This window comes from Pseudomonas sp. BTN1, from assembly GCF_001907715.1.
Classification (GTDB): Bacteria; Pseudomonadota; Gammaproteobacteria; order Pseudomonadales; family Pseudomonadaceae; genus Aquipseudomonas; species Aquipseudomonas paracarnis.
This window is the reverse complement of sequence record NZ_MPBM01000038.1, coordinates 1-57,671: the sequence shown is the minus strand read 5'-3', so window position 1 is coordinate 57,671 and position 57,671 is coordinate 1. Positions and strand designations below refer to the sequence as shown.

34 protein-coding genes and 1 tRNA gene (1 of these 35 running past the window's edge) are annotated in these 57,671 nt (G+C 58.7%); 10 read left to right on the top strand and 25 right to left on the bottom strand.

Annotated elements, in window-relative coordinates; all coding sequences use genetic code 11:
- Positions 1–579 carry the 3' portion of a hypothetical protein gene (locus tag BMH52_RS18870; RefSeq protein ID WP_072434600.1) on the top strand. Its footprint begins 234 nt before the window's first position, so only the last 579 of its 813 coding nucleotides appear in the window; its start codon lies beyond the left edge, outside the window; its stop codon occupies positions 577–579.
- Here BMH52_RS18870 and BMH52_RS18865 read toward each other — a convergent pair.
- Complete coding sequence (locus BMH52_RS18865) at positions 576–1,274, bottom strand: tellurite resistance TerB family protein (protein WP_072434677.1); 699 nt, start codon at positions 1,272–1,274, stop codon at positions 576–578. The two genes, BMH52_RS18870 and BMH52_RS18865, sit on opposite strands and share 4 nt — an antisense overlap.
- 124 nt (positions 1,275–1,398) lie before the next feature.
- Between BMH52_RS18865 and BMH52_RS18860 the strand changes: the two genes are divergently transcribed.
- A complete protein-coding gene (locus tag BMH52_RS18860; protein WP_072434601.1) occupies positions 1,399–1,926 on the top strand; it encodes a DinB family protein in 528 nt (175 codons plus the stop codon).
- Positions 1,927–2,063: 137 nt separating this feature from the next.
- Here the strand turns inward: BMH52_RS18860 and BMH52_RS18855 are convergent, their stop codons facing one another.
- A complete protein-coding gene (locus tag BMH52_RS18855; RefSeq protein ID WP_072434602.1) occupies positions 2,064–2,540 on the bottom strand; it encodes a hypothetical protein in 477 nt (158 codons plus the stop codon).
- 223 nt (positions 2,541–2,763) lie between these two features.
- On the opposite strand from BMH52_RS18855, the gene BMH52_RS18850 reads away from it, so the two are divergent.
- Positions 2,764–2,850 (top strand) — tRNA-Leu (locus tag BMH52_RS18850).
- Between the two features lie 209 nt (positions 2,851–3,059).
- Here BMH52_RS18850 and BMH52_RS18845 read toward each other — a convergent pair.
- From BMH52_RS18845 to BMH52_RS18810, 8 genes are all read right to left on the bottom strand, one after another.
- Positions 3,060–5,306, bottom strand: a complete 2,247-nt coding sequence (locus tag BMH52_RS18845; RefSeq protein ID WP_073844664.1) for a TonB-dependent siderophore receptor — start codon at positions 5,304–5,306, stop codon at positions 3,060–3,062.
- Positions 5,307–5,463: 157 nt separating this feature from the next.
- Complete coding sequence (locus BMH52_RS18840; RefSeq protein WP_019817090.1) at positions 5,464–6,447, bottom strand: siderophore ABC transporter substrate-binding protein; 984 nt, start codon at positions 6,445–6,447, stop codon at positions 5,464–5,466.
- Positions 6,444–7,226: an ABC transporter ATP-binding protein gene (locus BMH52_RS18835; protein WP_019817091.1), complete on the bottom strand. Its 783-nt coding sequence runs from the start codon at positions 7,224–7,226 to the stop codon at positions 6,444–6,446. The genes BMH52_RS18840 and BMH52_RS18835 overlap by 4 nt, the downstream gene beginning before the upstream one ends.
- Positions 7,223–8,173 (bottom strand): iron chelate uptake ABC transporter family permease subunit, encoded by a 951-nt coding sequence (locus BMH52_RS18830; protein ID WP_072434604.1) that lies wholly within the window; start codon positions 8,171–8,173, stop codon positions 7,223–7,225. The genes BMH52_RS18835 and BMH52_RS18830 overlap by 4 nt, the downstream gene beginning before the upstream one ends.
- Complete coding sequence (locus tag BMH52_RS18825) at positions 8,170–9,114, bottom strand: ABC transporter permease (RefSeq protein WP_014718544.1); 945 nt, start codon at positions 9,112–9,114, stop codon at positions 8,170–8,172. The genes BMH52_RS18830 and BMH52_RS18825 overlap by 4 nt, the downstream gene beginning before the upstream one ends.
- Positions 9,111–10,880, bottom strand: coding sequence for an ABC transporter ATP-binding protein (locus BMH52_RS18820; protein ID WP_073844661.1), 1,770 nt, complete (start codon positions 10,878–10,880; stop codon positions 9,111–9,113). The genes BMH52_RS18825 and BMH52_RS18820 overlap by 4 nt, the downstream gene beginning before the upstream one ends.
- Positions 10,874–12,667 (bottom strand): ABC transporter ATP-binding protein, encoded by a 1,794-nt coding sequence (locus BMH52_RS18815; protein ID WP_072434606.1) that lies wholly within the window; start codon positions 12,665–12,667, stop codon positions 10,874–10,876. Before BMH52_RS18815 ends, BMH52_RS18820 begins: the two co-directional genes overlap by 7 nt.
- A gap of 108 nt (positions 12,668–12,775) precedes the next feature.
- Positions 12,776–13,327 carry a sigma-70 family RNA polymerase sigma factor gene (locus BMH52_RS18810; RefSeq protein WP_014718547.1) on the bottom strand — a complete coding sequence of 184 codons (552 nt, stop codon included), beginning with the start codon at positions 13,325–13,327 and terminating at the stop codon, positions 12,776–12,778.
- 230 nt (positions 13,328–13,557) lie between these two features.
- Between BMH52_RS18810 and BMH52_RS18805 the strand changes: the two genes are divergently transcribed.
- Positions 13,558–15,723: a condensation domain-containing protein gene (locus BMH52_RS18805; RefSeq protein WP_072434607.1), complete on the top strand. Its 2,166-nt coding sequence runs from the start codon at positions 13,558–13,560 to the stop codon at positions 15,721–15,723.
- Positions 15,724–15,770: 47 nt separating this feature from the next.
- On the opposite strand, the gene basC is transcribed toward BMH52_RS18805, so the two are convergent.
- Together basC and BMH52_RS18795 are read right to left on the bottom strand one after the other, a co-directional pair.
- Complete coding sequence (gene basC / locus BMH52_RS18800) at positions 15,771–17,090, bottom strand: putative histamine N-monooxygenase (protein WP_014718549.1); 1,320 nt, start codon at positions 17,088–17,090, stop codon at positions 15,771–15,773.
- Between the two features lie 92 nt (positions 17,091–17,182).
- Positions 17,183–21,544: an amino acid adenylation domain-containing protein gene (locus BMH52_RS18795; protein ID WP_073844659.1), complete on the bottom strand. Its 4,362-nt coding sequence runs from the start codon at positions 21,542–21,544 to the stop codon at positions 17,183–17,185.
- Positions 21,545–21,684: 140 nt separating this feature from the next.
- On the opposite strand from BMH52_RS18795, the gene BMH52_RS18790 reads away from it, so the two are divergent.
- The 4 genes from BMH52_RS18790 to BMH52_RS18775 are packed head-to-tail and all read left to right on the top strand — an operon-like array spanning position 21,685 to position 26,296.
- Complete coding sequence (locus BMH52_RS18790) at positions 21,685–22,830, top strand: isochorismate synthase MenF (RefSeq protein ID WP_019817100.1); 1,146 nt, start codon at positions 21,685–21,687, stop codon at positions 22,828–22,830.
- 26 nt (positions 22,831–22,856) lie between these two features.
- Complete coding sequence (locus tag BMH52_RS18785; protein WP_072434609.1) at positions 22,857–24,692, top strand: (2,3-dihydroxybenzoyl)adenylate synthase; 1,836 nt, start codon at positions 22,857–22,859, stop codon at positions 24,690–24,692.
- Positions 24,693–24,731: 39 nt separating this feature from the next.
- Positions 24,732–25,946, top strand: a complete 1,215-nt coding sequence (locus BMH52_RS18780; RefSeq protein ID WP_073844657.1) for a histidine decarboxylase — start codon at positions 24,732–24,734, stop codon at positions 25,944–25,946.
- A 14-nt stretch (positions 25,947–25,960) separates the two neighbouring features.
- Entirely contained in the window at positions 25,961–26,296 is a 336-nt protein-coding gene (locus BMH52_RS18775) for an isochorismate lyase (RefSeq protein ID WP_014718554.1), read from the top strand.
- A 312-nt stretch (positions 26,297–26,608) separates the two neighbouring features.
- On the opposite strand, the gene BMH52_RS18770 is transcribed toward BMH52_RS18775, so the two are convergent.
- The 12 genes from BMH52_RS18770 to BMH52_RS18710 all read right to left on the bottom strand — a co-directional run bounded on the left by BMH52_RS18770 (position 26,609) and on the right by BMH52_RS18710 (position 55,049).
- Positions 26,609–26,806, bottom strand: coding sequence for a hypothetical protein (locus tag BMH52_RS18770; RefSeq protein ID WP_032872340.1), 198 nt, complete (start codon positions 26,804–26,806; stop codon positions 26,609–26,611).
- 1 nt (position 26,807) lies between these two features.
- On the bottom strand, positions 26,808–43,796 hold the full coding sequence (locus tag BMH52_RS18760) for a hemagglutinin repeat-containing protein (RefSeq protein ID WP_083610648.1): 16,989 nt from the start codon (positions 43,794–43,796) through the stop codon (positions 26,808–26,810).
- A gap of 33 nt (positions 43,797–43,829) precedes the next feature.
- A complete protein-coding gene (locus BMH52_RS18755; protein WP_083535075.1) occupies positions 43,830–45,551 on the bottom strand; it encodes a ShlB/FhaC/HecB family hemolysin secretion/activation protein in 1,722 nt (573 codons plus the stop codon).
- A 271-nt stretch (positions 45,552–45,822) separates the two neighbouring features.
- A complete protein-coding gene (locus BMH52_RS18750; RefSeq protein WP_073844655.1) occupies positions 45,823–47,682 on the bottom strand; it encodes a calcium-binding protein in 1,860 nt (619 codons plus the stop codon).
- A gap of 369 nt (positions 47,683–48,051) precedes the next feature.
- Positions 48,052–48,669: a hypothetical protein gene (locus BMH52_RS18745; RefSeq protein WP_073844653.1), complete on the bottom strand. Its 618-nt coding sequence runs from the start codon at positions 48,667–48,669 to the stop codon at positions 48,052–48,054.
- Positions 48,669–49,367 (bottom strand): hypothetical protein, encoded by a 699-nt coding sequence (locus BMH52_RS18740; protein ID WP_019817111.1) that lies wholly within the window; start codon positions 49,365–49,367, stop codon positions 48,669–48,671. Before BMH52_RS18740 ends, BMH52_RS18745 begins: the two co-directional genes overlap by 1 nt.
- A gap of 56 nt (positions 49,368–49,423) precedes the next feature.
- Complete coding sequence (pstB, locus tag BMH52_RS18735) at positions 49,424–50,185, bottom strand: phosphate ABC transporter ATP-binding protein PstB (RefSeq protein WP_019817112.1); 762 nt, start codon at positions 50,183–50,185, stop codon at positions 49,424–49,426.
- A 76-nt stretch (positions 50,186–50,261) separates the two neighbouring features.
- On the bottom strand, positions 50,262–51,155 hold the full coding sequence (gene pstA / locus BMH52_RS18730) for a phosphate ABC transporter permease PstA (RefSeq protein ID WP_014718563.1): 894 nt from the start codon (positions 51,153–51,155) through the stop codon (positions 50,262–50,264).
- The gene (gene pstC, locus BMH52_RS18725; protein WP_003191517.1) at positions 51,155–52,120 is read right to left on the bottom strand and encodes a phosphate ABC transporter permease subunit PstC; all 966 of its coding nucleotides are present in this window, start codon (positions 52,118–52,120) and stop codon (positions 51,155–51,157) included. Before pstC ends, pstA begins: the two co-directional genes overlap by 1 nt.
- A gap of 74 nt (positions 52,121–52,194) precedes the next feature.
- On the bottom strand, positions 52,195–53,226 hold the full coding sequence (pstS, locus tag BMH52_RS18720; RefSeq protein ID WP_014718564.1) for a phosphate ABC transporter substrate-binding protein PstS: 1,032 nt from the start codon (positions 53,224–53,226) through the stop codon (positions 52,195–52,197).
- Between the two features lie 444 nt (positions 53,227–53,670).
- Positions 53,671–54,297, bottom strand: coding sequence for an isochorismate family cysteine hydrolase YcaC (ycaC, locus tag BMH52_RS18715; RefSeq protein WP_003191542.1), 627 nt, complete (start codon positions 54,295–54,297; stop codon positions 53,671–53,673).
- 62 nt (positions 54,298–54,359) lie between these two features.
- On the bottom strand, positions 54,360–55,049 hold the full coding sequence (locus BMH52_RS18710; RefSeq protein ID WP_003191543.1) for an isochorismatase family protein: 690 nt from the start codon (positions 55,047–55,049) through the stop codon (positions 54,360–54,362).
- A gap of 338 nt (positions 55,050–55,387) precedes the next feature.
- On the opposite strand from BMH52_RS18710, the gene BMH52_RS18705 reads away from it, so the two are divergent.
- Positions 55,388–56,284 (top strand): LysR family transcriptional regulator, encoded by an 897-nt coding sequence (locus tag BMH52_RS18705; RefSeq protein WP_014718572.1) that lies wholly within the window; start codon positions 55,388–55,390, stop codon positions 56,282–56,284.
- Between the two features lie 66 nt (positions 56,285–56,350).
- Here BMH52_RS18705 and BMH52_RS18700 read toward each other — a convergent pair whose 3' ends face one another.
- Entirely contained in the window at positions 56,351–56,809 is a 459-nt protein-coding gene (locus tag BMH52_RS18700; protein WP_014718573.1) for an Hsp20 family protein, read from the bottom strand.
- A 227-nt stretch (positions 56,810–57,036) separates the two neighbouring features.
- On the opposite strand from BMH52_RS18700, the gene BMH52_RS18695 reads away from it, so the two are divergent.
- Complete coding sequence (locus BMH52_RS18695) at positions 57,037–57,465, top strand: glycine zipper domain-containing protein (RefSeq protein WP_014718574.1); 429 nt, start codon at positions 57,037–57,039, stop codon at positions 57,463–57,465.
- The last annotated feature ends 206 nt before the right edge of the window (positions 57,466–57,671 follow it).

Genomic DNA, 57,671 nt, shown 5'->3' with positions numbered 1-57,671 from the left:
TGCAACGTCGACGCCTGGTACAGCGCCCATCGGCACGCGGGCAGCACCCACAACAGCAGCTTGTCGCCCGCGTGCACGTTCAGCGCTATGCCTGCCGTGCAATGGGGCGCCGCGTTGTCACGGGCCGTGGATGCAGGCAAAGGCGAGACGCAGATCAACCCGCAAGCCAAGGTGCAGGTGCTGTCACGACAAGAGTTGGGCTTGGAACTGGCGATTGCGGTCGGGGCGCATGTCGCGCTGGATCGCCATCACGGGTTCGACGGCGCAGATCTGAACATCCCACTCACATGGCAACCCCTGGCACCCTTGCGCCTGAACCTGAACGCCGGCTGGAGCCACGCCTACAACGACGGTGATCAACAGCATCGCCTGACTTGGGGCACGGGGTTCGAATATCAGTTGGCAGAGAAGCTCACGCTGATTGGCGAGCGTTATGGCCAGGAAGGCGGCGAACAGGCCTGGCAGGCTGGGCCGCGTTTGCACATTGGTGAATGTGTCGACGTGGACCTGCTGGTCGGGCGCAGCCTGATTGGCGATCGCGCCCAGTGGCTGACCACTGGGGCGACGCTGAGGTTCTAGGCTTTGGCCTGCTGCTCCAGATGCACCTGCAATTGCGGATCGATTTGCAACTGACCGGCCAGGTCGTCGAGGTAATTGCGCTCGGCGTCCTGCTGATCGTTGACCAGCATCACGCTCGCCAGGTAAATCTCCGCAGCAAGTGCCCGGTCATTGGCATACTCGGCAAAATCGGCGGCATCCAGGGGCTTGGCGACTTCGGCGTCGAGCCACTGCTGCAACTGAGGGTCGTCGGTGTGACGGCCAATCTCGGCAGAAATCATTTGCTGCTCTTGCGCATCGATTTTGCCATCGGCCTTGGCCGCCGCGATCAACGCACGCAGTACGCCGTGGCTATGGGCTTCGGCTTCAGGCCCTTCAAGCTGGTCAACGGTCTGGATAGCTTGCTGCGGGGCCGAAGCCTGTTGGCGTTGCCACGCTTGGTACGCTTGGAACGCCGCCATGCCCAGGGACGCCAGCGCCGCGTAGTTCATCCCACCGCCGCTACGCGTTTGGGTGGCCCCACCCGCCGGCGCGCCGCCCAACAAGCCACCCAGGCCACCTAATAAACCACCCAAACCGCCGCCCGCCGCAGACGCATTGCCGGTGCCGGCGCCCTTCAACAACCCTCCAAGCAACCCGCCCAGGCCGCCGCCCGCAGCTCCGCCGCCTTGCTGCCCTGCACGCAACAGTTGTTCCAGTAGATCGCTGGTATTCATGGTGTCGCCCTCCGGGGCGCAATAGTGGCGTTGATCAAACATAGTCCTCCCCTGATGGAACACCATGACCGTCGGGCGGGCAAGCTTTATGATGACGCCATCACGCCGAAAAGGGAGAACAGCGGTGAATCGCATCGAGCATATTGCGTTGATGGCCACTTACAACCAATGGATGAACCGCAAGGTCTACGACACCGCCGGCACCCTCACGCACGCACAATTGACCCTGGACCGCCAGGCGTTTTTCGGCTCGATCCTCGGCACGTTGAACCACCTGATGCTGGGCGACACCGTCTGGCTCAAACGCTTTGCCGAACACCCGGCCCACTTTGCGGCCTTGACGCCACTCAACGGCATTGCTACGCCCGGTGACCTCAAGCAATTGGCCTTCGCCAACCTTGCTGAATTATCGGCCCATCGCGCCTGGCTGGATCAACTGATCATCGATTGGGCCAACAGCCTGCACGAGTCCCACCTTGATCAACACCTGCGCTATCACAACATGCGCGGCGTGGCCGCCGAGAAACCCTTCTTCGGCCTGCTGGTGCACTTTTTCAACCACCAGACCCACCATCGCGGCCAGGTGACGACGCTGCTCAGCCAGGCGGGTGTGGACGTGGGAGTGACCGACTTGCTGGCGCTGATTGACTAAATGCCGACACGGTCAATGTGGGAGCTGGCTTGCCTGCGATGACGGTGTAACAGGTTCAATACCTGTGACTGACACATCGCTATCGCAGGCAAGCCAGCTCCCACAGCTGCCCTGTATTGCCCACAGCATCGGTGCTGTCACCTCACCTTGCTGCTCAAGTTTTCCACACTGCGCTTCACATCATCCAGGCTTCGCTTGAGGCCATCGATTTCGCTTTTCTGCCGCTCTATCGTGCTCTTCTGCTCATCCACCGTACGCTTGAGACTCGACAGCTGGCTGTCACTGCTACTGGCACTCGAGCCGTCCTTGCGCTTGAACTCATCAAACGCCCGCTCCTGGCCCTCCACTTTGCTTTTCAAGCCTTGCAATTCGCTTTGACTCTGTTTTTGCCCAGCCTGCAGCGCCTCGACATCACCAACGGAAACACCCGACGGCTTCAACACATAGGCACCGCCCACATCCATCGAGCCGGCCGTCAACTTGTCTGAAGACGACGCACTGAACTCACCCCACTGCACCGCACTCCCCGCCTGCGCCGGGCTGAGCATGGCCATGCCCAACAAACCCGCCACACCTGCGGCGATGATCCAAGCCTGCTTACGGACACTGAGCATCAAACGACTCCTTGCGAAATGCCGAAATGGCCTATCGCTATGACTGTCATTTATGGGGCTTGTTCCTGGGTGGCTTGCGTTCATCGGGACTTGACACAAAGGCCCTGTAGATCACTGATCTGCCACGCTTTTTCCTGCGCATCTTTATGCGGGAAAACCGGCTTGGAGGTTGCGCTGAAGCGGCTGGATCTATATATTCCCAACCCTGTTACACCGCGCTACCGCCCGAATGGCGAAACTGGTAGACGCATGGGACTTAAAATCCCCCGCTCGTAAGGGCGTCCCGGTTCGATTCCGGGTTCGGGCACCATCTCCTGTTCCACTGACGGCCAGCACTGTTTGTGGAACCCTTGAAAACCCGCCGTTTGGCGGGTTTTTTCGTTTATGGCGTTTCGTCGGTTTCCGTATGTTTGCAGACTTTCGTGTTTCCGAACTCTGCCAGCGAGGAAGCGCTCAGCCTGTATGAACGCTGGCTTGGCATTCCTCGCCAGGGTCCAGTGCTTTTGGACTTGCAAACCCTCAGAAATCTACCGTACCCGAGAGCAATACCGTGCGCGGCGCGCCCAAGCCGCCAGAAAGGCCGCTGCCATCCCCGCCGTTCCACGAACCAAGCCAGTACGCCTTATTGGTGACGTTCTGCACGGTGGCGCGCAAGGTCACAGGCTTGGTCTCGACCTTGAAGGCATAGCGAGCCCCCACATCGTAGGTGGTGTACGAGTCCAGCGACACCCGATGATCGTTGGTCGCGTATTGTTTGCCCGTGTGGTTGATGTTGCCGGTCAGGGTCAACCCAGGAACGTCGAGGAGGTCATACTCCGTGCCTAGCTTGGCAATCACCTTGGGCACGCCTGTCACTTGCTTGTCTTTGACACCACCGGTGACCACCTTGGTCATTTCTGCCTGGGTATAGGTCGCACCGCCCATCAGGCGCAATCTTGGTTGCAACTCGCCAAAGAACGACCATTCCACGCCACGGTTTTGTTGCTCGCCGTAGACGCCGAAGACATTGGTGAGCGGATCGGTAAAGGCACTGGGCTTCTCAATCTGGAACAGGCTGACCGTATGGGCGAAAGAGCCCAGGTCTACCTTGGTCCCCAGTTCGTATTGCTTGGTCTGGTACGGCTGCATGACCGCACCTGCGTTCTCTGCCGAGTCAGGGGCCGACGCGCCTTGGCTGAGGCCCTCGATGTAGTTGGCATAGAGCGACACCTCATCCGTCACCTTGACCAGAAGTGCGGTGGCGGGCGAGACACGGCTTTCGTCATAGCTGGTTTTCGAAGCCCTGGGGCCGAAAGCGTCGGTGGTGTTTTGCACGCGCTGACGACGGGCGCCTACGGTCCATTGCACACGGCCTTCGGCGAAGGACAGCGTATCGGCAATCGCATAGCTGCCCAGGTTGGCCCTGGTTTGCGAGGTGGTTGCACCATAGCCCGGGAAGGTCGGCGCGTTGCCAAAGTCGAGGTTGTCGTAATTTGTGGTGCCGGGGATGGCGGCTCTCGCGTCCTTGAAACTGTTGTCGGAGGTAAAACGGGTCGCGGCGATGGTCCAGGCATGATCCACGGGGCCCGTCTGGAATTTGCCCTTCAACCCGACCTCACCCGATTGCTGGGTGCCACTGCGAATCGAACGAATGGCCGAAGAGCTGATGCCACCCACATTGTTCACCAGGGTGCTTGAGTTGATCATCGCGTTGTAACCACCATCGCGCTGCCCCCACGCCGCGTAGGCAGTAAGCGAATCCGTCAGGTCGTATTCGCCCCGCACCATCGTGGTAGTGGTGTTGTTGATGGTGTAGGCCCACTTGGGTGCCAACGCATAATCGCCCTTCTTGGGGCTTGGCAAGTGGGTGACGTTGGGGGCAATTGTGTTGATCCCGAAGTAGTTGAGACCATCAATGCGTTCACGCTGTTTGTAGAAATCGAGCGATATCCGAGCCCGCTCGCCACGCCAATCCAGCCCGAGGGAAGACAGTGCCATTTTGTGTTGCTGATTATCCACGGGGGTATCGCCGTCACGGTAAACGCCGTTGAAGCGCACACCAAACTGCTTCTGATCACCAAAACGTTGCCCCAGGTCCGCGTGCACACCCCCTAGGCCTCGGGACTCATAAGTGGTGGTCAAGCGTGCCAACGGTTCGTCGCCGGCGCGCTTGGGTACCAGATTGATGCTGCCACCTACACTGCCGCTTGGCGGCATGCCGTTGAGCAGCGCCGAAGGGCCCTTGAGCACTTCGATGCGCTCCGCCAATTCGGTAGAGCCGCGCATATTCGGCGCCATGCCGACCAGGCCGTTAAAGGTGATGTCATCGGCGTTGCTGTAGAAGCCGCGGATGAAAAAGGTTTCAAAGTTGCTGCGTTTGGTGGGCACGTACACCGAGGGGTCGGTCGCACCGATCACCGAGCCGATATCCTGCGCCTGACGGTTCTGTATGTATTCATCGGTATAGCTGATGGTATTGAAAGGCGTCTCCATGAAATCCTTGTTGCCCAACAGCCCAACGCGGCTGCCGGAGGCAACCTGCCCGCCAGCATAAGCCGGCGGCAGACCTGTAGCGGGGTCCAGGACGCCCTCCACCACCGTTTCCGACAATTCCAGGCTGGCGCTGCTTGTGCCTGCTTGCGGGGCAGCGCTCGCGGCGGTGGGCGCCGCCGTCAGCCCCAGTACCAGCGCCATCTGCACAGCCGTGAACATATGACTCAAAGTAAAGCGTTGCGCAGCCTGCGGTGAATCAGGGGTAGCGCGATGTTGGCGACAGCGTTCCGACATGCTGAATTCCTTTTGATTCGGAGAATGTGTATGTGCTCACTAGGCTTTCCGAACCAGAAGGCAAAACCCTCAATAACAATCATTAGCATTTGTGTTTTTTGAAAATAAAGGCGAGTGCCTGCACGGCACCCGCCCTTGCGCCCCCAAGCACAGCGGGTCAGCCCTTGTAGCCTTGAACCACCTCGTCGGCCATGCGACCCAGGCACGTTGCACTGACGGTACACAGGTACCAGGTCTGGGCGTCGACAAAGATCACACGTCCGTTGGTCCAGGCCTTGGTTTTGCGCAGCAGCGGGTTATCCAGGCTCTTCATGTCCAGCGCCGGCCGCCGTTCCATCACTGCGGTACGGTCGATCACGTAGAGAATGTCGGGATCGGCCTGCTGGATGAATTCATTGGAGATGGGCTGGCCATGTAAGCCAGCCTCGATGTCGGTGCTGGCGGGTTTTACGCCCAGGGTGTCGAAGATGAAACCGTAGCGCGACTTCACGCCATAGGAGGTGAATGCGCCGTTGTTATGCAAAACGATCAGCGCTTTCTCCGGGCGCCCATCGGTGACGCGCCGAGTCTGTTCAACCTTGGCGTCCATTTGCGCAACCTTCTGACGAGCCAACGCTTCTTTGCCTAGAATGCGCCCCAGGGTCATGAGGTGATCCTTGGCGGTGGCGAAGAGATTGCCGTGTTGGTTGGTCAGGTCCACATCGTCATAGAGCGTCGGTGCGATCTGGCTCAGTTCTGCGTAACTTTGCGCCTGGAGCGGCGAGATCAGGATCAGGTCGGGCTTGAGGGCATGCAACCGTTCAAGGTTGGGTTGGATGGTCGACCCCACGTCCATGATGTTCGGATTGTCACGGTACTGGGTAAGGAAACTCGCGACATAGTCCTTGGCGATACCCACCACCGGCGCGTCCAGCTGGTCGAGTGTATCGAGTTCACTCATATCGAACGCCACCACACGTTGGGGGAGCTGGGTGATCATCGTGCTACCCAGTGGATGCTCGATCTTGATCGGCTCGTAGTGCGTATGCGCAGCGACTGGCGCGGACGCCTGTGCCGAGGGTTTGTCACAGCCCTGCAGGCCGGCCGCCACCGCGACCGCCAGCAGTGCCCCACGGATTGTTTTTGCCTTACCAATACTCATATCTGCTCCCTTGATAATGATGGGTTGAAGTAGTTGCAGACGAACCCCTGCTCGCTCTGCAGAATCTCGAAATCCAAATCAAAGAGATCGCGCAGGTGCGCCTCGGTGACAACCTCCGCTACCGGGCCACGCAAGTGCACCGCGCCGTTTTTCATGGCCACGATATGATCGGAGTAGTTGGCCGCGAAGTTGATGTCATGCACCACCAGAATCACGGTGCGACCTTGTTCGTCACATAAGCGGCGCAGCGCACGCATGATTTGTACGGCATGCTTCATGTCCAGGTTATTGAGCGGCTCGTCCAACAGCAGGTAATCGGTTTGCTGGGCAATGGTCATTGCCAGGAACGCCATTTGCCGCTGCCCGCCGCTCAGCTCGTCGATGTAAGAAAGGCGTAATGGTTGCAACGACAGAAACTCGATGGCTTCGTCAATGACCTGGCGATCCTGGACGGTGAGCGCCCCTCGGCTATAAGGGAAACGCCCGAAAGCCACCAATTCTTCAACGGTCAGCCGCAGGTTGAAATCGGGTGTCTGGCGTAAGGTGGCGACACGCCTGGCATATTCGCGGATGGGCACATCCGCAATGCTACGCCCGCCAATCAGCAGTTCGCCGCGGGTCGGCGCCAGCAGACGTGCGATCAACATCAGCAAGGTAGTCTTGCCTGCCCCGTTGGGCCCAATCAGCGAAGTCACCTGCCCTGGCGGGAACTGAACGCTGACGTCACTCAGGACGTGCTTGGTGCCGTAGGTCTTATAGACGTGACGAAGGGAAATCATGAAGCGCCTCGGGTTCGAATCATCAGCGCGAGGAAATACCCGCCGCACACCAGGTTGATGAGAATGCTGACGGAGGTGTTGTAGTTGAACATCTGCTCGACCATGTACTGGGCGACGATGAAAATGCCAATGGCAATGGCGCAACTCATGGGCAATGTAATCCGGTGCCGGGCGGTGCGGGCAAGCGCATAGGTGATGTTTGCCACAAACACGCCCATGAAGGCCGTCGGCCCGACGAGACTGGTTGAGACAGCCACCAGAATCGCGATCAGCGCAAGTTGCAGGCGCACGCTGCGTTGAAAATCGACACCCAGGGAAATCGCCTGGTCACGCCCCAGCGACAACACATCGAGCACCGGCAGGCTTCTTTGCGCGATAAAGCACGCCGCCGCCACCAGCAGCCCCGAATAGATCACTTGCGTGGGTTGCGCCTTATTAAAGGAGGCGTAGTTGAAACCCTGGAAGATCGAGAACTCACCAGGGCTGATCTTCAGTTGGATAAACTGGGTAAAGGTGCCCATCACCATGCTCAGTACCAGCCCAAGCAGGAGCAGCAGGTACACGTTGTTGCGTCCGTCATGGAACAGCCAACGGTGAATGAGCCCTGAATAAGCGAGCATCAACAGGATCGACAACAATACGTTACCGTTACGCCCCAACAGCACCAGGCTCTGGGTACCCAGCACCAGGATCAGCAAGGCCTGGAACAACAGGTAGATTGCCTCATACCCCATGATCGCCGGCGTCAGTATTCGGTTGCCGGCAAGGGTCTGGAAAATCACCGAAGAATAAGCAACGCATACTCCGGCAATAACCATCGCGGCCAAACGGGTCATTCGCTTGGGAATGACGTACTCGAAGTCAAAGCCTGAGCCCAAGAACAGGAACGCTATCGCCAGGACCAGCACCAGTGCCCATAGACCATAGCGGGTAGCCACACGCCTCATGCGTATTTCCTGATCAGCAACACCAGGAACAACACACCGCCTACGCTTCCCGCGGTGAGACCGATGGGCACTTCGAAGGGATAGATCAACAAGCGGCCGAGAATGTCGCACGCCAGCAACAGCGACGCGCCGCACAACGCGACGATGGGCAATGTTCGCTCCAGGTTCTCGCCGTAGTGCAACGCCACCAGGTTGGGAATAACCAGCCCGACAAAGGGAATGGCCCCTACGGTAATGACCGTGGCGGAAACGGTGACCGCCACCAGCATCAACCCCAACGCCGCATTTGCCGTGTAGTTCAGGCCCAAGCTGCCGGCCATGCCCTCGCCCATGCCGAGTACAGTAAAGCGGTGCGCGAACAGATAAGTGAGCACGACTATCGGCAAGATCAGGTAGATGATCTCGTAATTGCCCTGGACGATCTTCGAGAAGTCTCCGAGCATCCAGCCCTGCATGCTCTGCAAGATATTGTGACGATAGGCGTAGAACTCGGCGATGGCGCTCAATACGCTGCCGTACATCAGGCCGATGACCGGAACCATTACGGTGTTCTTGAACTTGATGCGGCGGATGATCGCGACATAAAGCAGGCTCGCCGCAAAGCAAAACGCCAAGGCAAACAGCATACGGCCGGCCGCACCGGCAGCGGGGGCCACCGTCAATGAAATCAGAATGCCCAGCTTTGCTGCATCCAGCCCGCCGGAAGTTGCCGGTTCGACGAAGCGGTTGCGCACGATCTGCTGCAGAATCACGCCGCACACGGCCAGCCCCACCCCCGTGAGAATCAGGGCGGCCAGGCGCGGAAGGCGGCTGGCAGTCAGTGTCAGCCAAGCGTCATCGGATAACGTGAACAGTGCCGTCCAGGAAACCTCTTTGACCCCCACCATCAACGAAAGGCAACAAAGCACGGCAAACACGCAGAGTAAGATTGCACGGCTCAAGAACCGCCCTCACCGTCTGATTCTCCAGCAATCCGCCAGCCTTTCGTGGCTTGGCGTTGGGCGAGAAAGTGCGCGTAGAGCCCTGGCTTGGCATTCAACTGCGCATGGGAGCCCTGCTCGCTGATCTGGCCGTGATCGAGCACTAGAATCTGGTCGGCCATGACCACTGTCGACAGCTGGTGCGCGATGACAATCAGCGTGCGCGTGCCGCGTAAACGCGCCAACGCTTGCGCGATCGCCGCTTGGTTCTCGGCGTCGAGAGCGGCGGTGGCCTCATCGACCAACAAAATCGGCGCCTCTTTGATCAGCGCACGGGCGATGGAGATTCGCTGTCGCTCTCCCCCGGACAGGCGTGCACCGCCCTCGCCTACTGGCGTGTCCAGGCCTTGGGGCAAGCGTTCGATGATCTCCAGGACGCCAGCCTGTGTTGCTGCTTGCATCACTTGGGCATCACTGGCATCGGGTTTACCGATGCGAATGTTGTCGGCGATGCTGCCCTGAAACAGGTAAGCATCCTGAAAGATCTGGCTGATCTGACCGGCCAGCTGCCCACTGGACATCTGCCGAACATCTACACCGCCCACCAGCACACGGCCTTGCGTCACATCGAAAAAGCGCGCAATCAGCCGCACCAGGGTGGTCTTGCCCGAGCCAGAAGCACCGACCAGCGCCGTCATGCTGCCGGGCTCGATACGCAGGCTGACATCGCGCAACACATCGGCCTGATCCTCGGCATAGCAAAAGCTCACGTTTTCCAATACGACCGATCCATCGACCGGCGCTTGCGGGGCCTGCGGCTCCGGCAAAGGGTCGACCTCGAAGATTTCGCGCACGGCATCAAGCTGACCGCGCGCGCCACGTAGCACTTCGCTATAACCTGCGACCTCCAGAAGCGGGTCGATAAAGCGGCTGACCAACAGCAACGACACGATCACAGCGATGACCGAAGACGGTGCCAGGCTTGCGCTCAACTGATCACCCAGCCATAGCGTGGCAGCCACCAGCAAGACGGCGAAGCCGGCCTGCACCGCCCAGGCATTGAACACCACCGACATCGCCGAGACGTGGATCAGCCGCTTTGCAGACTGCTGCTGGCGCCCGATGGCCTGCTCGAGAAACTGGGTGCCGCCGTCCTCGCCATTAAAGGCGCGGAGCACCGATTGTGCCTGGGCAAATTCGACCATGCGCTGGCTGGTCTGCGCGGCGCTGTGCTGAAAGCGTTGGTCGGCGCGCTGCCCCAGTTGAGCGGTCAGCGCAAAGATACCCAACAAGAGGGGTAAAGCCAGTAGCGCGATCAATCCCATTTGCCAATGTAAGTTGAACAACGCGGCAACGATTACAACCGGTGTGACCACCCCTGTGATCAGCGGCGTGAAAACGTGGGCCGGAAGCTGAGCCAATTCCATCATGCCCTGGGAGGCCAAATGGCTCAGTCGTGCGGTATTTTGTGCGCTGAACCAACCGACCGGCAAACGCGCCACATGGTCGCCCAGCCGATGACGACCACGCTGCAGAACAGCGATACCGACGCGGATACCCGCCTTCTCCACCGTCCGTCGCAAGGCCCAGCAAACCAGCACCCCGATCACGAGCGCAGTCAGCCATTGCCCTGCTGAGCGCACATCACCGTTCAGCAGACGAGTGAGCACCGGTACCAGAGTGACAATCGTCAGCCCGCAGAGCAGGCCGTAGACGAGCGTCATCCAAAGGTAGCGGCGCAATACGCGGGCATCTTTGCCCAGCAGTTGATTAAAGGTTTTCAGCATGACGATACCGCCTGTTCCTTGGCCTGTTCGTAGCCGCCCAGCGCCCACATTCGAGCGTAGCGGCCGTTGCGGGCGAGCAGTTCGTGGTGGCGTCCCTGCTCGCAGATCGTGCCGTTGTCGATCAGGATGATTTGGTCAGCATGCATCACCGTATCGAGGCGGTGCGCGATCACCATCAAGGTTCGGCCCCGGGCGAAGCGCGACAGTGCTTGTTGAAGCTTCACCTCGTTCTCGGCATCGGCCGCCGCCGTGGCTTCGTCGAGCACCAGCAGTGGTGGGTCCAACAATATGGCGCGGGCAATACTCACGCGCTGCAACTCGCCGCCGGAAAGCTGTACATCCTCCCCGATCACCGAGTCGTAACCTCGCGGCAAGGCGCAGATGCGCTCATGGATATTGGCAGTGCGGGCTGCGTCTTCGATTTCCTGCTGACTGGCCGAGGGGCGGCCCAAGGCGATGTTGTCGCGCAGGCTGGCATGGATAAGGCGTACCTCCTGCAACACAAAACCGATGCGCCGGTACAACTGCGTGCTCTCGATGTGCCTGAGGTCGACGCCGCCCAAGGTGATGCGCCCTTCACTCGGGTCGAAGAAGCGCAGCAACAGACGGGCCAGGGTCGACTTGCCGGAGCCCGAAGCACCGACAATCGCGGTCACCGTGCCCGGCTTGAGGGTGAAGTTGACGTCCTTGAGCACCGGGGTCTGGCCGTCGTAGCTGTAGCCGAGCTGCTCGACACGTATTTCGGCATTTTCCGGCAACGCTGGCGCGGCAGCTGCCAAGGTTTCCAGCACGGGCGTTTGCAACAGCGTATGAACGCGCTGCGCTGCGCCCGTAGCATTGTTCAAGTCATGGGTGACGTAGCTCAGCAGCAACAGCGGCGCACAGATTCCCGGCGCCACCAAGGCAAAGGGCAACACGTCTACCGGTGTGATCCAGCCCAGGCTCACCCAAAGCGTCCCAAACGTCAGCACTACGCCGAGCACCGCCACCGGGGCAATCATCGCGTGAGCGTTGGCCATCGCGCTGACCAGCGGGCGGGTGAAGTCGGTAAAGGCCTCAGCGAAGCCATCAACCGCCTTGCGGTAGCTGCCATGGGCCTTGCCCTCGACCCCGAAAGCCTTGACCACAGGAATGCCATTGACGAACTCAACCACTGCATTATTGATGCGTGCCATGCCGGCGCCAAATGACTGCATGTTCGCCCCACTGGCCTTGGTGGCCCTGGAGAAAAACAGGAAGAACAGCGGGAACGGCAACAGCGAAACAATCGCCATGCGCCAGTCCATGACGAATAGGTAGAGAACCGAAACAAGAATTGCGCCGATGGTACGACCCAAGGTGGTAAAGAAGTGCGCGGTCAGGCTGTGCAACGTGCCAATGTCGTCTTGCATCGCTTGCTTGACCTCGCCGGAAGCCCGACTGGTAAACCATCCCAATGGCACCTTGGCCAGACGGCGGGTAATCGCCCGACGCAAATGGCCGGTGATGCGGTTGTCGGCCAGGTGCGCAGCCATTTCGCCCAGCGAAATCAAGGTCATCCCGAGAAACAGGCAGGCCAGACTGATGATGACAACCCGCCAGACTTGATCCTGCATCTGGCTCCAGGCTGTCGCCACCTCATCTTGGGCCATTGCAAGCTGTGCGATATGGGCGATACCGGCCAGGGGCACCAGCGTCAGCATGGTACCGATGGCGGCCAATACCGCCGCGACTATCAGTTGCCCACGTATGGGTCTGAGTATCTGAGATACCGTGCCGGCAACGCCGGGTTCATCTGTAGCACTCATGAGTTCTCCTGAATAACCACTGCGGGTAGCCTGAAGGCCACCTGGCTTCCTTTAGGTTTGAGTGGTATGCGCTGCGTACTTTGTATTCCGAACGGCAACGCAAAATCCTCAATCGAGACGTTCATTAATCGATGAGGCGGTGCCAGGCACCAGCCCGGGCACGAATGGGTAGCAGGCTCGCAGGCCAGACGCGATGTACTTCTCGACGGAAGACACCGACACTTTCAACTCGCAGGCAATGTCGCGGTGGCCCATACCATGCAACTTGCACAGCAGCAGCGCTTGGCGGGTTTTGGCTGGCTTGCGGCGCAATGCGTCATCGATCTGAGCCAGCGCTTCACTCACGAGGGCACGTCGCTCCTCTGACGGGACCAACAGTTCGGCCTGCAACTTGAGCGCCTCCAGATGGCGGGCCTCAAGATGACGTCGGCGATAAAGATCGATCACCATGCCTTTGGCGATTTGGGTCAGGTGGGCGCGAGAATCCTCGGTGGAAGGAACCCGGCCTTTCTTGATGAGATTGAGATAGACATCGTGAGCGAGATCAGCGGCATCGACCGAGCTGCCCAACTTGCGGCGCAACAGGCTGCATAGCCAACCGTGATGGTCGACATAGAGCTTTTCAAATTGCTGCGTGGACGCGAACGCTCCGTTGTTCACAACACCTCTCCTGAGACGGTCAATTCGCGATCAGTTTTTGACTAATGCGAATAGGTATGATTATTATTTAACATCATACGGCGTTCATTGACCCCCTGCAAATGTGAGTTGCTTGCACCTTCTCTTGCGCCTGGATTTCTGAGCGTTGCAGCAGACCGAGGATCGGCCTGTCGGCACTGCGGTGCCCTCTCTACTTCTTACTGTTCAGTTTGATAAGGCGGGAAATTTCCATGATGGAACTCAATCCAGACTCGTTACCGAAACTGTCTGTCACTGATAACGAAGAGCATTTCTGGCTCTTGCAGCAGCAATATCCCGAACGCGTGCTCAAGCACTTCAGCGCCTGGCGATTCGACGCCGACATTGACCTTTCACGACTCATGTCAGCGATCAGGAGCGTTATCGAAACACTCCCCGATCTGAATGCGCGCTACCTGTTCAACGACGATGGCGAAGTGCACAAAGTGCACGCCGCTGACTGGCAGTCCTGCATTGAGCTCATGCATCTACACTCGGACGTAGAGGCCACCGAGCATTTGCGCGCGCAGCAAATGGCGCCCTGGGACGCGCAAAGCCAGCCGCCATTCAAGGCGTTGATTATCCAAACCGGGCAAGACACTATCCTTGGCTTCATACTCCATCAGGTCCTCGATCAGAGTTGCCAGGAAGACCATTTGTATCACCAGGTATTGAGCGCCTATATAGGCCACTCGGCCAGCAATACGCCTTGGTTGCACGGCTTGGCGAATGGTGAAGCGCTATCGTCACCCATCAGTGCGCCCACCGCCCAGCCTGCGGCCAACGACGACGTTGCGTCGATTATTCTTGATGAGTTTCGAGCGGCCCTGGTAGAGCCTGACATGCAACTCACTGATGATTTCTTTGATTTCGGCGGTCATTCGCTACTGGCCACACGCATCATTGGCAAGCTGCTGAGCGGCCATGGCATTGAAGTCCAGTTCAATGATTTTTTCAGCGCGCCGTCGGCCGCCGCCTTGGCTGCACACGCCCATATCATCGAGCAAAACGATGCAACTGCTGTTGCCATGGACCGCCAGCAAGACGTACAGAGGGCACCTTTCGCGCTGGCCCAAGCCTCCCTTGGGCGGGCTTACGCAGCCTTTGAGTTCGGGACAATTTTCAACCTGCCCTTTGCCCTGGACTTCCTCGACCAGGTGGATGAAGCACTGTTCGAGCAAGCTTTCCGTGACCTGCTCAAGCGTCACGCCAGCCTGCGTTCAACCTTCCACTTCGAGGGCTCTGAGGCGTACCAGCAGATCGTGCCGTTCGAGCAGCTGTCCGAATACAAGTGGTTCTGGCCAAGCCAGGAAAGCCGGGGTGCAACGCTCAAAAGCGAAGCCACCTATCAGTTCGACCTGACCCGCGAGCTACCCCTACGGGTTCGCTTCATTTACGACCCGCAACGCCAACGCCAAACCCTGTCATTGCTGATCCACCACATGGCCATTGATGAATGGTCACTCAACGTGATGATGGAGGAACTGGCTCAGGCCTACCTCGCCCGTGCAGCAGACAAAGCACCCACCTGGTCAGCGCCTGCACCGTCATTCCATGAGTTCGCCCTACGACAACAGGCCACTGGCATCAATCAACAGCATCTCGACTACTGGACGAGCATGTTGCGCGGCGCAACCCAGGGCCTGGCACTGCCGTCCCCTGACTATCAGGCCAGCGTGCCGGCCAGCGAAGTGTCGACGAACGCGCAATGGTTCGAAATCAAACCCGACCAGGCGCTCACCGATAACCTGTATGCCTTCGCCAGACGGAATAACGCTTCGCTGTTCGGTGTGGTCTATACGGCGATTGCGTTATCCCTGCATAAGCTCGGTAATTTGAAAGACCTTGTGATCGGTACGTCCGCCTCCGGCCGCACCGACCCAGGGTTTTATGAAACGGTCGGTTACTTCACCACGATGGTGGCGCATCGGGTGCAGTTCGATCCCCAGCAGGCCGTTGGCGCACTGATTGAAAACACCACTCGCCTGATCAATGATTCCATGGCTTATGCCGATATTCCGATGGAGCAGATCCAACAGGCCCTCGGCATGACGCCCGCAGACGGCCTGCTGTTCGACGTGTACATTCAAATACACGCCAACAACGCCTTGAATGGCACCCTGAGCACACCGGACGCCGGGACGATCCGCTACCGGCAGATTGACCCGGACAAGAACCAATCGATGTTCGGTATTCAGTTCGAAATCATGGAGAACACGATCGACGGCAAACGCTCGCTGCGCCTGGTCATTACTTACCGTTCGGACCGCTACAGCGCAGCACAGATGGCGCGCCTGAGCACGACCATAGATCAGGTGTTCGCGCTGTTTACGACGCCCGACGCAGCCCGCACCGCCCTTAACCATATCCACCTATAACCTGATCAGGGTCTTGGTAATGCTACCAAGACCCTCAACCCTCGGCTCTACGCTTCATGCATCCCGTATCGCTGGAACGATGACCGTTTGGGCAAGCGGTAGTAAGGCTGGCCAAGCAACTGGTTGATAATCGTTGCATTGCGAATCGCCGCAATCCCCAAGTCCGGCGAACCAACACCATGCTGGAAGATCTCCGCATTCTGCACGAAGACACGGCCCGTGCCTGCATCGCAGCGGCGTGCGGTGAAATCGTCCTGGACGATACAGTCACCATACTCATCGGTTTCAAGCACCACGCCCTTGAGCCTTTCAAACCACTGCGGCCATGTATGCCCGTAGCCTGTCGCCGCCACAATGGCATCAGCTTCAAGAGTGCCGGTCTGGTTCAATTCACGGTGCCGGTAAGCGATTTTCAGCATGCCATCAATCTCTTCCACGGCCTGCACCTCGCAATTGGATAGCAACGTCAGGCCCGGATCACTGCCGCCAATCGAGCGTTCATAGATCAGGTCGTAGATATCAGCGATGGTCGAGAAGCTAATGCCTTTGTACAGCAGCCCTTGCCCTGCAACGATGGCACGGCGTCGCTCCCTCGGAATGCTGTGGAAGTACTCCATGTAGGACGGCGTAAAACACTCCTGCCCCAGTTTCGAATACTCCATGGGATGAAAACCCGCTGAGCGTGTGATCCAGCGAATCGACGCCCCTGCTGCAATCCGCTCGGGTGTCAACTCGCTGAACAAGGCCAACACACATTCGGCCGCACTTTGGCCGGAGCCAATGACCGTGACCCGCTGGCATTTCGACAACTGTTGCTGACGCTTGCCGAACTCCGCCGAGTGCATCACCGGCGCGGTGCTCTTGACCTGTGCCCACTGGGGCAATACAGGCGCCGTACCGACACCAATCGCCAGGTCCCGACTGTGATAATAGCGCTTGAAGCCTGACACTGATTGGCTCTCTACCAGAAACTGGCCAGCGTTGGCGTCATACGTCACATCACAGATCTCCTCGCCGAAATGGCAGGCTGGCAGCTGCTGCGACGCCCAGCGGCAGTAGTGATCGTATTCACGGCGAGGCACCTGAAAGTTTTCGTAATAGTAGAACGGGTACAGGCGATCGTGCTGATGCAGGTAGTTCAGATAACTGAGCTGATGGGTGGGATCCGCCATCGTCACCAGGTCGGCCAGAAACGGAACCTGAAGCGTTGTGCCTGGTAACAAAAGCCCTTCATGCCAGCGAAATTCCGCTTTCCGGTCAAGGAATACACCGGTCACGCCAGGATGCTTGGACAGTAACGCGGCCAAACCCAGATTAAAGGGGCCAATGCCAACGCCGGTAATATCAACACTTTGTACATCCATCATCCAATCCATCTCCCTAGGCCCAACTGTTTGGTTATTGCAGTTGACGTGCGCGCAGGCGCGCCACCGCGCTTATATCAACATCCGTTACACGCTCAGGAACTCTCAGCCATGAGCAGGCGTTCAACGTCTTGTGCATTGCGACAGCGTAGGAGCTGCCCTGGCGAAAGGCGCACCGAGAAATCCTCTTGGACCCGCGCCGAAATCGCCTTCAAATGCTGGGGCCGTAGCCCAAGGCTAATAAAGTCCACGCTGGCATTCGCCCCATCCGCCAGCGGTCGCCCCAGTACGCTCAAGTAGATATCCAATACCTTGTTGCGTGGGGTCGAGCGCCTCATCGCAGCGGGCTCACTTGCGTCATTTACCGAAGCCGTAAGCAGGCTGCGGGCCCGTTGACGATCAGGCTTGCCGTTCTGCGACAGCGGCAACGCGTCCACCCTGAGCAAACGCGTGGGCACATGGGAGTGCGGCAGGTGCTGACGGGCGAAGTTGCGGAGTTCGGTGGTGGTCGGCTCTTCGCCGCCCTGCTGACAGACATACAAAGCGCCAATGCAGACCTCGCCTTGGCGCTGCTCGCCGTAATCCACGACCAACACGTGCCTGAGCGACGGATGATTGATCAGCGCTATCTCGATATCCGGAAGCGATACCCGCACACCGCGAACTTTCACGTAGCCATTTACCCGACTGTCGAAGATCAAGGTACCGTCGCGGCGGTAACGCCCGCAGTCACCGGTCCGGAACGCCCGAACGGCTTGGCCATGTTCATCAGTGACGGTCACGAACTCGCTTTGAGCCAACTCGCCGTTTTCGAGGTACCCCAGCGCGAGATTGACGCCGGCGGTGTGAATTCGGCCAACTACGCCTGCCGGGCAATGCTCGCCTCGTGGGTCTAGGACGAAGTAGCTATTTCCGGGCAAGGGCCTTCCATAAGGAATCAGCGCACGGTCATCGTCCGTAATTTCATGCCAGATACTCCAGATGGTGGTCTCCGTCGGCCCCCCCAGGGAAATCAACCGAGATGACGGCAGCAGTTCACGCAACTCGGCGATCACGGCCGGCTTGATGTAATCACCGCCCTGGGCAATCAAACGCAGGCTCTTCAAATCATGGCTGGTGCGGCATGAAAGGAGCATTTCCAAAATAGCGGGCACAGAGCACCACAACGTCACCTGATGTTGGGCGATCAACTGGTTCCAGCGTACGGCGTCCTTTTCCTCGCCACCCCCGGTAAGCACCAGTGTTGCCCCTGCCGTCAGGCATCCGAAAACGTCGAACACCGACATGTCATGGTGAAGTGGAGTCACGGACATGAACACATCGCGCTCGGTGACAGCCCAACGTTCAAGGGTGCTGCCGACGACATTGGCGGTGGCTCGGTTGTTCAGAACCACGCATTTGGGTTTACCAGTGGTGCCCGAGGTATAAAGGTAATAGGCCGGGGCGTCGCTTAACGACAGGTCATCCAGCACGGGCATCGCCTGGGTCTGCACAGCCAAGAGTTCCGCCGGTGTAGCCGTGACTGAGCCGACAGACTCATGCTGGGCAATCACCACAAGATCGGGCTGACAGTTTTCCAGCAGGTAACGCAACCGCTCGGCCGGCGCTGAAACGTCGATGGGAACCCAGATTACGCCTGTCAGAGCACACGCCAACGTCACCATCGTATGTTCCGGGCTGCGAGGCAGGCAGATGGCGACGACTTGCCCACGTGATAATCCGCGCGCTTTCAATGCCCCGATGATGCAGCACACGCTGTGGCCGAGTTCGGCATAGCTGATTAGCCGATCACCACTGATAAGAGCAGTTTTGGTATTGCTCCGATCAAAAATGTTGGTCGCGATCCTGTCGAGAAACCCTTCGCGGCACGCTTCAGTGACCCGACTATTGAAACGGTAGTGGCCTTTTTCGATTATCGCCTTGGCATCAACGGCCAAAACCCCGCTTGTGGTGGCTTGGTCGACCGCTTTTTCGATTGCGTTCAAAACGGCGCTGACAAGCTCCGGCTCCAGCACTGCGCGTGCATAGTCGATATCGAACACCAATTCGCCGTCGGCATTGGCCGAGAAGCGAATATCCATCGCCACCTGTGGCGTCTGGGTCAGACCGCCGTGCAGGCTCATCGGGCTGCCCTGCGCCGAGACTGGCCAGGAAAACCCGTTGGTGATCACCACCGGAAGCACCGGGCCGGGACCATGGGACTCGAACAGCAAACGAGCAAGGTCCACCCCTGAAAAGCTCAGGTGCTGCAACCCTTCCAGCACATCTACTTGCAGCTTGGCAGCGCGTTCGGCAAAACCATCTGGCTCGGCGCTCCAATTGATCGCGATAAAGCTCGAGCGATTCGCAAAGGCACCGACCGTTTGCGGGGCAACAGGCACCGCAACACACAAACCACCCTCATCGAGCCAGTGCGAGAGCACTTCCAGCACCAGTGCCATTAGCGTGGTGTTTTTAAACAGCCGCTGCCGCGCGCCCAACTTGCAATAGGCGCCGAACGTAGGCTTGGGGATCAGCAGGCTCTGTCGCTCGTAGCGTGAAGCGCCCACCCGATCCAGCGCAGTGATCCACGGCAGCCGCGGTGCCCCGCTGACCGCAGCAAGCTTGGCTTTCCAATAAACGGAATCTGCCTTGCGCTTACTGTCCAAATCCTCTGGCTCGGATGCCGTCTGCGGGAACGACTCCTCGCCAGTTGTGCCGTCGAACAGCTCGACCATGAGGGTGGCGATTGAGCGCCCATCGAGAATCAAGGCGTCGAGGCGTACGAAGACGCTCAACTGGCCCTCCGGAAGCTTGAAGATCGTGACGTTCCAGGGCGAACGGTCCAGCTCGAACAACGCATGCGCATACGCCTCGCGGCGCGCCTCGACGTAGTTGAGCGCCTCTTCTGGCGATAAGGTCGTAAGGTCGACTTCGTCCAGGTTCAACTGCACCTCATCGCTGACGAACTGCACGAGTTTCTGCGCGTCGATGCGTACTCTCAGGCTTTCGTGGCGCTGGACCATCTCGACCAGCCGGCTCCGCAGCAGTGCCGGATCCATAGCGCCGCGGTACTCGCGAAACTCTTGCATGGCCACACCACCCAGCGGCATCTGCGCGCTGCGCCCAAGCAAATAAGCCTGCTGTAAAGCGGTCAGTGGTTTTGCGACAACCGCTGGCTGGGAGAGTGGCTGGTCCAGAACAGCGGAGCAAGCGGCCACCTCGCGCACCATCAGCACGAAACGGTCGAAAAACTCCGACACCCAGGCGGGTGGTAACGCATCCAGACGGATATCCCAATTGATCAAGATGCCGCCGTCGGCGCAGACAACCTGCGCGTCTAGCGCAACCTGAGGCCCTTGGGAAACCACCCAGTTCATGGGGCCCAACACTCGCCGCACCCGCTCAGAAAGAAGGTCTGCGCCAGACAGATCCAGCCCGGCGGTAAACACAACAGGGGCCAGTTGCGCAGCGCCATGATGACGGGACAGGTCGCGCATCAGGTTCACCCCGGGATAAGCGCAATGCTCGAGCAAATCCACCATATTGCCTGCCAGTTGCCTGCACAGCTCGGCCAGGCTCCGGGCCGCCTCCAGATCGATATCCAGAATCAGCATGTTGGCAAAATCGCCGACGATCCGCTCAACCTCGCCCACCAGCGCAGGTCGCCAGAACGTAGGGACATTGAGGCGAAATCGCTTGTCTCCCGTTTGGGCGCCAAGGGCCGCTGCAAACACCCCCATCATCAAGGTAGACAGCGTTATTCTGCGTTCGCGGGCGAGACGCTGTAACGCCTGGCGCTCTTCTGGACCCAGCCATGTGCTGAGTCGATCGCTGTGCGGCTGGTCAGGCGGGGTTTCAAGAAAAGGTAACGTCGGCGCCGGCGTGATATCAGACAGACGCTCGCGCCACCAGCGACGGTCCCGGTCGCGGGCCGTTTTAAGTGCGCTATCGGTGCGCGCTTTGTCATACCAGTCGAAGAACGATGGCGTGTGTGGCAGAGCGGCCTCTGGATGTTCATAGAGCTCTGCCAGGTCTTCTATCAACGTGCGAAAACTGGATGGGTCAATGGCGATCATGTCCGTATCGACATGCAGCCGAAACGCATCATTGGCCAGCAGGCTCACACAAAACCGTGCTGCGGGCCCTTGACACAGATCAAGCTGCTGATGAGTCCATTCCTCACGCTTGCAGAGCAGGCGCTGCGCAACCTCCTCTTCACTTATCGAACGTAAATCCTCCACCTCCAATAGCGGTGACTGGTCCATCGCAGCAATGGATTGAAGCCCTTCCGCATTCAGCCTGACTCGCAGCATGGGGTGCAGCCGACATACCTGCTCAAGTGCCTTGCGCAGCCGCTCCAGCTCAATGCAATGGCCATCGAATTCGGCATACAGATGAGCTGAAACTTTCCCTAAAAACGCATGAGCAGTCCGCCCGATCCAACAGGCGGCTTGCATTGAAGTTAACTCTCTCATGGCTCACTCATGTGATTGACAAATCGTAATGATTAGCATCACATATTAGAAACGATAATGATTCTATTTCAAGTTTCTTTTTATCCCTAGGCCACGGAGGCTTCCCCCAAATGAGAACGGGCACCCTAAGAACGACCGAGATGGAAGAGGTGCAACTCGCAGAGGTACAACGTAGTTTTTCGTTCACATCCGGCGATCGCGAGTTAGCGGTCACCGGGATGCTGCAGAGAATTGAAACACCTGCCATTGGCGGCGATGACGCCAATAGCCTGTTCCAGCAGACAATTGCGCAAGCGCTTGATCGGGCGCGCGAAGCTGGCCAGAGCAACCCAATCATCGTTGGCGCCATCCCTTTCGACCCTGCTGAACCTTCCTGCCTCTACATTCCCGAACACGCGCAATGGCGGACCCGAGACATCCACGCGAAAACGGGTATGTCGACGCTGCCTGAGTTGATCGAACAGAAAAACATTCCGGACGAACAGGCCTTCAAACGGGCGGTGGAACACGCCGTCGTCAACTTCCGCCACAGCGACGTACGCAAGGCTGTGCTCTCGGTTCAACGCGAGCTGATATTTGCAAACGATGTGGATGTGAGTGCCCTGCAGCACAACCTGAAAGCCCAGAACCCGAGCGGCTACCACTTCCGTGTGCCAATGCCTGATGGCACCACGCTGATCGGTGTCAGTCCCGAACTTCTGGTCCGCAAGGAAGGCCTGAGCTTTCTGTCCAACCCGCTGGCAGGGTCAGCCAAGCGCATGGCCGATCCAGAAGCCGACCGGCGCAATGCAGACTGGTTGCTGACATCGGAAAAAGATCACTACGAACACGGGTTCGTGACCCAGGACATCGTCAGCCAACTGGGGAAACTGTGCACGCAGCTGAATGTGCCGCAACGCCCCTCCCTCATCAGCACGCCCGCGCTCTGGCACCTCTCGACCCGCATCGAAGGTACGCTGGCAGACCCGGCTGTATCGGCCTTGCAGCTTGCCTGCCGCTTGCACCCCACACCGGCTGTGTGCGGCTTCCCTACCGAGCGCGCCCGACGACTGATTCGCTTCGTCGAACCCTTCGAGCGCGGCCTGTTCACCGGCATGGTGGGTTGGTGCGATGCCCAGGGCAATGGCGAATGGGTCGTAACGATTCGTTGCGGCACGGTCAGGCGAAACAAGGTCCGCCTGTTCGCCGGCGCAGGCATCGTTGAAGCCTCAAGCCCCGACTCCGAATGGGCAGAAGTCCAGACCAAACTTGGCACCATGCTGCGCGCCTGCGGATTGGCCCACTAACTCGAATTTTTTCACACGTGAATACTATGACTATTGAATTTAACCACTGGCCTCTGGAAAGCGCACAGCGTTATCGGGACAAAGGCTATTGGCTCGACAAACCGCTCACCCACCTCCTTCAGGAACGCAGCCAGTCGCAACCCGACGCCCCCGCGATTATTTGCGGCGATCGCCACTTCAGCTATGCCGAGTTGGACCAATTGTCTTCCAACCTGGCCTCGCGACTGGCCGCCAGCGGGCTTGGCAACGGTGACACTGCACTGGTGCAGTTGCCCAATATCGCGGAGTTTTACATTGTCCTTTTTGCCCTGCTCAAGTCAGGAATCGCCCCCCTCAACGCGCTCTACAGCCATCGCAAACTTGAACTCAAGAGTTACGCCAAACAAATCGCGCCAACGTTGTTGATTGCCTCCCGCGAGCATGAAGTCTTCCGTGACGACAGCTATATCGCCGACTTCAAGGAGGTGGGTTCAAGTCCAGACATCATCTTGCTATTGGGCGAGCAACGTCACGAAAACAACCTCGCCGACTGGATCAATACGCCGAGCGAGAGCAACGTGAACGTCTCCCCCTCGGGGCCCGGCGAGGTCGCATTGTTCCAACTGTCAGGCGGCAGCACGGGCACCCCCAAACTCATCCCCCGCACTCACAACGACTATTACTACAACGCCAGGGCAAGCGCGCAAGTATGCGAACTTACGCCACGCACGCGCTTTCTATGCGCGCTACCTGCCGCCCATAACTTCTTGCTCAGCTCCCCCGGCGCCCTCGGTGTTCTGCATGCTGGCGGCTGCATCATCATGGCGCCCAGCCCGGAGCCCTTGACCTGTTTTTCGATCATCCAGCGCCAAGAGGTCAATACTGTGGCCTTGGTGCCAAGTGCAGCCGCCTTGTGGCTGCAGGCAGCGCCGGAGCATAAAGAACAACTGCAATCGCTTGAGTTCCTCCAGGTCGGTGGCGCCTGTTTTGCCGACTCGCTGGCACGCCAGGTGCCCGGCGTGCTCGGTTGTAAGCTGCAACAGGTATTCGGGATGGCCGAAGGCCTGATCAACTACACCCGGCTAAATGACTCCGACGAACAGATTTTTACTACCCAGGGCCGTCCGATCAGCCCCGACGATGAAATCAAAATCGTTGACGAACAAGGCCTCCCCGTCCCGGACGGAGAACCTGGCATGCTCGCCACACGTGGCCCTTACACTTTTTGCGGGTACTACCAAAGCCCCGAACAAAATGCCCAGGCGTTCGATAACGAGGGGTACTACTACTCCGGCGACCTCGTCCAACTCATGCCCAGCGGCGATTTGCGCGTGGTCGGCAGGGTCAAGGACCAGATCAACCGTGGCGGTGAAAAAGTCGCCTCGGAGGAAATCGAAAACCTCATCGTCCTCCATCCTGATGTGACTCACGCGGGCTTGGTGGCCATGCCCGATGACAGGCTGGGAGAAAAAAGCTGCGCGTTCGTCGTCTCACGCAACCCGAGCCTGAAGCCGCCCGCGCTCAGACGTCACCTGATGGAACTCGGCATCGCCGAATACAAACTGCCCGACCGCATCCGGTTAATCGAAACCATGCCGCTGACCCCCGTGGGCAAGATTGACAAGAAGCATCTGCGTCAGCTTCTGGCAGCGGAAACCACCCGCGCCTGGTTGCAGACTCGCGTGCGGCAACTCGTCGAGGACTGTGAAGACCTGGACCCCGAGGAAAACCTGATTTTCTATGGCCTCGACTCCTTGCAAGTGATGAGACTCGCTGCCGAACTCAAGGAGCGTGGCATTGCCGTCAGCTTCGAAGAACTGGCGGATTCGCCCACGCTCAGCAGCTGGTGGTCATTGGTAGACGCGAGGCAGATAGCCGCCTGACCGGGCGGCGTCACCCAGTCGTTTTAAAAGGAGTTAGACATGACTTTATCCCCTGCCGACCAAAGCAAGCTTGAAGGCTTCTGGGAGCACTGCGTGACACATCAGTATTTCAACATTGGGTATCCCGAATCAGCCGATTTTGATTACTCCCAGCTGCACCGTTTCTTGCAGTTTTCAATTAACAACTGCGGGGACTGGAACGAGTACAGCAACTACCTGTTGAACTCGTTCGACTTTGAAAAAGACGTCATGACGTATTTCGCCGAGCTGTTCAACATTGCCCTTGAAGACAGTTGGGGTTACGTCACCAATGGCGGGACGGAAGGCAATATGTTTGGCTGCTACCTGGGACGCGAACTGTTTCCGGACGGCACCCTGTACTACTCGAAAGACACCCACTACTCCGTGGCAAAGATCGTCAAATTATTGCGGATCAAATGCCGTGCGGTCGAATCGCTGCCCAATGGCGAAATCGACTACGACGACCTGATGGCAAAAATAACCGCCGACCAGGAGCGTCACCCCATCATCTTCGCCAACATCGGCACCACGATGCGTGGAGCCGTGGATAATATCGTGACCATCCAGCAACGCCTGCAACAGGCAGGCATTGCCCGCCACGACTACTACCTGCACGCTGATGCGGCCTTGAGCGGGATGATCCTGCCCTTCGTCGATCACCCACAACCCTTCTCGTTTGCCGACGGCATCGACTCGATCTGCGTCTCCGGCCACAAGATGATCGGCTCGCCCATTCCTTGCGGAATTGTCGTGGCCAAACGCAACAACGTCGCGCGCATTTCAGTGGAAGTGGACTATATCCGCGCCCATGACAAGACCATCAGCGGCTCGCGCAACGGCCACACACCCCTGATGATGTGGGCGGCACTGCGCAGCTACTCATGGGCTGAATGGCGCCATCGAATCAAACACAGCCTGGACACGGCACAGTACGCCGTCGACCGCTTCCAGGCCTCGGGCATTGATGCCTGGCGCAACGAAAACTCCATCACCGTCGTGTTCCCTTGCCCATCAGAAAGAATTGCGACGAAATACTGCCTGGCCACCTCCGGTAATTCGGCACACCTGATCACCACACCTCATCATCACGATTGCAGCATGATCGACGCCTTGATCGACGAAGTGGTTGCCGAAGCTCAACTGAATACCCTTCGATCCAAGCGAGCATTCACTGAACAAACGGTCGTCGAGCGATTGCCCGCGGCGTCATTCAACTTGCGTACCCATTATTGAAAGAGACCAGCCTCATGCTGCCGCTAAAACCGCCACAAGCCTGCGAGAACCTCAATGACATTCGAGCGGGCATCGACTTTTTTGACCGCCAGATCCTTGACTCGCTACAAAAACGCCTGCGTTACGTAAAGGCTGCGGCGCAGTTCAAAGCCAACGAACAGGACATTCCAGCACCTGAACGCGTCGCGGCCATGCTTGAGGAGCGGCGACTATGGGCGGTAGAAGCCGAACTTGATGTCGCTTTCGTCGAGAAGCTCTACGAGCAGATTATTCACTGGAATATTCAACAGCAAATCCTGCATTGGCGGGCCACCCGACAACCAACGTACTCGGCGCAGGCCAAGTCATGACGATGGCGGGTGGATGCCTGACGACTTGAGGTCTGCGATTCACGCGGGCTGTCCTTGTTCGAGTGGTGTGTGTTCACAACTATCACCGTAGACCAAGGGCGGCCTTTTCTTCATTTTTTTGTAATCAGATCAGCCTGTTAGCTGTTAATTAAGTGCCATTCAAATCTGTCCCCTTTTTTTTTCGCCATAATGCTGATATCGAATTCTTTGCATTTGACCTTGCCCGTAATTCGATTGGCCGCAGTGTCGGGTAGAGTCACCGTAGCCCCATCTATTCTGCTCTACGCCCCCCCGGCACTACCATAGCCCGCGTTAAAAATCCGACTCGCAATTAAATAAAACACAGACACCATCTTCCTTCCCAACCAAGCTGATTGGCTTTTTACTTACGCCACCGTCAACTGAAATCTCAACCATAAGAGTTTGATCCTCAAATGAGCGTAATTCTTCAATTAATTCAGAAATGGTCTTCCCACGTGTAATCCAATCCGGCATCTCAGTTTTTTTCATTTCAATCACCAATACGTTTCATATTCACGTCAAAAGTACCCAGTCTCGTATCTTTCGAGCCAAGCGCTTTAACCGATTTAGCTGCTTTCCATGCTCCTCCGTTATGTCCGTCAAGGTCCCTAGTGATATACAAATTCCCCTGTTTGAAAACAGCCTGCCCATCATGAACTGTTTCGTTGATTTTTTTATACCCCAATGCTTCTGCAGCCTGCTTGGCCTCCTTATTTGTCCTATAGACAGGTTCGGCAAGAGGGCGAGGAGAATTTGCCTCGGAATCTTTACCGCCCTTACCTTTTCGAGCAGGCATCGCCCCAAATAAAATACTGGAAAGTAGCTCACCACCGCCAATCAGATATTTGTCGCTGTCATACGTCGGATTCAGCTCGGTCCCTTCGATGATTTGAGCGACTTTCTTTCCGACGAACGCATTCGCTTTGTCTATATTCTTCGAGATCGCCTGCCCCGCCTCGGTCCCCTCAACAGCCTTCATCGCAATGAATTGAGCACCCCCTTTCGGGCCTTGAGCCGCGGCCAACACATAGGCTATGGCTTCCACACTCTCAGGATGTTTGTTTTTATAAGCCTGTATTTCCCCGAGTTGACGAATCAGACCTTGAAGTTCTTCAATCCCTGTCGGGTTGACTTCCGACGTATCCAGTACCACTGCCTGAGGGTCGGGTTTATAGGTGCTCGACTCAACAAGCTTCTGCGCGTCGCTAAGCACCTGGGGTTCGATCCCATTTAACGACGCCATACTTCTCAGGACGCTGTCGATGAATTCGGGATCCCCCATTTTTGCCATTGCCGATCGAGGACTCATACCAGAGAGAATGAGGGCTTCAAGCGTGCTTTCTGCCAAGTCTTTGCCGGCCATGGCTTCTGCACGAGCATCCATCGGACGGCCCTGCATGACTTCCACTCGATTGACTAATGCATGCAATGCCCCGGCGGCCTTGTTGAAGTTGTCCAACGCCGTTTTATCGTAATTGAGTAGCCCATCAGACCATTGCTTCAGCGTTTCTCCAGGTTTGAGCACAGCATCAATGGACGAACTACTCGCATACAAATCCGTTCGTTTTTCATCATCCTTGGTGATCTCATAGGCCTTACCCACATCCCGGTTCAACCCGGCCGTAGAGTCACCTCCCGTCTCAGCATCCTTGCGCACAACGACTTCACCTGCCCCCACCGTGGCGCGGACAATCTGTTCACGTTCTTTCTCGTAGTTCCAACCCTCAACGCTCCAACCGGTCTTACCTTCCTTGCCTTTGCCCGCCTGGCTGCTGTCTTGTACGGTGTTGCCTTTGCTTTCACTGCTCCCGGCTTTATAGGTGCCGCCTACGTTCAGGTAGTACCCATGCTCTTTGTCTTGCCCGGCGATATCGCTGAAGCCGAGGGTGCCGGTGTCCAGTTTCAGGTTGCCGTTGTCAGCGGCGATGACGGCTCCGTCGATCTGGGTATGGTTCTCTGTTCTGATATCGACGGCATTTTTGCCGGTGATACGGGTTTGCTCTTCGACCCAGTCCGTTTTGCCTGTGGTCTTGCCAAAGCCGACCGAGCCGCTGACACCCGCACCCGGGCCGATGGTGGCCGTAACGCTGATATCAAACTCTTTGCCCTTGACCTTGCCCGTATCAGCGACCGACGAAACCTTGAGGTCGCCGCCCACGCGCCCCACCACTTCGTCGCCTCTGAGGTTCGCTCCGCCGATGGTGGTGTCTTTGCCGCTGGCGAAACCCAGGCGGTCGCCGGCATAGAGATAAGCCTCTTGTTGGCGTTGGCCTTCTCGCTCCAGGTTACCCTTGCCCATACTGACGCTGACGTAGACGCCAATACCTTCAGAGCCAAACGTCAGACCTGCTTCCCCGCCGCCACTGTGGCGGTTGTTTTCGCTGTTGCTGTCGTTATGCGCCGAACGAATGTTCAAATAGTTGCCGGCATTCAGCTCGATATCTCGCTGAGCTTTAGCCTGCGTTCCAACCAAGTTCAGGTCATTGCTGGCCTTGAGGTTGATATCGCGACCGGCTTCCAGCTGTGAAGCCGTAGACGAGCCTTGGGAACTCTCGCCCGTAGCCGTGCCGAAGCTACCGCCAGCGCCCAACTTGATCCCGCCGCTGGTACCGCCATGAATGCCGCCCCAACTTTGGGTGTGGGTGGTTTCTTCACTAATCCCGCCCTTGGCCACGTCCAGCGTGACGTCACGTCCTTTGATATTGATGTCACGTCCGGCGTCCAGGTGGCTTCCCTTCACCAACAAATCGTTGCCAGCGTTAAGGTGTAAATCGTTACCGGCGCTCAGCGTCGAAGAGCGATTGGTCTGCTCGATAACCTGCTGGCTGTTGGTCTGCTTACTGTTGCCGAACTTCCCGTCGAGCGTTGGCCCGCTGACAAACTGACTGACCGAATCAACGGCTTTGAGCGTGCTTGAGCCCTTGCTGACATTGTCCTCGCCTTTCCCTGCTCCGCTGACAGCGTCCTTGGTATTGGCATAGTTATGGTTGATCGAAACACCCAGGCCGTTGCTCTCTTTCTCGCGTATCTGCTCGGTGAGCACACTTTCACGCGCAGCATCGATATTGATATTTCTGCCCGCCGTCAGCTCGATATCATTGGCAGCGCCCACATCAGAGCCGCGCTGGTTGATATCACGCTTGGCGTTGATTGCCACATCTTGCCCGGCGCTGATCTGGCTGCTGGAAGCGGTCTCGTGTTCGACACGATTTTTCTCCCCACTGCCTTCAGTGCCGGCGAAGAGGCTGATGCCATCGCCGTTACTGGAAATGCTTGAACCCGTCTGTTTTTTCTTCTCCCACGTACGTTCGCTGCTGGTGTCTTGCGCGGCGACCACATTGACGTCGCGCCCTGCATCCAGGTTGACATTGCGCCCTGCGCTGATGCCACTGCCAACCAGATTGATGTCGCGCTCAGCCTGCAAAGTTGCATCGCGCTCGGCACTTACATGGCTGCCCACGCTGGTGCTGCTCTGAGCTTCACGACCGGCCTTCTTAGCGGACGAAATGGCAACCGATGTTGGCCTTTCCGTGTAACCAAACTTCTTCTTGTGCTCTTCACTGCGGCTATAGGCCGTGTCGTTCGCAGAAATCAGGTTGATATCACCCGTGCTATTGACCAGCCCGGAGCGCAGTTCAGTGTCGTTATCGGCACTAATCTCACTGGCCCGCACCCGCACATCATTACCTGCCGCCACCACCACGTCATTGCCCGCCTCCAACTCACTGCCCACTTGGCTCGCAGTAGTCTTCAACTGGCTTTTGCCACTTTTGGACAGCCCCAGGAACCCGGACTTGGTCTTCTTGCTGTAGGAACCATGCTCCTCGACACCCGACAACACCGCAATGTCACCCGTGGCCCCCAGCAACATGTCGCCACCGGCCTTCAACTGGCTGCCGATCACGGTGACGTCACGCCCGCCATCGATGCTCATCCCGCCATCAGGCTTCTTGGTGGTATTGATGGTCAGGTCTTTACCGGCTTCAACGACCGAGGCCACGTTGGTGCTGTCGTAACTCTCCCGCTGTTGGCTTTTGCTACGACCGAATGAGCCCTTGCTCTTTTTCGAGTAGAACGAAGCGTCTTCGTCCAGTGCCGACAGGATGCTCACATCGCGCTGTGCATCGAGGGTCACGTTGCCGCCCCCGGCAATCCGGCTGGCGGTGAGTTCCAGGTCTTTACCGGCATTGAGCGACACATCGCCGCCGGCCGTCAGCACGCTGGAAACCTGGCTGATGTGGTCCTTGGACTGGGTGACCTTCTTGGACTTGCTGGAGGAATGCTGTTCGTCGGCGGCCGACGAAATGCTCAGGTTTTCGGTGGTCGTAATGCTCAAGTCACGCTTGGCGTCGATGCGGCTGGCAATGGCGCTGAAGTCACGCCCTGCCGATACCTTGAGGTCACGGCCTGCCTCCACGCTGGCACCGTTTTGCGTCACGGTTTCGGTGCGCAGGCGGCTGCCCAGATCCAAGCCATTGCGTTGCTCAACGGCATCGATGTGCACATCGCGGCCAGCGACCAATGTGGTGTCACGTCCGCTTTGCAGTACGCCACCGGTATTGGCGATGTCACGACCTGCATTCATCGTCAGGTCATTGGCAGCCTCGATGCGTGACGCACTGTCGAGATAGTCGCGTCGCTCGGCAGTACCGTTACCAGTGCGGGTCACGGCACGCTCGTTGATCACATCCCCCTTGATCGCCGTCAGCGTGACATCGCGTCCGGCGATGATGCCGCCGGACTTGTTGACGATGTTGTTACCCGCCAGCAGGTCGAGGCGGTTGCCGGCTTCGATCAAGCCGCTGTTGATCAGGTCATTGCCCGCTTTGGCGGACAGGTTGTTGGTGGCACGCAGGGTCCCGGCGTTCTCCAGGTTTTCGCCGGCGATCAGGTTAAGGTCGTTGCCTGCGATCAATGCGCCATTGGGTGCAAGACGATTGTCGGCCTGGGCCATGTACAGCACCGGCACCAGCACCTTTTCACCGTTCACTTCGTGCTGTTCGAGCCAGACGATGTCATGGGTCAGCGCCGCGACCTGTTGCGAGGTCAAGGTAACGCCCACTGCCAGGTTCAGTTGCTGCTTGCTCTGGATCGCATTGTCCATCAGGTACTTGAACAGCTTTTCGTCGGTGTTCTGGCCGTCGATAAAACGCTGCCCTGTGCGTGCTTGCACGGCCTGCTGGATCAAGCGTTGTTCATAGAGCCCGTCGCCCAGGCGCTTGGCACTTTCGTCCGGGTTGTAACCCAGCCCTGCGAGCAAGTAGTCGGAGCTCATGAACTGCTTGAGGTCGGTGAGCACCGGGTTGGTTTCGATCAGGTATTTATGTGGTTGCGACTTTGGCGCGGTAGGCGTGAAGCCTTGCACGCGGTTGATGGTCTGGCTGGCGACCGGAGTGGTTTGCGCCAGCGCATTGACCGGCTGGGCAATCACCTCCGCGACCTGGGTTGGGCTGCTGCCCGCACCTTGTGCGACGGGTGTGTTCACCACCGGCTGCACGCCTGGCATAACCGGCGTCACGCCAGGGATGTTCAACGTCGGCCGAGCGGGCTCGCCCGGTGTGGCGACCTGAACGTGGGTGTCCCTTTGGGTCAGCGCCAGGTCTGGCTGATCCGCAGGCCCTGTGACCTTCGCCACTGGCGGCGTTGAACCGCTGGACGGATCTTGGGCGTTGATACCGTCGCCCCGGGCGATTTCACCTGGGGTGATCTGGCTGGGCGTCCAGCCACTGCCGTTGGCCACATCGCCGGCCCCGGCAACGTTAAGTGTTCTGGTGGTGGCGGTGACACCACTGACCTGACGTGCAGTGGAGTCCACCTGACGCGTAGCTGCGCCCTGTTGAGTGACGCTTTTGAAATCGAAGGTGCGCGTTTCAAGCGCCGGTTGTGCATCCTGGCGTTGAGCCAGTCCGAGGGTCGCACCGCCCATGGTCCAGCTTTGTGGGCCACTGGTGGCTTGGGTGGCCTGGGCATCCTCACCCGCCCGGCTACTGAGGCGGAACAGTCCGTGAGTGCCCGTGGGCAAGGTGAACCCGCGTAGCGTCAAGGGGTTGACTTGTTGTTGGGCCAAGTCCGGTGGCAGCTGCGCATTCAAGTCGATTGCAACAACAGCATTATTGACTGGACGAGTGGCATCAAACCCACGTCCGGAACCTGTCGATATCGGCTGGCCCTCTTGGATGACACTGTTGACCAGATTCTTGCTGGCATTGATTTGAACCGCACCGCCAGCCTGAACGATGGCTTGGGCAGTGCCTGCACTGCCGGGCTTGGAGATCATCCGCTGATCGTAGAAATTGACTCCACTCAGAGTGGCCGGTAATGCCGACCTGGTGCCCGCGTTGTAGGCTGGCGCAGGAAACAGGGCTTGGAAATTGACATTGAAGGTCGTGTACGTTTTCCAACCAAACGTCAGGTTGGTTTGTCGCTGAGCCGTCCCCCCCATTCTTGTGTAGGGCGTCACCATCGACTCGTTCCAGTTTTGATCCCAGAAATGCAGGGTTCCCGCGCGTCTCGAACCGGAGCCTTGAAGCTTATAGGACGGATCATTCGCAGCGTTGTAATCCATGATCGAACGCCAGAAACGGGAGATATTCTTGTCTTCCTTGAGGTTAGGAAGGTCGAAAGACTTGAGAACCGAATACTTTCCTAATGTGGCGCCAACGTTACTGAAGTTTTCCAGCGCAGCACTGATATTGCCGGTGGCCGAAATAACCGAGGCAGAGTTCAACAGGCTACGTCCCTGAACATCCAGGTTCCTGCCGGACGAGATGCTTGCGGACACCGACTCCGCATCCACCTTGGATTCATATTCTTCCATCAATACCATGTGCCCGGCCCGTGCCGACGTGCCTCTCATCCCGATAGCGCCGGAAACCAATGTCGATGAAACATTGAAGAATTCTTTTTTGTTTTCTATCGCGCCCACATGGAGCGTCATATCGCCCGCGCTTTCCAGGTTGGCCGAAATATTGTTCAGGGTGCCCGCCCAATTGCCCTGTATATCCCGGGCGACAAAGAGTTTGCCCAGGCTGTAAACATCCGCGTTTTTATTGGTAAAACTCTCGGCCAGCAGCGACATGTCACCACCGCTGATGATCGCGCCGCGCTCGTTGAGCAAGGTCTGCGTGTCAATCAGCATGCCCTCACTGCTGCCAAGAGTGCCCGCGTTAGTCAGCGCTCCAGCACTGATCGCCAAATTGCCCATGGCGCTGATACGGCCCGAGTTAGTCATTTGGCCTGCGACGCTGATGGTAGCCCCCCGGCCCCCCGTAATACTTGAAGCAGCATCAAGGTTTAACGAAGCGGCGCCGACGTTCAGGGTATCTACGCTGCTGATACGCCCACTGCCGCCGTAGGTCCCCGTTAGCCCCAGGCTGAGCGTGCCATCACTGGCAATCAACCCGTTATTCACCCAACTGCCACCCTTACCTTCCAGGTGCGTCGAAGCCAGCAACTGCCCGGTTTCCGTCTGGGTAAAGTGATTGACGTTGACGTTCAATCGCCCTGCCTGAATGACACTGGTGTTGGTCCAGGTATCCGCGTTCAGAGTCAGGCCACCACGAGTTACAACAGTGCCGCCCGCGCCGGTTACGTTGGGCAACGAGATGTCGAATGTGCCCTCACCCACATGCAGCAATTGGCCGCCGTTGTTCTGGAAGCTGGCGGCCGCCAGGGTCAGGTCCTGGTTGGCGGTTTCCACGGCGCCGTTACGGTTGTCGAACACGCTGCCGATCTGGAACTCTGTCTTGCCGGCGCGTCCCAGGGCGCGCAACTTGCCGCCCTGGTTATCGATGGCGTTGGCGGCCACGGTCAGGTTGTTGGTGCTTTCGATCAGGCCGTTGTGGTTGGTCAGTTGGCCATCGAGGCCAAGCGCGATCTGGTCACCGGCAATCTGGCCGGCGCTGTTTTCCAGGGCGCTGCCATTGATGCGCATCAGGCCCTTGGCATACAACGCGCCCTGCTGGTTATTGAGGGTGGCAACCGTCAGCCATGCATCGCTGGTTTGCGCGCCGAGATAGCCGCCCTGATTATCGAATTGACCGGCATTGAGTAGAAGGCGCTGGCCTTGAATCAAGCCGCCCTTGGGGCTGCCATTGAGGTCATGGCCATTGCGAAGCACTCCCACCACACCGGCTTCAATGGCGCCCTTGAGACTGGCGAGCACACCGCTACGGTTGTCGAGGTTCCCGGCCTTGAGGTGCACGTCACCGGTCTGGCTGATGATATTGCCGCCTTGGTTGTCGAGATCGCCATTGACCTCGACACGCAGGCCGTTCTGCCCCTGCAACTTGCCCTGCGCGTTCGTCAGGCCAAAGGCGTTGATGCGCAGGTCGCCGTCCTGGCTGTAGATCAAACCGTCAGCGTTGTTTTGAACGATGGCGCTGGCATCGATGGCCAGCGGACCTTTCGCCGCGACGGTGCCGCCTTGGCTGTTGTTCAGGCCGCCCATGGCCAATGACAGGCGTCCCTGGCTGGCCAGTTGGCCGCCTCGGTTATCCACCTCGATGGCGCGCTGGAGTACCAACGACCCAGTGCCTGCGATCTTGCCGTTGACGTTGCCAAGGTTGCCTTGCAGGTTGAGCACCAGATGGTCGTTACCCATCAGCGAGCCACCGGTGTTGAGCAAGTTGCCACCCAGGAAGTTCAGGTTGCGCAGGGCCGTGATATTACCGGCACTGTTGTCGAGGTCGGCCGCGCTCAGATCCAGCGTCGAGCCGCTGTCGATCAACCCACCTTGGGTGTTGTTCAATGCGCCAATCACGTTCAAGGTCTGCTGCGCGCCGCTGGAGATAACACCTTTGTTGCTGTTATCCAGGCTCGCGGCGCTGACACTCAACTGCCCTTGGCTGGCCAACGCCCCTTCGCCACTGTTGAGCAAGCTGCCACTGAGGCGCACGTCAAGGTCGCCGTTGCGACTGGACAGCGTGCCTTTGTCACGGTTATTCAAGTGAGTGCCGATCAGGTTGAGGCCCTGCCAACCCGATATCAGGCCGCCGCGGTTAACCACGTCGCCTGCATTGAGCGTGAGTAACTGTTGGCTGATAAGCGTGCCGGCGCTGTTGTCCAGGCTGCGCCCCGTCAAGCTAAGTGCATTTTGGCTGGACAGTTCGCCGCCCTGGTTTTGCAGGTCGCGTAGGCGTTTTAAGGTCAACGGGCCTTTGGCAAAGATCAGGCCCTTGCGGTTATCCAGATCACCGTTTGCCAAGTCGACGCTCAGGCGCTGCTCACCTATCAACCTGCCGCCACGCAAGGCCATGGACGTGAGCGTGAGGTCCATATCACCCTTGGCCGATACCTCGCCGGCGTCACTGGCGTCTAAACTCAGGGCATTGAGTTCCAGGCTGCCCTGGCTGTTGATCAGGCCTTTGGCGCTGTTGTCCACGGCCAACGCATTGAGCGTCAGCGCGCTGGTACCCAGCAGGCTGCCGCCCTGGTTATTGAAGTTGCCCGCGTTGACTGTCAATGCCTGCGCGGCGTTGATCAAACCTTGTTGCCCGTTGCTCAGCAGCCCCGTGCTGGTCAATTCAAGGGCACCACGGCTGGTGAGCGTACCGCCGCTGTTATCGACCACGGCCGCTTGCGCACTCAGGCTTGCACCTGCAACCAAACCCTTGATGTTAGTGAGTACCTGGTCGATACGCAGTGTCAGGCCCTGGTTGCTGAGCAGGCGACCACCGCTGTTATTCAGGTTGCGCGCCACGATATTGAAGGCCTGGCCACTGGAGATTTCACCGGCCTGGTTGTTCACACCATTGAGATGGTTGAGCACCAGCGGCCCGGTCGCGTTGATGAGGCCCTGCTGGTTGTTGAGCTGGCCATTGTTCAGGTCCAGGGTCAGGCCCGCGTTGCTGAACAGCTTGCCACCTTGTTGATCAAGCCCATCGACGCTGGCCGTCAGGGCCTGGGCACTGCCGATGTTGCCGGCGCTGTTGTTCAGTAGCCCAGCCTTCAGCTCCAAGGTGTCGCCACTGGTGAGACGGCCCCCAGTGTTATCCAGCGCGCCAGTGGTTACACTGACCGCCCCTTTGCCACTGAGCACGCCCTTCTGGTTCCCCAGGCTAGCGCTGCGCAGTTGCAGCGTGCTGTCAGTCACGAGCTCACCGCCCTCGTTGTCCAGAGCCCCCTGCGAACCCAGCACCAACGCGTCGGCGCTGGAAATCCGCCCCTGACGGTTGACTACGCTCGCCGCATCGACGCGCAGGCGCCCTTCACTGTTGAGCACGCCTTGAGTGTTATTCAGCCCCCCTTTCAGCTCAAGTTGCAGAAGCTGCTGGGCGAGCAGTTTGCCGTTGCTGTTGTCCAGGTCCTGAGCGCTCAGCATCAGCCGCTGAGTATTGAGCTGGCCTTGGTTGCGATTAAGCAGCTGGGTGAGCGTAAGGTTTAAGGATTGCCCGGCCAGCACACGACCCGCATCGCTGTTATCCAAGGTGTGCCCTGTAACGGTCAGGTCGGCGTTGGTCGATAGTTCGCCACCACGGTTGTCGACCCGATCGACCAGCAGTTTCACCGCCTTATCGGCGCCAACCAGGCCTTTGCGGTTGTCCAGGACCGCACCACGCACATCCACGGCTGTGGTGCTGATGAGTTGACCGCCGCGGTTATCGACCTGATCGATATCAACCGTCACCAAGGCTTTGCCCGATACATCACCGTCACGGTTGTCGAGTCGAGCGGAAGACAGCCGCATGGCGCCGTCGGCAATCAGCGTTCCGCGCTGGTTATCCAGCGCCTGGGTGGCAGAGACGTCCATGACGCCACGACTGTTGAGCAAACCATCAGTGTTGTCCAAGCGAGCACTGTTGGCGTTGAGGGCGGCTGCGCTGATCGCACCTTTGGCGTTGCCCAAAGCGTCTTGAATCTGCAGGATCAGGCCCTGGTTACTGATCAGCTTGCCACCGCCGTTATCCAGGTTGCGAGCCGCCAGCACGAAGGCTTGCTGGCTGGAAATTTCGCCGCGCTGGTTATTGATATCAGCCAGGTTTTTCAACATCAGCAGCGGACTATTGATCAGGCCACCCACGTTGCTCAGTTGGCCGTGGTTCAGGTCCAGGTCGAGCTGGGTGTTGCTGAACAGTTCACCGCCCTGTTGATTCAGGCCGGTGATCGCGGCGGTAAGATTTTTACTGCTGGCGATACGTCCGCTGTTGGCCACCTGGGTGGCTGCCAGGTCCAGGCGATCAGCGCTGGTGATACGGCCAGTGTTGTTCAGCGTGCCGGTGGCCAGGGTCAGCGCGCCACGGCTGTTGAGCAGGCCTTTGGGGCCGTTGTCCAGGCTCGCGCTGGTGAGCGTCAGGGCGGCATCGGTCTCCATGACGCCGCCCTGGTTGGTGATAGCACCGCTGGCAGCAAGTGTGAGCGCACCCGCCGAAGAGACGGCACCCGCGTCGTTGTTGAGCGTCGCGCTGCTCACCTGCAGGGTACCTTCGCTGCTGATTTTGCCCAGCTGGTTATCCAGCCGACCATCCAGTTCAGTGCCGGGAATGGCGACCAGCGACATGCTCAGCGATTGCTGGCCCGCGAAAGTGCCTTGGCCGTTATCCAGGCGCGCGCCGTTGAAGCGGTTGTCCCGGGCGAAAATCATCCCTTGGGCCTGGTTGATCACATGGGCCACGGCCAGTTCCAATGCGGTACCGGCGATCAGTTTGCCCGCGCTGTTATCCAGGTGCTGCGCCTTGAAGTCGATGCTGCTCTGGCTGGAAATCTCGCCCGCACGGTTATCAATGGCGTCGACCGTCAGTTTCAGCGCTTTTGTGGCGCCTACCAGGCCGCCATCGCGATTGTCCAGGGAAGCCCCGCTCAAGCTCAGCTCGTCCTGGGCAACCAGTTCACCGCCCTGTTGGGCCAGTACACCGATAGTTGCCTGTAGATCCGCCTGGCTGGCGATTCGGCCAGCCGCGTTTTGCACATTATCGGCAGTCAGTCGCAGGGGCCCTGCTGCACTCACCAGCCCCTTCTGATTACGCAATTGCTGTCCGGAGAAGCTCAGGGCCGCTTTGCTGCTGAGCGAACCTTGCTGATTGTCCAACTCACCCACATTGAGCTGAAGGTCCTTCTGGGCAAGGATCACACCACCACGGTTGTCGACGTTGGCGCTGTGCAGCGTCAACAGGTCCTGCCCGGTCAGCCGCCCTTCGCGGTTATCCAGACGACCGGCACGCAGTTCCATCGCGCCTTTGGCCAACACTTGCCCTTTGGCCTGATTGTCCAGTAACCCATCAATCGTGGCCTTGAGTTGGCCGTCGCTGCCCAGTTTCCCGGCCTGGCGGTTATCCAGACTGGCGGCCTGCACGTTCAACGAGGTGCCGGCCCCGAGCGTGCCGGCCTGATTATTCAGCGCGCCCTTGACCTTCACATCCAGGCTGACATCACCGAGCACCTGCCCGGCAGTGTTATCCAAACTGGCCGCCTTCAGCTGCGTGTGGCCTGCGCTGACGATTTCGCCCTGGTCGTTAAGCAGGTCCTCATTGACCGCCAGGCGCGCATCCAGAGCGCTGCTGACCTTGCCTTCACGGTTGTCCAGGCGCGAGGCACCCAGCTCGACACCAGCGGCTGAAATCAGCCCTTTGACGTTAAGCAACGCCTGTTCGATTTTGAGGGTCAAGCCTTGGTCGCTGAGTAAGTTGCCGCCGCTGTTGTCCAGGGTGTCGGCACGCAAGGCAAAGGCCTTGGCGCTGGAAATTTCACCGTTACGGTTGTCGACGCTTTTGAGGTTTTTGAGCAACAACTGCCCTGGCGCGTTGATAAAGCCATCGGCGTTATTCAAGTGCCCCTGGTTCATGTCCAGGGTCAGTTCGCTGTTGCTGTAAAACTCACCGGCTCCGCGCTGGTCAAGGCTGCTGAGGCTGGCGTTGAGCGCCTGGCCACTGGCGATACGGCCCTCGAAGCGGTTGTCTACGTCGGTCGCTGTCAGGTTGAGGCGATCAGCGCTGGTGACACGGCCTTGATGTTGGTTAAGCAATACGCCTGTGGTCAGTTGCAGTGCACCGTCAGCCACAATGCGCCCGTGGCTGTTGTCGACACTGCCTGCATTCACCGTCGCCGTATCAGCGCTGAGCACCTCGCCGTTCTGATTGGCGAGGGCATTGGCGGCGCTCAACAGTAACGCCCCGCCGCTGCTGATACGCCCGCCGTTGTTGCCAAAGCTGGCGCTGCGCAGTTGCAAGGCGGCGTCGCTGCGCATGACGCCTTGGCTGTTGTCAGCCTGCCCGGCCAGGGTCACGTCCAGGTTGCGTTTGGCGTAGACACTGCCTTGGGCGCTGTTATCCAGGCTGGTTGCCTTGAGGTTGACATCCTGCTGCGCAGAAATCAGGCCCTTGAGCTGGTTGTTCAGCCTGGCGAGCGTCAGCTGGAGCGTACTATTGGCCAGTACGCGACCGGCATTGCTGTTGTCCAGCTCACGGCCCATCATCGTCAGTTCGGTAACGCTGGAAACTTCACCCCCTCGGTTGTCCAGCTTGCCGATGGACAGGTTCATGGCTTTACCCGAATTGAGCAACCCGGCCTGACGGTTGTCCAGCTCGTCCCCCTTGACTTGCAACTGCCCGACCGACGTGATGCTGCCACCTCGGTTATCCACGCTACCCACCACAAGGTGCGCCTCACCCTTGCTGGTCAGACGGCCCTTGGACTGGTTGTCCAGGCTGGCAGCATTGACCGTCAGCATCTGACCGGCAGCTAGCGTGCCTTTGTCATTGTTGACCGCGCCGTGGCTGGTCAAGATCAAGCGGTTATCGCCCTGGATGCGCCCTTGACTGTTGTTCAGCGCAGCCACTTCGACTGTCGAGTGCTGACCCAGCAATTCACCGTTGCGATTGTCCAGCACACCTTCTACGCCGAGGTTCAGGTCGGAAACGGCACTCAGTTTGCCGCCCTGGTTGTCCAGGCTGGCGCTGCTGACCTGCAAGGCTGCCGCGGAAATCAGGCCACGGGTGTTATCCAGTGCCTGGGCGATTCGCAGGGTCAAGGCTTGTTGGCTGAGTAACTTGCCGTCCGCTGTGTTCAAGGCGGTTGCCGCCAGCTCAAAGGCGTGGGCGCTGGAAATTTCACCGCCCTGGTTATCAACGCTGCCCAGTTGCTTGAGCAGCAATTGCCCCGGCGCGTTGATCAAACCACCGTTATTGTTTAGGTAACCACCTTGCATATCCAGGCTTACATCGGCTTGGCTTACGACATGCCCGTTACGGCTGTTGTCCAGTGCAGTAACGGTCATCCCCAACTGAGTGGCACTGCGCAGTTCTCCGCCTTGGTTGCTCAGGTTGCCCGTTGCAATCTTCAGCTCGCCAGCACTCGATAGCGTTGCGTCATCGTTGGTTAAACCACCGGCATTGATGGTCAGGCGAGCATCGCTGCGCAGCGTGCCTTGGGCGTTGTTCAACTGACCGCCAACATCGACGCCCAGTTGGTGTTTGGCGTACAGGCTACCGCCCGCGCGGTTATCGATGCCTTGTGCACTGATCTGTACCTGCTCAGCGGCAATACGACCGTTGAGCGAGTTGTTCAAATCAGCAACGTTCACCTGCAAGTCAGTGCCAGCGCTCACCAGCCCCGCTTGGTTGAGCATATTCGCGGCTATACGCGCCGTCAGCGACGCATCGCTGGTCAGGGTGCCCTGACGGTTATCCAGGCTGGCGCTGTTGACGGTCACGCTTTGCCCGGCGGCCAATGTGCCTGCCTGGTTGCTGATCGCGCCACCCGCTTGGAGCACCAGCGTTCCATCACCCTGCACCAGGCCCTGGTCGTTATTGAGCGTCCCAACCCCAAGCACCAGGTGCTTGCCTAGCACCTTCGCGCTGCGGTTATCCAGCTCGCCATCGACTTGCAGGTTGAGGCCCTCCACCGCAGCGAGTCGACCGGCCTGGTTAATCAGTGTGCCCGCACGTACCTCCAGGGCCTTGGCGGTTAACCCACCTTTGGTATTGTCCAGTGCACGGGCAATGCGCACGCTCAAAGCTTGCTCGCTGAGCAACTTGCCGGCGCTGTTATTGAGTTGATCCGCATTCAGATCGAAGGCTTGGGTGCTGGAGATTTCGCCGCCCTGGTTATCGACGCTGTTCAGTTGAGTCAGCAACAACTGGCCTGGGGAGTTGATCAAGCCGCCTTGGTTGTTGAGGTGACCCCGATTGAGGTTCAGGCTCAAATCGCCTTGGCTGAAGAGTTGGCCGCCATTGCTGTTGTCCAGGTGACCTACGGTCAACTGTGCGCCTGAATCGGCACTGAAACTTCCGCTTTGATTGGCGAGCAAACCACCCACCCGGGCGTTAAGCCGATCACGGCTGTGAACTCGACCGCGTTGGTCGTTGAGCAAACTGGCAACGTCAATATCCAGGCCGCTGGCTGCAATCTGACCGGCACCATTGTTCAGTGCCTGGGCGATACGCAAGCCCAAGGCTTGATCACTGAGCAGCTTGCCAGCGCGGTTGTCGAGGCTGTTCGCCGCGACGCTAAACCCACGGGCACTGGAAATCTCGCCACTGCGGTTGTCGACGCTATTGAGATTATTCAGCGCCAGCTGGCCACTGGCATTGATCAAACCTGCATCGTGGTTGTCGAGGTGGCCGTTGCTCAGGTCCAGGGTTAGGTCGCTATTGCTGTAAATGCGCCCTTGGTCATGCTGGTCGAGGCTGGTGACACGGGCATTGAGAGCCTTGGCGCTGTAGATTGATCCACCTTGGCTGTTATTGACCGGGCCGGCCGCCAGTTCAAGGGCGCCACCACTGGCGAGCACGCCATGTTGTTGGTTATTGAAGTTCCCGGCATTGACCTGTGCAGCGGCCCCCGATTCGATGCGGCCCTGCTGCTGATTATCCAACGTGCCGGCGATATTCAGCCCCAGCTCGCCCTGGCTGGTGAGGATGCCTGACTGGCTATTGTCCAGTTGCCCCGCGTTGACCCGCACCATCTGCCCGGCCGCCAGGCGACCGTTTTGATTGTTCACCGCCGCGCTGGCAGTCAAGCGCAGCGCCTGGCCCGCAGATATCAGGCCGGCGACGTTGTCCAGGCTGTCGACCTGCAAGGTGACGTCAGCAAGGCTTGAGAGCTCGCCCTTGCGATTGACCAACTGCCCGATGCGGCCACTGAGCCCTCGGTCGCCCACCACCAGGCCTGCGTCAGTATTGAGCAACTGCCCGGCATTGAGCTCAAGGCGTGAGGCGCTCAACACGCGGCCTTGCTGTTGGTTATCCAGTTCTTCGGTCGTCACCTTCAGCTGGTTTTGCGCGCTAAGGGTGCCGCCGCGGTTGTCGAGAGTGCCATCCACATTCACGGCTAGGTCACGACTGGCGATGACGGTCTTGCCGTTGTTATTCAACTGGGCGGCAGTGACGTGGATATCGCCCTGAGCATTGCGCGTCCGATCAGCGTTGACACCCGCTTCGATGACGCCGTTGTTGGTCAACACCCCACCGCTTTGCAGCGCCACGCGATCACGCGCAGCCAGGCTTTTTTGATTGAGCAGGTCGCCTTGCGTCTTCATCTCAAGCACGCTGCCCGCCGCGACCACGCCCTGGGCTTCCACGCTGCGGGCCTTCACGTTAATGGCGCCGGCCGCTGTTGTCTGGCCCATGACCACGTGGCCACCGGCATCGATCTGAATATCACCGCCGGCGACCATGTCCCCCGACAACTTCACACCGACACCCGCCTCGGTCCCCACCAGCTTGACTGCGCCCACATACATGCCGCCCAGCGCCGACGAGTCAATCGCCAGATCCGGCGCCTGGCTGCCATCTGCGGCCCGTGCGGTGGCATTTAAGGTGCGTGCGTCGACGTCATTACGACCGGCGATGACGGTGAGTTTTTTCGCCTGGATCTGGGCATTGATGGTGGTGGCGCGGGTGATGATTTCGAACTGATCGACGTTGCTGGCGTTCAGGCCGGCGCCTTCGATAGCAACACTGCCCTGGTCCACCTGGTAGCGATTGATCTGGCCGTTTTCAATCACGGCTTTGCCGGTGGTGAGCGTCGCTTGCGGGGTGTTGATAAAGCCGCAACCGTTACAGCTGATGCCATACGGGTTGGCAACGATCACATGGGCCGATTGCCCGGCCACTTCGGTATAGCCGCGTAGTTGGCTGGGGCTGCCGCCGTTGACTTCGTTGAGAATGATATTGGCCGCGGTGCCGTGGAGATTGGGGTTGCCGACAATGATGCCACCCAGTTGTGTGGACTGGGTACGGTCAGTGGCGTTATTGAGGATGACCCCGTTGGCGCCGACGTTGTAGTCATGAAATTGGTTGTGCGAAAGACCATTGGCATTTGGCGTGGCGATGTTGACGATGGGCACGCCATTGCCCGCTTGTCCAACCATCGTACCCGGCGCATTCACCACAATGCCGTCCGCCTGGGCCAGCAATGGGTGCCAGAACATCGCGTTGGCCAGGATTAACGCCAACCCACGTTTAGGCAGCCCCAGGAAATGGGCGCGGCTTTTTACGGCAGCAGAAGGCTGGCGCGCGAGGAATGCGTACTGGCGAACGTCCATGTCATGTCTCGAAGCCCGAAGGCGGTCAAAAATTTAAAGGAAAAAGTCCAGACGGAAATAGATCGGCGCTTCACGGTCCGTGATCGCTTCCGGTCGTTCCAAAGAGTGTGCAAAGGTCACGCTGGCCGCGACGTTCTTGCCGCGCGCAAACAACTCCACCGAGTTGCTGCTCATGCGCCCATGCTGCTCGGCGTTGTAGCGGCCATGGCTGATGACGCCCTGGTCGTAGCCCAGGCTGGTGCCGTATTCAGTGAGCACCGGCTGCATCCAGGCCCAAGTCACCGGCCGACTCCAGCGCAGGTCGTTGCGCCAGTAGCCGCCGCTGTCGCCGGCAAGCATTTGGTCTTTGTAGCCACGAATCGACGACTGCCCGCCGAGGCTAATGCGCTGTGGGCTGAACAACACGTCTTCGCTGTGCTGACCGGTCATCAAACTGCTGAAACTGAGGGACTCACCCCACAGTTTGAATGGATACAGATAGCTCACCGTGGCGGTGTACTTGCGGTAGCGCGCATCCGGCTGCCCAGGCTTTGGATCGTGATTGGCCTGGGCATCGAATGCGCCGATGCCGTTTTGCATGCCAAGGTCAATGTTGAGGAATGAACCGCCGATACGCCGACCATGGTTGATACCCACTTGCGCTTCGCTGAGGCGGTTGCTGCTCAAGGCAAGCTTGCTGTCTTCAATGAAATTATTGGTGCGAAGATAGGCGATGCCGGTGTTCAGGGAAGTCTTGCTCAAGGCATCCCGATGGATGACGCGCTCCAGGCGCAACTGGTGATTCTGACTGTCGCCGGTCTGCTTGAACTTGAAGTGGTTGGCCTCGGCCTGGGAGCGGTACTCACTTTCGATGTAGCTGTACGAGAGGTTCCACCAACCGAACGGCAGGCTGTAACTGAGCATCGAATTGCGCGAGGTTTTCTGGTGATCGCTGACGGCATCGTGGCCGCCACGTAGCGAAAGCTGGTCGGCCAGGCCCAACGGATTGTCCCAATCCAGGCTGGCGCCCCACTGCTGCTCACCGGTGCTGCGCTGGCCGCCGTTGTGCCGCGACAGGCCAACACGCCAGGGCTTTTGCGAGGTGTTTTTGACCAGTACATCACTGCCCCCCACGGCCTTGCCCGGCGCCAATTCCATCTGCGCCTGGTTCGACGGCAAGCGGTTCAACTGATCGACCATCTGCTCGATTTCGCGCAGATTGAGCAGTTCGCCCTGCTTGCCGGGGAAGCTCATGGTCAATTGACGGTCAGTGATTCCGCTGCCTTCGGCAGCCTTCAGGCTCTCCAGCTTACCTTCGACCACTTGGATCTTGAGATTGCCGCTGGAAAGGTCCTGCTGCAGCAAATACGCGCGACTGGTGACCAGGCCTTTGGCCAGATAACGGTCGGTGATCACCTTGAGCACTGCGTTGAGTTGCGGCACACCAAGACATTGGCCGAGGTAGGGCTTGATCAGATGAGCTCGCTCACCTTCAGTCAGCGCATCCGCGCCGCCCAGCTCGATGGTTTTGATCGGGAAGCAGCGGGTATCGACAGGTGTTGCCGAGGTTGCCGGCGCGGCGGCTTTACCCGGCAAGTCTTTGAGCTCCTCAAGGCGCCGTTGCTGCTCTTCGAGCAGGCGGTCCTGGCGGTCACGGATCAGGTCGGTGATGCCGGGGGCGTTCTGCGGCGTGGCCGCTTGCGCCCATCCGGAGGTGCCCAGGCAAAAAAAAGCGGACAGCAGGCTTAACCTGGTCCGACGCGGTAAACGCCACACTGTATAGATCCCTCTATATGGCTTTATGCCATCCAATGTGGCGATGATAAGATGTCATTTTGATGGCGTCAATTAACAGTGCAAACTCGTTCAACCCTTCACGCAGAGCGGCTCAGGCGTGAAAATGAAGAGTTTTTGCCCGTTTGAGTCCGACCGCTAGGCACTGACGCTGCGTGTGGTACCGAGCCATTGCGTCAAACAGCAGGCCATAAAAAACCCCACAGCTTCGGGGAACCTGTGAGGTTTTACCTTCCGTTTCGCAGGTGTCGCATCACACCACGCTGATCATCTCTGCACTCAACTGCGCCGCATTGAACCCCACCAAGGTGACACTGCTGTCCCCCGCCAGAATTACGCTGTCACTGCCATGCTGGGTAGTGGCACCGAGCACGGCATCGGCGCTGGCAAACAGCGACTTGGCGAACACCAGCAGGTCCTGCCCATTCTGGTGAATGTTGAAGTCGCTGATCACGTCGTGGCCAAACCCGCGTTGATCGAAAACAAACAGGTCGCTGCCCACGCCACCGCTGAGTTGGTCATTGCCCAACCCGCCGATCAGGACGTCATTGCCGCTGGCGCCATACAGCGCGTCGTTACCCGTGCCGCCCAGCAGTGTGTCGTTGCCGTCGCCGCCGTGCAGCAGGTCATTGCCAGCGCCACCGTCGAGCCGGTCATTGCCGTTCTGGCCGAATATCAGGTCGCGCGCGGCGGTGCCTTTGAGGGTGTCGGCCAATTGGCTGCCTTCGATGGATTTGGCATACGCCTTATCGGCGCCGAACAGGCCTTCGAAGTCGAGTTTGCCACTGGTCACCGTATAGGCCGGCGTGAGGACCTCGCCAATGCCACCGAAGAGCCCGCCGAACACGGGCACCTGGCCGAGGCTATTGGCCAAGCCGGTTTCGAACTCCACATGCTCTACGCCGTGCAATTCCTTGAGGCCGTATTGGCCGCTGCTGTCGTTCAAAAACAACGTGCCATCGCTGAGTTTCACCGCTTCGTAGGAAGATGCAGTGCCTTTGAGGAAGACTTTGTCGTTGCCTTCACCGCCGGCGACAATATCGGTACCGGTACTCACGCGGAAACTGTCGTCACCCTTGAACCCGTCGAGGAAGTCATCGCTGCGCCCGTCCTGCAGCTTGTCCGAACTGTCGGTGCCCAGCAGGAAGGCCGGTGTGCCGTAATGGTTGGAGGTGGCGGTCTGTTTGTCGCTGACCCAGGTAAAGCTGCGGCTGATGGCGTCGAGATTGCTGATGATGATGGTGCTGTCGCGTTCGATGTAATCGTAGAAGGTCGATTGGGCGATACGCTGGATAGGGTTGATGAAAATGCCTTCCAGATGCGCGGCCCAGCCTGACAGGTTGGCAATTGAGAACGGACCATTGGGCCAGGTTGGCAGCGCGTAGATCGTGTCGAACAGCACGATGTTGTCAGTCGTCGAAGTGTAACTGGCGTCACTGCCTTGAAGCGCATCGATAATGGCGCTGCCCACGTTGGTCTCTTGCCCCGTGAGGCGGTGGACCACATCGTTTTCAAAACCGAAGTTGAAGATTCCGTCGCTGTTGCTGGACTTGGGCGACTCCATGCCAAAGTAGTCCGAATCCTTGAAAAAACCGTCTGCCAAAGTGTCCTTGCCGATATACATGCTGTTGGTGACAGAACCACCCTGGCTGTAGCCGGTTACCAGAACATCTTTGCCGCTCAGGTTGTGGTCGGTGGCGTAATCCTTGATTGAATTGAGCAGGTAGTCGTAGCCGTTGATATAAGAGTTATCGATCATCGCCGGCCAACCCAGCAGATCAATTGGCGAGTTGGTGCCGGCAATGGAAAAACCCATTTTGACTAATTGGCCGCTGTCATCGTATTGACCAAACACCCTGGCCTGGGAGCCGAACACGCCGTCACCGGTAAAACTTCCAGTGATGTCGATGTGGCTGCTATCCACCTGCAGTTCGCTCGCGCCGATTTCACGCCAGCCCTTGGGCAGCGCGAAGGTGTTGCCCTCGCCCAGCACAAGCCCCGGAATATTGTAGAGCGCGCCGACGGTCGCGACACCACTGGTATAAGTGGCGAGGGTCCAGGCATCTGAAATCAGGACGCGGGCATCTTGCCCCTTGTAATCGAATATAGCCATGTCAGTACTCCTTGAGCCCAGCGATCAACACCGAAAGTCAACGGTAATACCTGATGCGTCGGGCTAAACAATATGCATTGAAGTTGTTGTTGTGCATTCTGTTCAGGCTGCTTCGTTGCTTAATATCGAGGTTGACCATTAAGGAAGCTCGTCAACACTAGCCTAGAAGTGCCGCGTTAAAGTGACCGACTATCGGATGATAAGGGTATGTACTTAGGGAGATAGACGACAAAAGCGCCATAAGCGCTGTTTGACGAACACGAGGTGAAGTTCTGTGTTGTTCGTGACTGGCGAGTCAAAGAAAATCAAACCCTTATAGCAAGTTGTGAACTGCAATAAGTGCTCAAGAAGTTCAGGTTTCTCTGGAACTCAGGAAGAATAAACCTCAGCACCTTGGCATACAGGCTGCTTGAACCTGGGTAATTGCTGCCGGGCCAGTTGCGCCTGCACGCCCGCGACGGCTTCAAGCACTCGTTGCGCCCAGTGCTCATCCTGCGGGTCGACCACCACCACGCGAAAGCCGTGGTCGTTGCCTTCAAGGCGCACGCCCTCGGAATCATCCACGTGCAAATCAATGTCGAAGGCCGGCGGAAATTTCGAGGGGGTGTTCGACAGCCCATGCACCGTGAGGGCGTGGTTATGCCGCTCGCTATTGACTACGCCGTCGACACGAATGCCGTACAGCATCAGCCAACGCCTGATGTAGGAAGGCGCCCTTCCCGATGAGGTATAGACCCAGATACTGCAACCCTGGCGCCGCAGCTGCCGCGTCAGCGAACGAGTGCCGATACGCAGCGGCTCTCCCCACCAACGATGAGCACAAGCCGGTAGCCAGCTGCTCTCGACGTCAGCGTGGTGGAGCTGGCAAGCCAATGTGTCGTCGATATCAAAGGAGATGCGTACGCGCGGGCGCTTGGCGGCACGCGTGAGAAGCGCCTGCTGGATGGCTTGCACGACTCGGCTGGCGAGTGTTGGATACCGGCGCATTAATGGCCTCCCTGATAAATAGGCTGTGGTGCGTCGTTCAAGAAAAACGCCTTGGGATCCGGCGCCTGTTCCTCCAGGAAGGCGGCGTACTTTTTCTTGATCTTGGGCAATTCATACAACGCCTTGACCCCATGTTTGGCCGAGTTGCGGATTACCGAGGAAGGATTGAAGTAACCCTCGGCATTTTCCAGCGTCAGCACGAACGGTGGCAACCCGGCCCGCATCAGCAGATAACTGACGATCAGCGAACCACTGCGGTTGTTGCCTTCGATGAACAACTGCGGCTTGCTGAGGATGCGCACATACACACCGGCCGCACGCTTCCACACCGATTCACTGCGATACGCGCAGTACCAATTGAACAAGTCCTTGATACCGCCTTCAACGTTGTTGAAGAAGTGCTCCTCGGTGGCGGCCAGGTGCTGCGCGTATTCCACGCGCCGCGCCGGGTCGCTACCGCAGAGCACCGTGGCGTTGATCTCCAGCATCAGGTCCAGATGATGAAGGTCAAACAGGTCAACGCCCCGTGCGACATAGTCGTCAACCAGCGCATAGCCTTCAAGCACGTTGTGCAGCACTTCGTCGGTCAAGGGGTCGCGCGGCTCGGTAAATTGCGTGCTGAGCTCGGCAAAGCGGCTCTGCACTTTGCGGAGCGCGCGTTCAATCGCTGACAAATCAAGACGATGCGTTGCAGACATTGGCATTCCTGGGCTGACGGTGGCGCACCTGTGGTTTCTATCGAACATGGAGTTACTCAGCTGAACTTGCCACTGATGTAATCCTCGGTCATCTGTTCACGCGGGCTGCCAAAAATCTGCGCGGTCGGGCCCATTTCCACCAGGTAGCCGGTACGCGTGCCCTGGGAAATATCCACCGAGAAAAACGCCGTGGTGTCCGCCACGCGAATGGCCTGCTGCATGTTGTGGGTGACCAGGGCGATGGTGTAATCCTTCTTCAGTTCCACCATCAGCTCCTCTACCCGGCGAGTCGCAATCGGGTCGAGTGCCGAGCACGGCTCATCGAGCAACAGCACTTCCGGCTCGGTGGCGATAGCGCGGGCAATACACAGCCGTTGCTGCTGGCCGCCGGAGAGCGACAGGCCGCTGACCTTGAGCTTGTCCTTGACTTCATCCCACAGCGCAGCGCCTTGCAGGGCGTGCTTGACGCGATCGCCCAAGTCGCCTTTGTAGCGGTTCAGGCGCAGGCCGAACGCGACGTTGTCGAAGATGCTCATGGAAAACGGGTTCGGCTGCTGGAACACCATGCCGATGTAACGGCGCACCACCACCGGGTCTACACCCTTGCCGTACACGTCCTGCCCCAGGAAGTGCACATGGCCCTCGAAGCGAAAGCCTTTCACCAGGTCGTTCATGCGGTTGAGGCTGCGCAGTACCGTACTTTTGCCGCAGCCGGACGGGCCGATGAACCCGGTGATCTTGTTTTTTTCGATCGGCACATGGCTGTCACGCACTGCCATGAAGTTGCCGTAGAAAATCCTGTCCAGCTTGCAGTCCATGACCACAGGCGATTGGGTAACAAACGGAGCGGCTATTTGCGCAGTTGAGACGTTCAAGATTCAGATGCTCCCGTTCTTAATACTTAGGCTTGCCGAAGATACGGCTCACAATATTCACGACCAGCACGATCATCACCAACACCAATGAAGCCGCCCAGGCGAGCTCCAGCTGGTTGTCGAAGGGCATGCCGGAAAAGTTGTAGATCAGCACGGCAAGGGAGGCTGTGGGGTTCATCACCGCCAGGTCGCCGTCGTGGTAGATCCAGTAGTTGCTGAACAGCGCGGTGAACAACAACGGCGCGGTTTCGCCTGCGGCACGAGCCACAGCAAGCATTACGCCGGTGAGGATCGCCGGCAGGCCGGTCGGCAAGATGATCTTCCAGATCACCTGCGAGCGGGTGCACCCCATGCCGTAGGCAGCGTCCTTCATGATCTTGGGCACCATGCGCATCGACTCTTCAGCCGTCAGCACCACGATGGGCAGCATCAGTACCGCCAGGGCTACGCCGCCTGCCGGTGCCGAGTAGGTGCCGGTGGTCATGACCACCAAGGCATAGGCAAACACGCCGGCCAGGATCGAAGGCAAGCCGGTGAGCATCTTGGCGGCAAAGCGTGCAGCGTTGGCCAATTTGCTGTCCGGCCCCAGTTCGGCCAGGAAGATCGCGGCCATGATGCCGACCGGCACCGCAATCGCCGCAGCGATACCGACCATCACAAAGGTGCCTGCCATGGCGTTGCCGAAACCGCCGCCCGTCTCGAAGCCGGTGGGCGGCAGTTCGGTGAACACCTCCAGGCTCAGGCGTGCGCCGCCACGGGTGATCAGCATGTAGAGCACGGAAATCAGCGGCACACTGGCCAGCAGCGCGCCAAACCATACCAACGTGGTCAACACCAGGCTGCGCAAGGCGCGGCCTTCGAACTTGCGCTGCAAGCTCGGTACAGCGGTGATAGGGGATGTGAGATTCGTCATCATCGGTTACCCCGTTGGGCGTAGAGCATGATCATGGAACCGATGACATTCACCAGCAGCGTGATGAACATCAAGACGAGAGCGGCGTACATCAATACCTCCACCTCGTTGGGCCCGGCTTCGGGGAAGTTCAGCGCCAACAAGGCTGCCAACGTATTGGCCGGCGCGAACAGCGACAGGGAAATGTTGTTGGCGTTGCCCACCAGCATCGCCAGCGCCATGGTTTCGCCCAGCGCACGACCGAGGCCAAGTACCAGGGAGCCAAAAATACCGGTGGCGGCGGATGGCACCATCACCTTGAGAATCGCCTCCCAATGGGTGGTGCCCATGCCGTAGGCGGCCTGCTTGGTCTTCATCGGCACGCTGGTGAGCGCGTCCTGGGACACGGCGGCAATCGTCGGCAGAATCATGATGGCCAACACCAGCGCCGCCGGCAGCAACCCCGGCCCGCTCAAGGACGTGCCGAAAAACGGGATCCAACCCAGTTCGCTGTTCAACCAGGTGGTCAGTGGCCGAATGGCCGGGATCACCACGTAGATGCCCCACAGGCCGTACACTACGCTGGGGATGGCGGCGAGCAGTTCAACGATGGTGCGAAACACAGCGGCCAGCTTGGCCGGCAGAAAATCCTGAGTCAGGAAAATCGCCATGCTGACACCGAAAAAGCCTGCAATCAGCAGCGCGATGAAAGCGCTGTAGAGCGTGCCCCAAATGGCCGGCAAGATCCCGTACTTGCCCTGATTAACGTCCCAGACGCTGCCAAAAAGCACATCGAACCCGTGCTTTTCCATGCCCGGCAAGGCCTTGCGTCCCACCTCGAATACCAAGGCTGCGACCAACGCCAGAATCAGTACCACCCCGATTCGCGCGAGCCCACGGAAGGTGCGATCGACCAGGAAGTCTTTGGCCGAGGGAGGTTGGCAAGCAGAATCCCGGTTAACCGGTACGACGAAAGGTTTGTTCATTGGCTAATTCCGGAACAGGGGGGAAACGCCCCCGGCGCGGCAAACAGCCCACACCGAGAGCGGCCTCACGGGTGTTACTGAATGTTGGCGGAGGCTTTGCGTACCTGCTCCACCACCGATGGCGGCAGCGGGATGTACCCCATCGAGTCGGCGATTTTCTGCCCCTCGGTCAGGCTGTACTCAACCATTTCGCGCATGGCCTTGGCCTTGGCAGGGTTGCCGTTGTCCTTGCGGAAAATCATCCAGGTGTACGAGGTGATCGGGTAAGACTTGGCACCGTCCGGGTCCGGCAACCAGGCCACCAGGCTTTCCGGCATCTTCACGGCGGCCAGGGCCTCGGCGCCGCTTTCGGCGTTCGGCACTACGTACTGGCCGGCCTTGTTCTGCAACTGGGCGAAGTCAACCTTGGCCAGTTTGGCGAAGCCGTATTCGATGTAGCCAATCGCGCCTGGGGTCTGGCGTACGGTGGCAGTCACACCATCGTTCTTGGGCGACTTGATGAATTTGTCGCTAGCCGGCCAGTTGACGGTGTTGCCCTCCCCCAGTGCCGTTTTGAATTCAGGGTTGATGGTCGCCAGGTGTTTGGTGAATACCGCCGTGGTGCCGCTGGAGTCTGCGCGCACCACCACGGTGATCGGCGTGTCGCCAAGCTTCAGGTCCGGGTTGGCGGCGACGATCTGTGGGTCGTTCCACTTGGTGATCTTGCCCAGGAAGATATTGGAGTAAACATCGCGTGGCAGCTTGAGGCCCTTGGGATTGCCCGGCAGGTTATAGGCCAGCACGATTTCACCGGCGGTCATTGGCAGCAGTTGCACGCCCTCGGCGACCTTGGCGATGTCTTCGTCTTTCATGGCCGAGTCACTGGCGGCGAAGTCGACGGTTTTATTCAGGAAGTCCTGCACACCTGCGCCGCTGCCCTTGGACTGGTAATCCACGGTGACGCCAGCGGTCTTCTTGCTGAAATCCTTGAACCAGGTGAGGTAGATCGGTGCAGGGAAGCTGGCGCCAGAGCCGGTGAGGCGCACGTTTTCGGCGGCGAAGGTCACGGAGGAGGCACACAGGGATACCGTAATGGCGAGTGCTGCGGACTTCATCAAGCTTTTCATTAAAAGGAACTCGTTGTGGTGACGGGCTCCCGAACTGTGAAGCAGGGTTGTTACATTTTTATGAAAATTGAATGGCGAGGGGGTGTTTTGTCCCGCTTTGCCGCCACAGCGCTGTATTTTTAGGGCATGGGTTAGTAACAAAATACGACTACAGTGCTGTCATCCCTCTAGCGGTACTGATCTTGCGCCCGTGACGGTCGAAGCTGATCCCATTGATGCTGCGCCATCCAACTGTGGGAGCTGGCTTGCCTGCGATGACGGTCGGACAGCCAACGCCTATTTACCTGACACCTCACCGTTGGATCGCGAGTGTGTCAGGTAAATAGGTGTCGGGCGCAATGCCGCCATCGCAGGCAAGCCAGCTCCCACATTTGGACCTAGGGTTGTCAGGGAAATAGGCGTTCTACCGCTCCCCCCACGGCTAGCGGCCGCCTTCCATCAGGCTTACTTGCCTTCAGTCAACGCGTTGTAGCTGGTGAACAGGTTGCGGTAGTCCGGAATGTGGTTGGAGAACAACGTCCCCAAGCCCTCGATGTCGTTGCGCCAGTCGCGGTGCAGCTCACAGGCCAGGCCAAACCAGGTCATCAGTTGCGCGCCGTTGGCGGACATGCGGGCCCAGGCGGACTGCTGGGTCAGTTCGTTGAAAGTGCCGGAGGCGTCGGTGACCACGAACACTTCAAAGCCTTCGGCCAGGGCCGACAGCGCCGGGAACGCCACGCACACTTCGGTCACGACGCCGGCAATGATCAATTGTTTCTTGCCGGTGGCCTTGATGGCCTTGACGAAGTCTTCGTTGTCCCAGGCATTGATCTGGCCTGGGCGCGCAATGTACGGCGCATCCGGGAACAGTGCCTTGAGCTCGGGCACCAGCGGGCCATTGGGGCCGGTTTCGAAACTGGTGGTGAGGATGGTCGGCAGCTTGAAGTACTTGGCCAAGTCAGCCAGGGCCAGCACGTTGTTCTTGAATTTGTCCGGGTCGATGTCACGGACTAGTGACAGCAAGCCGGCCTGATGGTCGACCAACAGCACAGCGGCGTTGTCTTTGTCCAAGCGAACGTAAGGTGTAGACATCGTGGTACTCCTGATAAAGAAGGTGACGCCCGAGTGGGCGCCCCGTAAAGAACCCAGCGTGTTTACTTGCGCTGTGAGTCTAGTACTTCGTGGTTGTTTGCCACTTCCTGAGCCTTGACGTAGCTCTCGATGAGAAGCTGGTAGTGCGGCATGGCCTGGGTGTAGACGTTGGCCCACTCCTGGGCATCCGGGCGGTTCCAGGAGCCTTGCAACTCCGACAGCGTGCCCATGATGTCGATCGGCACCACGCCGGCCTGGGCCAGGCGTGCAACGGTCAGGTCGGTGGCCAGCCTGGAGTGGTTGCCCGAGGCATCGACCACCGCGAACACCTTGTAGCCTTCATGCACCGCCGCAATCGATGGGAACGCCAGGCACACGCTGGTCAGGGTGCCGGCGATCACCAGGGTCTTCTTGCCGGTGGCTTTGACGGCGGCATGAAACTCCGGGTTGTCCCACGCGTTGATTTCGCCACGGCGGGCCACGTACTGGGCGTGCGGCGCGGCTTCGTGGATTTCCGGGATCAACGGGCCGTTGGGTCCTTGCGGCACCGAAGCGGTGGTGATAACCGGTATTTTCAGCAGGGTTGCGGCCTTGGCCAGCGCGATGGCGTTGGCGCGCAATTGAGGAACATCAATGTCCTTGACGATCTGGAACAGACCACTCTGGTGGTCGATCAGCAACATGGCGGTGTCAGCGGGGTCAATCGTCGGCTTTTGACCATTGAAGTTTGCAGCGTTACCTGATGCAGTCATTTGCATTTCCTCTTGCTTGGCGATACCTCCCTGGCGTGTGCGCCGGAACTGCGCCCGGCCGTGCCTGCACTTCCTGTACAGACACGCTTGGGCAACGACCTGGACGTGTGTCAGCAGGCCCACCCAAAAAAACAGTGGAACCACCTTAATCATCGCGTTCAGGGTTAGGTAGTGGCTGAAACGGGCCGCTCCATCTCAAAAATGGAACAATGCAGCCGCACGGTGGCAAGGGCACTTGGACGTGCCGGTCGTTACAATGCGATCATCGGCTCCATCCCGTGGATTTCAGGCACTTGCGCCAATCATGACCGTTCACTTATTTCCAGGCAGGTGCCTTCATGGATATCAAACAACTTAAATTCCTGATCGCGCTGGAGCAGACGCGCCATTTCGGCCAGGCCGCTGCCCGCTGCAACATCACCCAGCCCACCCTGTCGATGCGCCTGCGCAACCTGGAGGAAGAACTGGGGCTGGAGCTGGTGACCCGCGGTCAACGTTTCGAAGGCTTTACTCAGGCCGGCGAACGCGTGTTGGCCTGGGCCAGGACCCTGCTCGCCGCCCATGACGGCCTGTTCGCCGAAGCCGCTGCGTGTCGCGGCCAGTTGGTCGGTAACCTGCGCCTGGGCCTGGTGCCCCTGAGCGGCTTCAATCCGATCAGCTTCATCCAGGGCTTGTCCCACAGCTTCCCGGAACTCAAGTTCAGCCTCACCTCCATGAGTTCGGACAAAATCATCGAAGCGCTGGGCACCAATCAACTGGACTTGGGCGTGTGCTACCTGGACCACGTGAGCCCCAACTACCTGGAATTTTTCGAACTGGGCGAAACCCGTGTCGGCCTGCTGTACGACACTCGCCACTTCCACTTCGAAGGCACGCAGATGAGCTGGGAAGAAGCCGCCGAACTGCCCCTGGGGATGATCAGCAATGGCATGCACTACCGAAAATCCATCGACTTGAGTTTCCGCAGTCGCGGTCTCGATCCCCAGCCGATTCTGGAAAGCGACTCCACCTATCAACTGTTCCAGGCCATCCACGAAGGCTTCTGTTGCGCAATCATGCCGTTGGACAGCGGCCTGGAAAACCCCATCGAAAACCTGGCATTTATCCACCTGCCAGACGCCAGTGTCCTTGCGCCCCTGGGCATGGTGATGCGCAAGACCGAACCGCGCTCGGTCATCGCAGAGAAGTGTTTTGCCGAGGCCAGGCAGTTGTTTGCACCCAATACCCAGGCTTAGCCGGCCTGCGTTTGAAGCGCGCACAAAAAAGGCGCTCCGTAGAGCGCCTTTTTACCGCCGATTGTTTTACTGCAAGCTGACCTGACGCAGCTCGGGTTTGGTCTCACCACCAATCATGATGCGTTTTGGCTTGGCCTCTTCAGGCACTTCACGCAGCAGGTCGATGTTGAGCAAACCGTTGGTCAGGGATGCGCCACGTACTTCGATATGGTCCGCCAAGCGGAACGACAACCGGAACGCACGTTGGGCAATGCCCTGGTGCAGGTAAGCGACCTTATCGTCGGTTTCGCGTTTTCCGCCGGAAACCGTCAATACACCCCTCTCGACCTGGATATCCAGATCCTCCTCGGTCAGGCCAGCCACGGCGATCACGATGCGGTACGCGTCGTCACCGTGCTTTTCCACGTTGTGAGGTGGATAGGAATTCGGAGCCTCGCTGCGCAGCGCCGACTCGAACAGGTCATTGAAGCGATCAAAGCCCACCGATTGACGGAACAGTGGGGCCAACGACAGGGTAGTAGCCATTTTAAAATCTCCTGAGTTTCTCCAAGTGATTTAGTACGCAACCCGGATTCGGCATCGCGTGATCCAAAATTTATGGACGCGCAAAAGGAATTCAAGAGGGCTGGAAAAAATTTTTCTTGTGCAAGGGGCGATCACCGAAGCCCAAGTGTTATGACGTGTGCTCTAATCAAAATGCCAGGCGTGCTTTACCCCGTGAGCGCCTGAGACAGCCCTTGAGGTACAAAAAAATGAAAATGACATTCCCGGCCCTGGCATTGGGCATTCTGATCTCCCAAGGGGCCCTGGCCGCTGGAGATGGTACGGCCGCGCTGGGAGGCGGTGTCGGCGGTGTGTTGGGCAACGTGGTAGGCCAGCAGCTTGGTGGCTCGACCGGTGCGGCCATCGGCGCCGGCGTGGGGGGCGCCGCCGGGAGTGCGGTGGGGGCGCAAAAGGGCAACAAGACCGAAGCGGCGATTGGCGGCGGTTTGGGCTCGGCAGGCGGTTCGCTGATTGGCAATCGCCTGGGCGGCACCACCGGCTCGACCATCGGCGCCGGCGTGGGGGGCGCAGCCGGTGGCGCGCTGGGTAATAACCTGGCCGATGACGAGAGCGGCCATCGTTCAGGCGGTGCCAAGCACAAAGGCAACAAGCATAAGCACAAGAACAAGCACCACTGATCGCGTGGCACGGCTTGCCATGTAGGAGCGAGCTTGCTCGCTCCTACGCCGGGCCAATATCCCTTTACATCGGCGTGCTGCTCACCACCCGCAACGCCAACCCTTCATACGCGTCCAGCGTGATCGTGAACGCACCCTCCTCTGTCAAATCGCCTTCCACCCGCTCATTGATGATATCCACCACCGGCCCCGGTGCGATGTTGGGC

What these genes read in the sequence shown, in the direction of transcription:
- BMH52_RS18865 (WP_072434677.1), bottom strand. Translation starts at nt 1,274, where the DNA reads ATGAATACCAGCGATCTACTGGAACAACTGTTGCGTGCAGGGCAGCAA.
- BMH52_RS18855 (WP_072434602.1), bottom strand. Translation starts at nt 2,540, where the DNA reads ATGCTCAGTGTCCGTAAGCAGGCTTGGATCATCGCCGCAGGTGTGGCG.
- BMH52_RS18845 (WP_073844664.1), bottom strand. Translation starts at nt 5,306, where the DNA reads ATGTCGGAACGCTGTCGCCAACATCGCGCTACCCCTGATTCACCGCAG.
- BMH52_RS18840 (WP_019817090.1), bottom strand. Translation starts at nt 6,447, where the DNA reads ATGAGTATTGGTAAGGCAAAAACAATCCGTGGGGCACTGCTGGCGGTC.
- BMH52_RS18835 (WP_019817091.1), bottom strand. Translation starts at nt 7,226, where the DNA reads ATGATTTCCCTTCGTCACGTCTATAAGACCTACGGCACCAAGCACGTC.
- BMH52_RS18830 (WP_072434604.1), bottom strand. Translation starts at nt 8,173, where the DNA reads ATGAGGCGTGTGGCTACCCGCTATGGTCTATGGGCACTGGTGCTGGTC.
- BMH52_RS18820 (WP_073844661.1), bottom strand. Translation starts at nt 10,880, where the DNA reads ATGCTGAAAACCTTTAATCAACTGCTGGGCAAAGATGCCCGCGTATTG.
- BMH52_RS18815 (WP_072434606.1), bottom strand. Translation starts at nt 12,667, where the DNA reads ATGAGTGCTACAGATGAACCCGGCGTTGCCGGCACGGTATCTCAGATA.
- BMH52_RS18805 (WP_072434607.1), top strand. Translation starts at nt 13,558, where the DNA reads ATGATGGAACTCAATCCAGACTCGTTACCGAAACTGTCTGTCACTGAT.
- basC (WP_014718549.1), bottom strand. Translation starts at nt 17,090, where the DNA reads ATGATGGATGTACAAAGTGTTGATATTACCGGCGTTGGCATTGGCCCC.
- BMH52_RS18795 (WP_073844659.1), bottom strand. Translation starts at nt 21,544, where the DNA reads ATGAGAGAGTTAACTTCAATGCAAGCCGCCTGTTGGATCGGGCGGACT.
- BMH52_RS18790 (WP_019817100.1), top strand. Translation starts at nt 21,685, where the DNA reads ATGGAAGAGGTGCAACTCGCAGAGGTACAACGTAGTTTTTCGTTCACA.
- BMH52_RS18785 (WP_072434609.1), top strand. Translation starts at nt 22,857, where the DNA reads ATGACTATTGAATTTAACCACTGGCCTCTGGAAAGCGCACAGCGTTAT.
- BMH52_RS18780 (WP_073844657.1), top strand. Translation starts at nt 24,732, where the DNA reads ATGACTTTATCCCCTGCCGACCAAAGCAAGCTTGAAGGCTTCTGGGAG.
- BMH52_RS18775 (WP_014718554.1), top strand. Translation starts at nt 25,961, where the DNA reads ATGCTGCCGCTAAAACCGCCACAAGCCTGCGAGAACCTCAATGACATT.
- BMH52_RS18770 (WP_032872340.1), bottom strand. Translation starts at nt 26,806, where the DNA reads ATGAAAAAAACTGAGATGCCGGATTGGATTACACGTGGGAAGACCATT.
- BMH52_RS18760 (WP_083610648.1), bottom strand. Translation starts at nt 43,796, where the DNA reads ATGGACGTTCGCCAGTACGCATTCCTCGCGCGCCAGCCTTCTGCTGCC.
- BMH52_RS18750 (WP_073844655.1), bottom strand. Translation starts at nt 47,682, where the DNA reads ATGGCTATATTCGATTACAAGGGGCAAGATGCCCGCGTCCTGATTTCA.
- BMH52_RS18745 (WP_073844653.1), bottom strand. Translation starts at nt 48,669, where the DNA reads ATGCGCCGGTATCCAACACTCGCCAGCCGAGTCGTGCAAGCCATCCAG.
- BMH52_RS18740 (WP_019817111.1), bottom strand. Translation starts at nt 49,367, where the DNA reads ATGTCTGCAACGCATCGTCTTGATTTGTCAGCGATTGAACGCGCGCTC.
- pstB (WP_019817112.1), bottom strand. Translation starts at nt 50,185, where the DNA reads ATGGACTGCAAGCTGGACAGGATTTTCTACGGCAACTTCATGGCAGTG.
- pstA (WP_014718563.1), bottom strand. Translation starts at nt 51,155, where the DNA reads ATGACGAATCTCACATCCCCTATCACCGCTGTACCGAGCTTGCAGCGC.
- pstC (WP_003191517.1), bottom strand. Translation starts at nt 52,120, where the DNA reads ATGAACAAACCTTTCGTCGTACCGGTTAACCGGGATTCTGCTTGCCAA.
- pstS (WP_014718564.1), bottom strand. Translation starts at nt 53,226, where the DNA reads ATGAAAAGCTTGATGAAGTCCGCAGCACTCGCCATTACGGTATCCCTG.
- ycaC (WP_003191542.1), bottom strand. Translation starts at nt 54,297, where the DNA reads ATGTCTACACCTTACGTTCGCTTGGACAAAGACAACGCCGCTGTGCTG.
- BMH52_RS18710 (WP_003191543.1), bottom strand. Translation starts at nt 55,049, where the DNA reads ATGACTGCATCAGGTAACGCTGCAAACTTCAATGGTCAAAAGCCGACG.
- BMH52_RS18705 (WP_014718572.1), top strand. Translation starts at nt 55,388, where the DNA reads ATGGATATCAAACAACTTAAATTCCTGATCGCGCTGGAGCAGACGCGC.
- BMH52_RS18700 (WP_014718573.1), bottom strand. Translation starts at nt 56,809, where the DNA reads ATGGCTACTACCCTGTCGTTGGCCCCACTGTTCCGTCAATCGGTGGGC.
- BMH52_RS18695 (WP_014718574.1), top strand. Translation starts at nt 57,037, where the DNA reads ATGAAAATGACATTCCCGGCCCTGGCATTGGGCATTCTGATCTCCCAA.